Genomic DNA, 51708 nt, shown 5'->3' with positions numbered 1-51708 from the left:
ACTCGGAGCATCGCAAGCGCTCGCGCGAGGTCGAGGACGGCGAGGGCGTGTACTCCGCCCGGCTGACCTCCGCCCCCAACCAGGGCGACCGGCTCGACGTGCAGGACCTCCAGGCGGCGCTCAACAAGCTGGTGGCCGAGCAGCGCGAGGCGCTGATGCTGGTCGCGGTCGGCGACCTGTCCTACGAGGACGCCGCGGTGCTGATGCAGTGCAAGGTCGGCACGGTGAAGAGCAGGGTCTGCCGCGCCCGCGACAAGCTGGCGGAACTCCTGGGCTATTCCGGCGGCGAGCTCGGGGCCGACCGGCTCACCCGCTCGGTGATGGGGCATGCCGGCACGATGGCTCTCGACGGCTGATCCGCCACTCCGGCCCCAGCGACTCACGACGGCGCCGCGCGAGCGGGGGCCTTGCCCGCCGCGCATGGTCGAGGGGATCTGCGGAACGCTCGGCCGGGCACCGGCCGACGAGGGTTATGTCGCGCGGCAAGCCTCCCGCGCGGCAAGCCTCCCGCGTGTCGCGCCGCCCGTCCTCACGATACCGATCCCCCGTCTCCTCGACCGATCCTTCGCGAGACCGCCGGCCGAATGCCGGCCGATCGGGCCTGCCTGCGACAGGCGGCGTTCGACGCAGACGTCCGCGCATCCCGGACCATCATCGCCGCCGGCGTGTCGCACTCATCACTTGGGGTAACGTGGAGGAGGGATCCCCCTGGTGCAGCAAATGCGCCAACATGGATGCCGGCCTAGCGACGCGAATGGTGAAGGCCAGCCGTCTCGCGCCCGACGCGCCAGAACTGGTCAACACTCTCTCACCGGGATGGCGACCTCGATACATTTCGGCTCATTTATCCGAATTGCCGCAGCCTAAACGATTGCAGGCTGTCCCAATGAATTGGTTTTCTACCCCTAGGTCGGTCGGCGGATGAAATTTCCTTGACGAACGAGGATCGGGTCATATCCTGTAATGCAACTGGCTCTCTTGCCTCGGGGCTATGCCGTCAAGCCTGATCAATCCGCCGCTCAATATAGTGTACCAGGGTATATAAAGCACTGCGACGTCACGCGTTCGGCTGATAGGAATAGGCCGGAATCGTTTTCATACCGTCAGAAACAAGACAGACACGGCCTTGACGCACCGTTAGACCAAGCGTGGGCTCGTTCCGGTTGCGAGGCCGCTCGATGCACCTGCGCCGCGCGGCCTCGCCACTTCCGGGCACCACCGCGCCCTCCGTCCGGACTCCACGGGGGGCCCCTGATTTTCCGGAGACGACGACGTTGAATGCGCCGGACGAGTCGCGGTCCCCCGAGGCCGGTCTTTTCGAGGGCAACCTCCTGCTCGAGTCCCTCGACACGAGCGACCGCGCCCTGCTGGCGCCGTATCTCGAGCGCGGGCAGCGGACCCGCGGCACGGTGCTGTTTCGCGCCGGCGAGGACGTGTCGCACGTCACCTTCCCGCTGAACCGGACCACCGTGACCCTGGTGTCGCGCATGCGCGACGGGCGGATGGTCGAGACCGCGACGGTGGGGCACGAGGGCGCGGTCGGCGGCGTGGTCAGCCACGGCTACCTGCCGGCCTTCAGCGAGGCGGTGGTCCAGGTCTCGGGCGAGGTGCTGCGCCTCGACGCCGAGCGGCTGACCCGGGCACGGGCCGCCTCCCCCTCCCTGCGCGACCTGTTCGTGCGCTACGCCGATTGCCTGCTCGCCCAGGTGCTGCAATCGGTGGCCTGCAATGCCGTCCATCCGATCGAGGAGCGCTGCCTGCGCTGGCTCCTGACCTTCCAGGACCGGCTCGGCACCCCGGTCCTGCCGGTGACCCAGGAGATGCTGGCCGAGATGCTCGGCGTGCGCCGCACCTACCTCACCGGCGTGCTCGGGGCGCTTCAGCGCCGCGGCCTGATCTCGGTGCGCCGCGGCCAGATCACCATCCTGGACCGGGCCCAGGCCGAGCACGCCTCCTGCGAGTGCTACGGCAAGGTCCGGGGGCATTTCCGCTCGGTGCTCGGGGCGGTCTATGCCGAGAGCGGCGCCATCGTGGCGGTCGATCCCACGCAGCGGCACGAGTGAGCGCCGAGCTTCAGGCCAGCAGCTTGAGCCCCAGGATCCCGGCCACGATCAGGCCGATGCAGGCAAGCCGCGCCGCCGTGGCGGGCTCGCCGAACAGCGCGATGCCGAGGAGCGCCGTGCCGACGGTGCCGATGCCGGTCCAGACCGCGTAGGCGGTGCCGACCGGCAGCGTGCGCAGGGCAAGCCCCAGCAGGACGACGCTCGCCACCATGCTCAGCCCCGTGAGAAGCGCGGGCAGCGGGCGGGTGAAGCCGTCGGAGTATTTGAGCCCGATCGCCCAGCCGATCTCGAACAGGCCGGCGACGAGCAGGAGAATCCACGTCAAGGAGAGCCCCCGTTCAAGGGCAGGGCCGTCCCCGCGGATGGTCGCTGGATCCCCGCGGCCGGGCCGTCCCGGCCAGCGGGAGATGGGGCAGGTCCGGCCGGCGGCAATCGGGCGGGGAGAGCCGGGCGCGGCCAACCGCAACGCTGCCATGCAGCGGCCAAGGTTTGACAGAGTGCCGCGCCTCCACGACCATCCACATCACGGACAGAACGTCCACAATATGGACATCGGGAGGATGCCATGAGTGCCGATTCCCCGGCGCGGGACCCCGCCGCTGGGCTCGACGCCGCCACCTTGCGGCGCATGCCCTACCAGATGCCGCAGCCGGCCGGAATCCGGCCCGATCTCGTGGTGGCACCAGCGATCCCCGAGGACGACCGGATCTGGGTGCCGCAGGCCGACAGCGTGTGGTTCCGCCCGCTCTGCCTCAACGTCTCGGCCGGCTACTGGATGAACCTGCTCAAGGTGCGCAAGGCCGGCATCCTCAGCCGCCACCGCCATCCCGGCCCGGTCCACGCCTTCGTGCTCAAGGGCAGCTGGCGCTACCTCGAGCACGACTGGGTCGCGAGCGAGGGCGCCTACGCCTTCGAGCCGCCGGGCGAGACCCATACCCTCGTGGTCGACGAGGGCGTGGAGGAGATGATCACCTACTTCCAGGTCAACGGCTGCATGTATTACGTCGACCCCTGGGGCCGGCACACCGGCTACGAGGACGTGTTCACCAAGGTCGACATGTGCCGGGCGCATTACGAGGCGGTCGGGCTCGGGGCGGATTACGTGGACCAGTTCATCCGCTGAGTTCGCGAACTTTCCTCGTCGGGTCAAAATCGCCGACGGAGTCGGCACCGATCCCGTGATTCCGGGGGCCGCGCAGCGGAACCCGGAATCACCTCGTGAGTGTCGGACTCGCCCTCAAGATCTAACAAACACCCATACCCAACAACAACGGGAGGACCGGCGCGCGATGTCGTCCGGCACAGCAACAACCGCCAAGTCGACCGGCAAGTCAACCAAGACGTCGACAGCGCGGGCATTCGCCCATTCCCTCGCCAAGTCGCCGCGCCTGCGCCGCATCCAGTGGATCGCGGTCGCCTTCCTGACCGCGGCGGGGATCATCAACTATGTCGACCGCTCGGCTCTCTCGATCGCCAATACGGCGATCCGCGACGAGATGGCCCTCTCCCCCGCCGAGATGGGCTGGCTGCTCTCGGCCTTCTCGCTGGCCTACGCGTTCTCGCAACTGCCGGTCGGCGCGCTTCTCGACCGGCTCGGCTCGCGGATCATGCTGGGGGCCGGCATGTTCTTCTGGTCGCTGGCGCAGCTCGTCTCCGGCTTCGTCGCCAACTTCCAGCAATTCGTGCTCGCCCGCGCCGTTCTGGGCCTCGGCGAGGCGCCGCAATTCCCCGCCGGCGCCAAGACGGTGAGCGAGTGGTTCTCGTTGCGCGAGCGCGGCACGCCGACCGGGATCTTCGTCGCCTCGTCCTGCATCGGGCCCTGCATCGCCCCGCCGCTGCTCACCGCGATGATGCTCGGGCTCGGCTGGCGCTGGATGTTCGTCGTCACCGGCCTAGTCGGCATCGTGGTGGCGGCCGGCTGGTACCTCGTCTACCGCAACCGGTCCGAGGTGGCGCTGACGAAGGACGAGGTCGCCCATCTCGACGAGGGCGCGGCGCCGGAAGCTCCGGCCCGGCGCATGACCTTCGCGGAGTGGCGCGGGCTGTTTGCCCACGCCACGACCTGGGGGATGATCCTCGGCTTCATGGGCGTCATCTACATGGTCTGGCTCTACCTGACCTGGCTGCCGTCCTACCTGGAGCACGAGCGGGGCCTGAGCGTCGCCCGCACCGGCTGGGTGGTGGCGATTCCCTACGTGTTCGGCACGCTCGGCATGCTCTGCGCCGGCCAGGCCGCCGACCGGCTGCTGGCGCGGGGCGCCGGCATCGTCGCCAGCCGCAAGTGGCCGGTCTGCATCGGCTTGCTCGGCGGCGGCGCCTTCACGGTGCCGGCGGCCTACACCCCGAGCGTGACGCTGGCGGTGGTCTACATCTGCCTGGCGATGTTCTTCATCAACATGGCGAGCGGGGCCGCCTGGATGATGGTGAGCGTCGCGGTGCCCAAGCGCCAGGTCGCCTCGCTCGGCAGCATCCAGAACTTCGGCGGCTACTTCGCCGGGTCGTTCGCGCCGGTCATCACCGGCTACATCGTCCAGGGCACCGGCTCCTACGTCAACGCGCTGCTCGCCGCCGCGGCGGTCGCGGTGCTGGCGGCGGTCGCCTACATCGTCCTGGTGCGAAAGCCCCTCGAGGGCAGCGAGACCCTGGTCCTGGCGGAGCGCACGGCATGACCTTCACGCCCGATCTCCTCGCCGGCCGCACCGCCCTCGTCACGGGCGCCACCTCCGGCATCGGCGCGGGCATCGCCGAGGCGCTGGCCCGCCTCGGCGCCCGGGTGCACGCCGCCGGCATCAACGCCGCCGCCTGCGCGATCCCCGACGGCCTCGCGCTCACGGCCCACGAGCTCGACGTCACCGACGGGGCCGCCGTCACCGCCCTCGTCGCGTCGTGCGACCGGCTCGACGTCGTGGTCAACTGCGCCGGCATCATCCGGCGGGGCGACGAGCACCGGCCGGAGGTGTTCGAGGAGGTGCTGGCGGTGAACCTCACCGGCACGATGCGGGTCTGCGCCGCGGCGCGGGCTAAGCTCGCCGAGACCCGCGGCAGCATCGTCAACACCGCCTCGATGCTGTCGTTCTTCGGCGGCGGCCTGGTGCCGGCCTACAGCGCCAGCAAGGGCGGCGTGGCGCAGCTGACGAAATCGCTCGCCATCGCCTACGCGCCGGACGGCATCCGGGTGAACGCGGTGGCGCCGGGCTGGATCGCCACGCCGCTGACGCGGGCGCTCCAGGACGATCCGGCGCGGGCGGGACCGATCCTGTCGCGCACGCCGCTCGGCCGCTGGGGCGTGCCCTCGGACGTGGCGGACGCGGTCACCTTCCTGGTGAGCCCCGCCGCGGCCTTCATGACCGGGGTGGTGCTGCCGGTCGATGGCGGCTACCTGATCACCTGATGCGGGATCCCGCGCGATGGCGCCGGAAACGCCCGATCCCCGGGCGGGGCCGGCTCCCGCAGCGCGAAGCGATCGGGTCAGGCGCTCCGCCGCCCCGTGCTCCGCGCCATGACGAGGAGCGCGCGCTCGGGCAGCCGCACCACCCCCCCGGCCTTGACGCCCTCGCGCCCCGCCGGCCGGCCATCCGCCGCCGTCGTGTCGAAGAGCGGCGTCCACGGCCCGCCGATCACCGGGGCGAGCCGGAAGTCGAGGGCCCCCTCCCCCGCATTGGCGAGGATCAGGAGCCGGCGTCCGTCGGGGGCGTCGTTGCCGATCTGCATGCCGAAGGCCCGGCGTTCGCCGTCGCCCCAGGCGCCGTCATCCATCTCGGCGCCGCAGGGCGAGAGCCAGTGCACGTCCCGCAGGCCCCCCGACGCCACGGTCTCGCCGGTGAGGAACTTTCGCCGGCGCAGCGCCCGGTGGTCGCGGCGCAAGGCCAGGAGGTTGCGCACGAAGGCGGTCAGGCTCGGGTCGCCGGCGTCGTTCTCCCAGTCGATCCAGGAGGTGGCGTTGTCCTGGCAATAGGCGTTGTTGTTGCCGCCCTGCGTGCGCGAGCGCTCGTCGCCCATCAGCAGCATCGGCACGCCCTGCGCGAGCAGGATCGTGGCGAGCAGGTTGCGCTTCTGGCGCGCCCGCACGCGCAGGATCGCGGGATCGTCGGTCGGCCCCTCGACGCCGTAGTTGCGCGAGACGTTGTGGCCGTGCCCGTCGCGGTTGCCCTCGCCGTTGGCCTCGTTGTGCTTCGTCTCGTAGGCGACCACGTCGGCGAGGGTGTAACCGTCGTGCGAGGCGATGAAGTTGACGCTGGCCGACGGCCCGCGGCCGGAGGCGGAAAAGATCTCCTTCGAGCCGGTCAGCCCCTGCGTCAGCTTCGGCAGCTGGCCGGAATCACCGCGCCAGAAGCCGCGGGCGGCGTCGCGGAACTGGTCGTTCCAGTCGCTCCAGCCGACGGGGAAGCCGCCGAGCTGGTAGCCGCCCATGCCGATGTCCCACGGCTCGGCGATGAGCTTGACCCGCGACAGGAGCGGGTCCTGCGCCATCGCCTGGAGCACCGCGGCGCGGGGCGTGAAGTCGTGGGGGGCACGGGCGAGGCTCGAGGCGAGGTCGAAGCGGAACCCGTCGATCCGGTAGGTCTCGACCCAGTGGCGCAGGGAATCGAGCACCATCTGCATCACCCGAGGCACCGCGACGTCGAGGGTGTTGCCGCAGCCGGTGCAGTCGATGTCGCGGCGCGGATCGTCGGGATTGAGCTTGTAGTAGCTCGCATTGTCGATGCCGCGGAACGACAGGCTGGGCCCGGTGTGGTCGGCCTCGCAGGTGTGATTGTAGACCACGTCGATCAGCACCTCGATGCCGGCGGCGTGGAGCTGGCGGATCGCGCTCTTGAGGCCGGCCGTGCCCGCCGGCCCGAGGTAGCGCGGCTCGGGCGAGAAGTAGTTGAGCGGCGAGTAGCCCCAGAAGTTGGTCAGGTCCTTCTCGACCAGGAAGCGGTCGTCGACGAAGGCCTGGATCGGCAGGAGCTCGATCGCCGTGACGCCGAGGCGCACGAGGTGGTCGACGATCGCCGGATGGCCGAGCGCCGCGTAGGAGCCGCGCCAGGGCAGCGGCACGTCCGGGTGGGTCTGGGTCAGGGCCCGGACATGGGCCTCGTAGATCACGCTGTCGACCAGCGGATGGCGCAGGGGCGGGTCGTCGTAAACCGGCGCCTCGGGGGCGGTGACGACGCCCTTCGGCATCATCGGGGCGCTGTCGCGCCGGTCGAGCACGTCCTCGCGGTGGCTGCCGCGGCGATAGGGGTAGAGCGCGTCATGCCAGCGCACCCGGCCGTGCAGCTCGCGGGCGTAGGGGTCGATGAGGAGCTTGTGCGGGTTGAAGCGGTGGCCGCGCGCCGGCTCCCAGGGGCCGTGCACCCGGTAGCCGTAGAGCTGCCCCGGCAGCACGCCCGAGAGGTAGCCGTGCCAGACGTCGTCGGTGCGCCGCGGCAGGCGGACCACGTCGGTCTGGACCCGGCCGGTCGGATCGAACAGGCACAGGTCCACCGCCGTGGCATGGGCGGAGAACAGCGCGAAATTGACCCCGCGCCCGTCGAAATGGGCGCCGAGCGGGCCTGCGGCGCCGTCGTCGAGTGCGATCATCCCGTCCGTCCAACCCTCTCGCGCACGCCTGTTCGATAGCGAACATGCCCGCAGAGCGCCCGGCTGCCAAGCTGAGGCCGCGAGATGAGACGGGACGCCGTTCTCAGGCGGCGGCGCTCGCCGGCTCGCGCGGGGCGGTCTCGCGGGAGACGAGCGCCACCGCCTCGCGCAAGGTGTGCAGGCCCGCATCCGGCCGCGTGGCGGCGACCGAGAGGTGGCGGCGATACGGCCGCGCGCCGGGGCGGCCGTTGAACAGGCCGAGCATGTGCCGGGTCATGGCGTGCAGGCGCACGCCCTCCCCGAGCCGCGCGGCGATGTACGGCTCGTAGGCTTCGATGGCGGCGAACGGATCGGCCACCGGCGACGGCGTTCCGAACAGGTCGGGATCGACGCCGATGAGCAGCGCCGGCTCCGCGTAGGCGGCGCGGCCGAGCATCACCCCGTCGAGCCGGACGCCGTCCCGCGGCTCCAGCTCGGCCTTCGCCGCCGCCAGATCCTGCAGGCCGCCGTTGAGGGCGATCGGCAGGTCGGGGTTCCGGCGCTTGAGCCGGTGGACCCGACCGTAATCGAGGGGCGGGATGTCCCGGTTCTCCTTCGGCGACAATCCCTTGAGCCAGGCCTTGCGGGCGTGCACGATCAGCGCGTCGACGCCCGCCGCCCGCACCGCCCGCGTCAGGGCGTCGAGGGCTTCCTCCGGGTCCTGGTCGTCGACGCCGATGCGGCACTTCACCGTGACGGGCACCGAAACCGCGGCCTTCATGGCGGCGACGCAGTCGCCGACGAGGGCCGGCTCGCGCATCAGGCAGGCGCCGAAGCGCCCGTCCTGCACCCGGTCGGACGGGCAGCCGACATTGAGGTTCACCTCGCGGTAGCCGAACTCTTCCGCGATGCGGGCGGCGGAAGCGAGGTCGCCCGGATCCGACCCGCCGAGCTGGATCGCCACCGGGTGCTCGGCCGCATCGAACCCGATCAGCCGCTCGCGCGGCCCGTGCAGCACCGCGCCCGTCGTCACCATCTCGGTGTAGAGGAGCGCCCGGGCCGAGAGGGTGCGGTGGAACGCCCGGCAGTGGCGGTCGGTCCAGTCCATCATGGGTGCTATGGAAAAGCGCCAAGGACTGAAATTGCTCGTTTTTTCAACCATGGCAACCACCTGACCCGACCCTCGTGCTGTACGATTTGAAGCCGTTTCCGGCGTTTTGCGCCGGTTTCTTGTCGAAAGTACAGCAATGCTGTACGCCCGGGCCCCATGCTGTACCGCGCATGGGGGCATCGTGGGAACCATCGTCGAGCGCAAGCGCAAGGACGGGTCCATCGGCTACCACGCTCAGGTGGTGATCCGGCAGGACGGCGCTACCCACCGCGAGACGAAGACGTTCGACCGCAAGGCGGCGGCCAACTCGTGGATCGCGAAGCGGGAGCGCGAACTGTCCGCGCCCGGGGCGGTGTCGGGCAAGAAGGCCGAGGACCCGACGCTCGGCGCGGCGATCGACCGGTACGTGGCCGAGAGCCGGCGCGCCCTGGGGCGCACCAAGGCGCAGGTGCTAAAGACCATCAAGACGTTCGACATCGCGGACAAGCCCTGCTCGACCATCACCAGCGCCGACGTGGTCGCGTTCGCCACCGAGCTCTCTGCCGGCCGGCAGCCGCAGACCGTCTCGAACTATCTCGCCCACCTCGGCAGCGTGTTCTCCATCGCGCAGGCAGCCTGGGGCTATCAGCTCAACCCCTCGAGCATGCAGGATGCCCGGAAGGTCACCTCGAAGCTCGGGCTCGTCGCCAAGTCGGCATCGCGCAGCCGTCGACCGACGCTCGACGAGCTCGACCGGCTGATGACGCATTTCGGTGGAGTCCGGCACCGGCGGCCCGGCAGCGTGCCGATGCAGGCGATCGTGGCCTTCGCGCTCTTCTCGACGCGGCGTCAGGAGGAGATCACCCGCATCGCCTGGGCCGACCTCGACGAGGAGGGCTCGCGGGTGCTGGTCCGGGACATGAAGAACCCGGGGCAGAAGATCGGGAACGATGTCTGGTGCGAGTTGCCGCCGGAGGCGCTGCGGGTCGTCCAAGCGCAGCCGCGCGCCGGCGACCGGATCTTCCCCTACACCACCGACGCGATCTCGGCCGCGTTCACCCGGGCGTGTGCGTTCCTCGGGATCGACGACCTCACGTTCCACGACCTGCGCCACGAGGGCGTCTCACGGCTGTTCGAGATGGGCCGGACCGTGCCGCTGGCGGCGTCGGTCTCCGGCCACAAAAGCTGGTCGTCGCTCCAGCGCTATACCCACATTCGCAAGGCGGGCGACCGGTACGCCGGCTGGCCCTGGCTCGCGGTCGTGACCGCGGCGGATCAGCCGCAGAGTTGACGGCACTCCTTGCGCGCGGCCTCGGCCCGATCGTCGACCCAGCGCGCCAGATCGTTTAAGTGCACCCCCTTGGCCGATTTCTGGCTCGCCTCGATGCGGACCAGCGGCAAGGCGATCTCCCCGGCGGAGATCTTCCGCGCCAGCTTCTCGGGCGTCAGGTGCGAGAAGTAGTCCCGGCACACGTGCTCGATCGGGATCACCGCTGCGCCGCCGTACTGCGCCAGCAGGAGAAACGCGGTGTTCATGGGCTCGGGCCTCGCTGCGGGATTGGTGGTGGTGGAAGCTCGGGTGCGCGGCATCTACCCCTCCCCTTCTGTTCTGACCGGCGGTGTGGGGCGGGCTCGGGCCATTAGACCGATTTGAAGCCAAGCCCAGTCGTCAGCGCTTGCGATGTACAATGGCGTTGAGGCTGGGTCGTCCCGCGCTCCGAAAAGCAGCTCGCCTTGGCCGCCGGCACGAATGCTCGCGCTATCCGGGATTTGAGCGAGGAACCTGTCTCGATCGGCTTTGGTCCGGAAGTACAGGCCTCGGCGGGGCCCTCCGCCCACGTGGACGACCTCGATCTTACCCGACATCGCCACCTCCCTCGGCCGGCGACACTGGCAGGCCGCGCCGCTTCAATTCGGCTTCAAGCTCGCCCATGCGCTCCCACAGCCACTCGCCGGGCGAGCCGCTAGCTCCGCCGCATTCGTCCAAGGACTGCCGCATCTCCCGCCATTCCCGGGCGAGGTTCTGATCCTCGGCGATCAGGTCGGCGTCGCTCATGTTCCGGGCGTCACTCATGCGCGCTTCCCACCTCGACCGTCACCCCTGATGCGCGGGCGCGAGAGAGCAGAACCTGGTTGGCTGCCTTGATTGACTCTACGAATGCAGGTCCCGGCCCGAGCCGGCCGCCGTGGCGGGCGTGCCACGCGCCCCAGGCCGCGGCGATCATCTCAGGGTCGGGCTGTTGGAGGTCGACGACGGCGACGAGGACGTGCAGCCCTTGCTTGGTGCTATCGGTCACGAGGGGCCTCCGGGGCTCGGGATTGCAGCTGCGCGATGAGACGATCCCGGGCGTCCTTACCGCGGCGCAACTCCGTGATGAGGCGGCCCTGTGCGTCCGCTTGCTGGTCGCACGCCGACATCAGGTTCTTGAGCGCGCCCGTCGAGTTGTCGAGCGCGGCGTTCTGCTGCGCGATCCTGCTGTGCGCCTGGATCATCCCGGCAGCAGGAAGGACAGCGCCGATCGGGAGGCCGATCGCCAAACCAGCAGTGAGTATGAGGACAGGTTTGGTCACGACCGCTCCCCTCTTGGTTGGCTCGGGGTGGGGGTGGAGAGAAGATCCTTGATGCCAAGCAAATCGTTGATTGTCTGACGAATTGCTGGATCAACAGCTTGTTCGCCGATCAGGCGAGCGAGCCTTGTAAAGGCTGTATTGCGAGCTTCAGCCTCCTTCCGATTGCGCTCGCTCTCCGCTAGGGCGGTGGTGAGACGCGCATTCTCAGCCTGTAGCGCTTTCAGGTCTTGAGATGCGGGCGCCTGCCCTTCGGGCATCGGGCTCGCGGTCTTCGACCTCAGCCGCCCCGCGTCTTCGCGCTCCGCGCGCTGATCCCTGGCGCAATTCCTCAAGAACGCCACTAGGTCATCCATCACGACACAGATCGACGCCTCGCGCAGCCAGCCATCCAGTTGGTGGATGTGCTGCTGCTCAACCATGTGGCCGTGGTCGCCATCCCACTGCCAAAGGATGGCCGGATCGTCGCTGCCGTCGAGAACAAGGCAAGTCGTGCCATCTCTCGGCATCTCAGTCGCGGGCAGTATGCGCAGATGACCCGTGCTAGAGACCGAAGCGCGTAGCGGCGAGACGGGCTTGCCCGGCTCGACTTGCGAGGGCTCGGGCCCCGTAGGGGCAGCGCCCTGCTGAATGTCTTTTCGATCACCCACGCCCCGCCTCCTCTTTGCTGGCGAGTGCGGTGCGGGTGGCGCGAGCAGCACGAAGCTCCTCCTCAGCCTCTTCGGCAAAGAGCATCCAGTTCGGCTCGCGGATCGCATAGCCGTGGTCATCTTGGCCCTGGTACGCCATGAAGTCGGGGTGCAGACCTGCGTCGGCGCAAAGGCTGCGGGCGCGGCGCTCAATGGCTTCGGCTGATGGCGCAAGCTTCTCGCAAAGCCGCTCGTCGGCGCCGGCCGTGAACTCGGCGACGGCGTCCTCAAGTTCTGCGAGGGCCGAGGCGCAGCCGGGGTCAGTGACCCACTCGACGGCGGCCTTGACGATGCGCTCGCGCTCGGCGGCGCGATCAGTCGGTGCAGGCACAGTCAAGGCTCTCCTCCTGGGGCTCAAAGAGGTCGGCTTGGCGCTGCGAGGCGTCGAACAGCGCAGCATAGGAACGACGATCCATTCGGAACCGCCGAACGCTTTCGTTCCGCGTCTCAACCGAAACAGTGCGATCCATGGCGATGGCCTCGCGGCCGATCCACCACTCTGCCGTTTCGGGCCGTCGGCGCATGGTGCTCAGGATCGTGCCCTCGGACTTGAGAAAGCAGAGGTCGCAGTTCCCGTCCGGCGTCGTCCCGTTGACGTTCAGGAGGCTCAGATCGAACGGCTGAGCGCCCCAGAACGTCTGCACGTCGCGCTTCGTCACTCCCGCATCCGCGAGCGGCATGGCTGTCGCGAACCTCTCCTTGCCGAGCGTATTGCGATAGCGCTGCTTCTCGACACGGCGCGGTTCATCTGCGCGCAGGCCAACGACGCTGGTCCAGCGGTCATAGCCGAGCATCTTGTGCATCAGCATGTAGAACCGGCGGATCTTCATCTCGACGGTGCAGAACCGGGTCACCGGGTTCGGGAGCATCCCCGATCGGGATTTCTGGATCACCGCGTCGAAGGGCTCGCCGTTCCGACTGGCCGAGTTGTGGTTGACGATCTGGGTCTTGTGTTCGGCCTCCGGGTCGAATTCGAGCCAGACGATCCGGACACCCCACCGCTCCGAGCACTCCTGCACGAAGTCCAGGGTCTCGGGCATCTCCCGTCCGGTGTTCGCGAAGGCAACGTGCACGTCATCCGGCAGCGTGCCGCCGTGCGCGTCGAGGATGTGCTTGAGCATGTAGCCGGAGGTCCGGCCGCCCGAGAACGAGATCAGGGCCGGGCCCTGGATCAAGTAGGGGTCCGCCTTACGCATCGCCCTGCTCCTTCTTGGAGGGACGCGGGGAGGCGGAGAGCTTAATTCGTGCGTCCTGCCGGTACTTGTCTTTGATCTCGGACCAAAGCTGATCCCACTTCAGGAGGGGCGCGCCAGGGTCCTGCTCAAACAGGATTTGCGCGAGGGTCTCTTCTTCCTCAAGCGCGATGCTTTCAGCGATAAATCGCTCTGACTGTTCGTCTCGGCTCCCCTCCTCCCTACAATCAGGGGGATTGATTGCCCCCTGTGTCTGGAGTGACGGGGTGGGGGATGGCGCCTCGACTTCGTCGACCGGGCTCGCGGCCTCCGGCCTCGGCCGGCTATCGCCGTCCTCACGCGAAGCGCGCTGATCCCTGGCGCGGTCGGCAACCGCGAGCGCTGTCTTCATGGCTTCAAACTGGCGGATCTCGATATCCTCCCCGCCCTCCTCAGTCTCCTCCATCTCGGTCAGGTAGGTATGGACCGCAGCAAAGATGCGCTCGGAAGCCGCAACCTGCCGCTCCTCCTCAGTGCTAAATCCGGGACGGCGGGTCATTTTGCCTGTGTCTTTCAGGGCTGCTCGCGCCATAATAGCGGACAAAATGCTCGCCTTGGTCTCCTCAATCTCTAGAGCTACCTGAGTAGCTTCGTCAATTTCACTCGGTCTATCTATTAATCGCTCATATAGCCGAGCGAAGTTGATCAGGTCCTCTATAAGCCCTGGCACCTCGCCCGCGCGAGGAATGGAAGCGCCGTAGGCGGCAAGACCCGAAGGGGCTTGATCCGAAGGACGACAGTCCGGGCCCGAAGGGTCGCGCCCTGTAGTATCCACCGGACTGGTGCTGAGACGGGAGAGGAGAGCGGTGCGGGCAGACTGAAGTCGCTCTTCGGCAACCCGAAGCCCTGACGCGAAAGTCGCTTCAGATAGGCTCCCCTTGTATCGCTCAACTGCGCTCTCAGCGCTGCCACTTAGGCGAGCATGATAGATCAGCTTCTCCACCAGCCCCTCCACCTCCCCTTCAGGAGAGGGGGTCGGTGAAACGGGCTCGAACCGGCCGTCCTCCATCTCGGAAGTCGGGCGGGCCCAGGCTGGGCCGCCGTTCAAAGCGCGGTAGCCGACCACCTCGGCACCGTGGACCAGCGGCGCGCTGGACTGTACGATCGCGGCGAACAGGATGGATGCCCCGGCCGGGGCGTTGAACATGGACGAGCACGCGGTGATTTCGCTGGCCTCGCCATGCCGGACAATCAGGACGAGGTCATAGTCCGCCAGGGAACGGTGCGCTCGCAACCGCACACCCCGGAACAGCACCTCGTACAGGCCGCCGGTCTTCTTGTGTCGAAGGATCTCACCCATAATCAGGCCTCCTGGGTCGGCAGGGTGGACAGGATCCTGGACACGTCGTCGGACCGCACATCGTCCTGAGATCGGGACGTGCCGCCGGACCGGATCGCCTCAAGGGCGTATTCGACCGAGCGCCACCCCGCATCCCACGCCCGCTTCAGCGCCGCTTCCCAATCCACCGCAGGCACTACCGGGGCTGCTACAGCGCCCCCCTCGCGGAGCATGTTGCGGCGGGCCTGGTGGGCGGCCTGAACCTCGTCGTGGTCGTCCTGATCGCCTTCTCGAACGGACTGCGACCACTGCGGAGCGCGGGCGTCATATCGCTGCGCCACATCATCTCGCGCCGCTATCAGCATCTCCTCGTCGCTCGGAACCGGGCGAGGCTCCACGACATGACGGCGCTCAAGGGCGAGGCGGAGGGCGCGCTCGATGATGGGGGCAACGGGCGTCGGGCTAGCGGGGGCCATGCGCAGCGCCTGCTGCGCTACCTCGTCCATCCAGGCGGGAGGGGCTGGGGGCCCGGTCTCCTTGACCTGTGCGGCGGTTTCCTTGGCGAGCTTAAGCGCGGCGCGAAGCACGTTCGCAGGCCCTTTGACGCCAAGCTCCTGTTCGAGCTGCCACATCAGATCACGGGTGTTCTCGCTCTCGGTCATAGTCGTGCCTCGTGATGCGGGTCAGACAGTGGGACGCTTGCCGGCCTCGAGGATCGGTAGTCCAGCCTCAGTCGGCACATAGATGATCTGGCTGACACCATCCTGCTCTTCCAGCATGTTGATGTATTTCCAGCGCAGATAGCCTTCCGGCCCGCCAAGCGCGTTCTCGACTTCGCGGATAGACGCGGCGATGCCCTTGGCACGCTCGACATCGGCTTGCGCGTAGAGCTTCGCTGCGTCCAGTTCGCGCTCCGCCTTGCGGACGACGATGCGGGTCTCGTTCTCGGCCTGGGCGAGGTCGGCTTGGCCCTGGAGCTTCTGGACCCAGATGTTGTAAGGTGGATAGGCTATAGCCCAGGCTACGATGGCGCCGCCGACAGTCAAGAGGCCGGGTAGGCCGTATTCCATGAATATAGACATAGCGCTACTCCGCGGGGATAAGGGGGAGGTCGGGGACGGCAGGCGCCCACTTCGACTTGTCGGCTTCGATCTGCCCGAAGTTGATCGGGTGCTGGCGCCGGAGATCGGGCGTCCGCGGACCAGCAACCCACCCGGACTCGACCCGGTCCAGCCAGCCGCCAGGGCATAGCCAACTGGTCGGTGAAAGCTGGAGATGCTTGAAGTCGGCGCGCGTAACCGGTCTGTCGGCGGCCAGGATCAGCAGCTTGATCGCCTTGACCTTCCAGGCCGTTAGGATGACCGGCGCCGAGGCTCCCGCGGCAACATCCGGCACGTATTCCGGCAGCGCACAACGCTTCTCCGGCAACCACTCGTGCCAGAGTTGCATATCGTGACGCCAGTAGCTTTCAACCGGCAAGGCTGGGCTGAATTCAGGACCACGGGCCCATTTCTCGTAATAGCCTTCGCCGGGACCGCCGCGGTGCTCGATCACGGTAATGCCGAGTGCGTCGCAAATTGCCCGAACATCGGTGTTGCACTTCCCCGCCGGCACCAGGACGGCGCGGTAGTCGGGGCCCTCGTGATCTCCGTACCAGGACATGCGCGGCGGCAGGATCTGGGCGACGACGCGGGGGTTGAGCGCTAACTTCGCCTCGATGCCGACTTGGATACCGTCGAGCGAGCGCACCAGCAGGATGTCGAAGCCGGCTGTTTCCGGGTAAGCGGTCCACTGCGGTTCGTCGCGGGCCGGCTTCGTAGCTGCGGCGATGAAGGCGGAGCAGAGGTCGGCTTCTGACATCGGGGGTTTTGCGGCGGTCACCATCACGCCCGCCCTCCCGCCTGCTCCGGCAGGCTGTCGATGTTGGCGGGGGTGACGTGGGCGAGCTCGGCCAGCAGCTCGGGATCGCTGAAGGGCTGCCATCGGATCAGCACGCCCTCGAAGGTCAGCAGGCAACCCTCGCCCGGATGCTCGGCCCACCAGAACGCGGCCATGTCCTCGACGGACTGGAAGCCGTCATCCCGGGCGAAGGCATCCATCCGGGCGAGCGACAGCGGCGCGCCGTCAACCTGGAAGAGTTCGGCCGGGCTCTTGGGTCCGAACACGAGGCGGACCGGCACCACCGCGGTGCATGTCGGAGCGCCGAGCCGCCGGCAGTGGCGCGTGCGCATGCCGATGTAGAGCTGAAGCTGCTCGCCCGCCCGGGCATGCCGGCTGCGGCCGGCGCGGTTCGCCCGGATGGTTTGGGCCTTGGCGCCCATCAGGATCGGCGGCGCGAACCAGCGCTTGAAGCTGTAGGCGACCATCAGCGCGAGCCCTCCGCACCAACCCGCCCCGACTCCGGGAAGCCGTTGTGCTCGACGCCGTCGAGGAGGCGGCCGGCGGTCTTCTTGCCGACACGGAAGACGTCGTTCCGGAAGTCGCCCGCTTCGCTCGCAAAGTGGTGGACGTGGAACTGGAGCCCGGCCTCGCCGGGCCTCCACGCCTGTTCGCAGGCGCTGCGTGGCGCCCACTCGCCGTTCTGCTTGTGCAGGTACGGCACATCGGCCGCGGCGCAGGCGTCGCGGATCTGCCGGAACCAGTCCGGATGCGACGGCCGGGCCTTGTGCTTGCCCTGGTCGGTCTCGCCGCCGGTGATGACCCAGTCCACGCACTCGTGGCGGTCCGGCGACGGTTCGTCGTAGCCGGGCTGTCCGCCGTCGTCGTAGGTGCCGCCTGGGTGCCAGCGGATCGCGTCGGCCTGGAGCAGGCACACGCCCTCCAGCAGCGGCTCCATCGACAGGAAGATGAAGGCCGGGTCGAGGTAGGCGCGCGCGTGCTTGAGATGGCGCACGACCCGGTTGGCGTTCTCCTGGTCCTCGGCTGTCCCGCCGATCGCGGCGTTCGCTGGCAGCCCGCCGGCCGCATCGCACTGCTCGACAGCGTTCTGGACGCGCTTCGACAGCAGGAGCCAGAGGAGATGCGGCGTCGCTCGGATCAGGTCGAAGAAGTCCCGCCGCCACGCCGGGTCGACCTGGTTATCGAACGGGTCGCAGAGCGACGGGAACACGCGCTCGACCCGGCCGGCAGCCGCGGCGGCGCGGTTCCAGGCCAACGGCTGGCGCCAGTAGGGCGCGCTCGTCCGCTTCCGCTCGCCGTGCGGGCCCCACTCCACCCGACCCATGCGGGTGTCCATCAGGTGCTCGGCGTAGCAGCCGTCACAGGCCGGCGAGACCTTCTGGCAGCCGATCCAGGGTGACCAGGTGTGGTGAGTCCACTCGATTTTCGTGTTCTCGGCCATCAGCGCGTTCCTCCAGTGGTGGTGACCCGCCCCGACTCCCTCGCCTGGGCGAGGCTCATGCCGCCCATGCCGCGCTCGCTGAACACGACCAGGAAGTGGTCGGGGCACCACGACTTCGTGGCGACCGACGGCTTGCCGCAGAACAGGTGCCGGCCGGCGCTGTCGCAGCCGATGGCGTAGCGGCAGCCGTCCTTGGGGAGGTCGACGAGCGGGCGCCCGGCCGGTGGCGCGAAGGGGAGCGAGAGGGCGGCGCTCATGCGGCACGCTCTGCGATGGACTCGCCGGTGATCGCCGCGTGCAGCCGGGCGTGGTTCTCCTCGTTGAGCCGCCAGCCACGGCCCCACACGGTGTCGATGCTGATCCGGGTCTGCGCCTCCATCAGCTTGCGCCGGACCTTGCAGACGAAAACGTCGAGGATCTTCTGCTCGGGAGCGTCGGCCAGGATGCCGTAGACCCCGATCAGCATCCGCTCGCGGTGAACGACGCGGGTCTTGGCGCCGTAGAGCACCAGGAGGACAGCTTCCTCGTGCGGCGTCAGGCGCCAGGACAGCGGCGCGTAGAGCGAGGGCTTCAGCAGCTCCTCGTACCGACGCACCGCCTCGCGGAGGGTGTCGATCTCTTCGAGGAGATCGACGATCTTCAGGCGGGACGGGGGGGTGAGCGCGTTCATCAGGCCGCCCTCTTCTTCGGCGCGGCGCGGCGCTTCTGCGCCCACGCCCTAATTTCTGGGTAGGCGACGCCGGAGAGCGCCCGCCAGGCGACACGGCACTGCTCCAGGTCGAACAGGCCGGTGTGGGTCTCGTCGCGGGTGAGGCCCATGCGGTCCGCGAGGAAGCCGTAGACCCGGCCCCGAGCGGCCTGGCGCACGACACGCCGGCCCTCCTCGTCGAGCGTGCCGTAGGCGCCGCTCCGGTCCGCGCTCTGCCAGAGCGGATCAATCATCCGCTCGTGGAGCATCCGGCGGGCGCGGCGCAGGTCGGGACCGGCCGGGGTGCCGAGCGGATCGGTAGTACCCGGGTGGCACCCGACATAGGCGTCGGGGCACACGTCGCAGCGCCAGATCGGCTTGTCGTGGAGGTCGGGCCGGTGCGGGTAGACCTCGGCACCGGTGGTGAGGCGGGCCGGCTGCCCGCAGCAGATCGGGGCGGCCGACATCACGCGAGTTCCTCGGAATGGTCGGCCGGAAACTCATCGGCGGCGCGAAGATCGGCCTCGGCGGCGAGGTCCTGCAACTCGGGTGCGATGGCGTCGAGGGCACGGTCGGCGCGCTCCTCCAGCCCCTTGCGGAAGCTCGCCAGGGCGTCGGCGCCCCGGGCGGCCGCCTCGCGGGCGGCGATGTAGAGACGTTCGCGCCCCGAGCCCTTCTTACCCTCGGGCGGCACATCCGCGCCCTGCCCTGCCGGCGCCTTCTCGGGGGCTGCGCGCCGCTCCTCGGCCAATGGCCGGACGGTGTATGCGATGCGGCTCGCACGGCTCGCCGTGAGCGGGAACGTGAGGTTCTGCTCGATCCCGCTCATGTGGCTGATGCGGATGCCGCCAACCTCCATGCCGCCGAACCTGACCTTGTCGTCGCGGTAGAGCGTCATCCGGCGACCGACGTAGGCCGTGCCGTCGACGCCCCACACGCGAACGAGAACGCGGCGCATCGACTTGCAGGGCTTGTAGGGCTTGCCGCCGTCGCCCTCGAAGCTGATCGCGATCGGCTGCTCGGGCTCCCTCATCGGCGAGACGCCGGTGATCTTGATCGTCCTCGGCTGCCCGATCAGATCGTCGGCGTTGAGCTGGTCGCTCTTGGGGGCGATGGTGCGAGAGATGTCGATCACGCCATGATCTCCCGTTCGATGCGCTGAGTTGGGATGGCGCCGGAGGCCGCGACGGCATCCCGGTACTGCGCCATGGCGTCGGCGAGGCGATGCTCGAAGGCCTCGGCAGTCTCGGCGATCGCGGACTGAATTCGCTCGTCCGGGAAGACGCGGACGGGCACCATCGGCAGGCCGCCCGAATACGAGAGAAAGTCACACCACTTCCGCTCCGACACCATGAGCCCGGTCTGCACCTGGATCAGGAAGTCGGCCGGGATCGAACCGTTCGGCACGTGGAGGATGAAGGTTTCGACCTGGTACTTCTGCCGGCGCGACTTCACCTCGACGGTGCCGTCCTCACCGACGAGAGCGTCCGGCGAATAGCCGATCGTGAAGCCCCAGCGGTCGTTGGTGATGAACCCGACCTGCTGCACCGGCGCCCGATGCAGTCCGTAGAGCCGGAGCGCTTCCTGCTCGTCGTCGTGGCCGCGCAGCATGTCGTCGCTGACGTAGTGCGGCTCGACATACCGGGTGACGCGCTGGGCGAGCAGTTCGTAGAGGTGGGCGCGCTCCTTGTCGTTGCGCGCGGCCTGGAGCTTCGCGGGCGTGATGATGAGGCTCATCTCGCTCGCGGTGAGCAGGCCGCAGCGTGCCGCGATCCACTCGTCGGTGCCTTGGATGAGATCGGTATGGATGCGCACGGCCATGTTAGGCGTCCTGCTGCTCGGCACTCGCCCGGATGCGGGCGATGGTGGCGGCGGTGTCGGAGGCGAGGCGGGCGGCGGCCCGCGCCTCGCTGGCGGTTTCGTCGACGAACCTGTCGAAGGCTTCGGCGGCCTCACGGGCGACGCGTTCGGCGGCGGTCTCGTGGGCTGTGCCGGGCTCGTTCACGACCGCCTCCGCAGCATCACGAGCCCCATCAGGAAGACCGCGAAGGCCAGGGTCGCGAGCCGGGCGGTGTGCCCGATGATGGCCCATGCCAGGGTGGACTCGGCCGATCCGGTGCGGGCGATGCTGCCGATCTCGACGTGGGCGAGGGCCAGGGCGGCGGCGACACCGAGGATGAGCGGGAGGGCGGTCACGCGCTCCCTCCCGGCATGTCGACCACCACCAGGGCCGTGCTGACGTTCGTGCCGGACTCGGCGAAGGCGTTCTCCGGCAGGCGCTCGATGCTGCCGCCGAGGCTCGCGACCCACTCGCGGAAGGCCGGAGCCGCGCCGCGGGTGCGGTAGGTGATGCCGCCCGACATGATCGCGACGAGTCGGCCGCCGGGCTTCAGGAACTGTGCGGCGTGGCGGACGTGCGCGATGTCTTGATCCCGCGTGAAAGGCGGGTTCATCACGACGCGGTCGAACTGCCGAAGCGGATGCTGCGGCACCGCCTTCAGGAAATCGCCACGCACCAAGGTGCCGAGACACCCACCGGCCACCTGCCGGAGCGCGTCGAAGCGCTTCTCGTCGATCTCGACGCAGGTCACAGCGCCGTGGCAGTCGCGGGCCGCCCGAGCCAGGGCACCAAGGCCGGCGCTCGGCTCCAGTACCGTCATGCCGTCGGTGATGTCGGCCCGAGCCACGACCTGCCGCGCCAGCATCTCCGGCGTGTCGAACTGTTGGAACTCGATCTTGCGGCTGGTCACCTCGCCGGTGAGCAGGATCGGCTCGATGGCCTCGGCGGCGTCGCCATCGAAGAGGTGCGCCTGTGCCTTGCGGTTCCACTTACCGCCGGCCGCCACGAGCGCCTTGTTCGTGGCCTCGTAGAGCTTGCGGTCCAGCTGGCCGAGGGCGGCCAGCGACAGGGCGTTGCCGGCGAAGGTGGCGCGGTCGAGCACGGCGAGAACGTCGGAAGAGACGCGCATTGGGAAGATCCTTCAGGGGTTGGAGACGACGAGGCGGAGGGCGGGTGCCGGATCGGGCTGGCCGATCGTCTCCAGCGCGCGCAGGGCGATCCGGTGCGAGACAGCCAGCCCAAGGGCGAGTTCGTCGGCGATCTCGTGCGCCCGCTCGGGGCGCGCGGCGAGGATCAGCTTCGCGGCAGCGTGCGCCTGGGCGAGGTCGGCTGCTGCGATCTCCAGGGCGCGCCGCAGCTGGTCTGCCTCGTTCTTGTGGCCCACGGCCTCGCGGATGCTCGCGCCGGCGCCGGCCGAGCACGCCCGGGCCGTGATCGCCCTCCTCCTGACCGGCTGGCCGGCATACGGCGACAGCGAGGACGACACCGAGACGCTGGTGAAGATGATCGCCAAGGCGGTCCGCCAGGATCCCGCCTGGGCCATCGAGGAGGCGGCCCGCCGGTTCCGCGACGACGAGGTGTCGTTCACGTGGCCGCCCCGGCAGGCGCCGACTCCGCCCGCCTTCGCCCGCGAGTGCGGGATCATCGCCCGGACCCATCTCGCCGATCTGGCGAAGCTCTCGCGCGTCCTCGACGCCGAGATCTTGCCTGAGCCGGATCCGGAGGCGGTGGAGCGCGCCCGCCAGGCTGCCCGCGACGCGGTCGCCGGCAAGCTGATGCGCGAGCAGCAGGACCAGCTCCGCGCCGTCGAGGCCGAGGAGGCGGAGCGCGATGTCGTCCTCGCCGCCCCGCCGATCAAGGCTGGAGCGCTCGGGGCGATGGCGCTCGGCAATGCCCTGTCCCCGCATCGCTTCCGCCGACCGGTCGGTGAGACCACAGTCTGAGGAGGCTGCCATGACGATCGCGGAGAAGCCGAAGCGGGTTTGGATGGTCTACGGCCTCGGTCGAGACATACCTACGCGCACTCATCCTAGCGTAGAAGCCGCGCGTCGGGAGGCTAATCGGCTTTCTCGCGCAAATCCCGGCACACAATTTCACGTTCTCGGCTCAGAATATATTGCCGAGACTGCAACAACTCGGTTATATGAGTTCGACGGCAGCAAGTTCGTCGACATCTCCGACGATATTCCGTTCTAACCAAGGAGCGTCATCATGACCGATACCGCAACCAATACGCACGACTTCACCGCTCTCACCGCCGACATCGTGTCCGCCTACGTGGCAAAGAACAGCGTCCCGGTGGGCGAGCTGCCGGGCCTGATCGCCTCGACGCACGCGGCGCTGGAGAAGCTGGGCGCGCCACCCGCGCCGGAGCCGGTGCGCCCCGAGCCCCCGGTCCCGATCCGCAAGACCGTCACCCCCGACCACATCATCAGCCTCGAGGACGGCCGTCCCTACAAGACCCTGAAGCGGCATCTCTCCGGCCGCGGTATGACCCCCGAGGAGTACCGCCAGAAGTGGGGCCTGCCGCACGACTACCCGATGGTCGCGGCGAACTATGCGGCGCAGCGGTCGGAGCTCGCGAAGAGCAGCGGCCTCGGCTCGAACCGGCGCAAGAGCCGCGCGGCGTAGAACGCCCTGCCCCGCCGTCTCCGGGCGGCGGGGCTCCAACCGAAGGACATCAGGAGATCGGGTTGAGCTTCACCTACGCCATCGCTGACCTACACGGGCGGCTCGACCTTCTCACGAGTGCGCTGGACGCAATCATGACCGACGCTGAGCGTCGCGGCGCGCGCGATACGGCAAAGGTCGTGACGCTCGGCGACTACATCGACCGTGGCCCCGACAGCGCAGGCATCATCCGCATGCTCATGGAGATCCAGGCCGCGTCCTCACCCGGGCGGTTCATCTGCCTGAAGGGCAACCACGAGGGCATCATGCAGGTGGTCTGCGCCAGGCAAGCGCCGGTGCGCTGGTGGATGGAGAACGGCGGCGGCCAGACATTGCTCTCCTACGGCCACCCGCCCGAGGGCTATGTCGACCTCGCGCACGTCACGCCCGAACACCTTGCCTGGATCGCGCAGCTGCCGCTCACGCACGTCGATCAGAACCGGGTCTTCGTCCACGCTGGGGTCGATCCAACGATCCCGTTGGAGGATCAGACCGAGAAGACGCTGACCTGGATGCTCTACCCTGACGGGTTCGAGGGCGGGCACCATGGACGCCACGTCGTCCACGGCCACCACCAATTCGCCGACGGCCCGAAGCGGTTCGCAGGCCGGACCGACCTCGACACCTTCGCTTGGTACACGGGCCGACTCGTGGTCGGGGTGTTCGACGACGCGGTGATGGGTGGCCCGGTCGACCTGCTTGAGGTGATCGGCCCCTCTGCCTCCGCTCTTGAGGGCTCGAACGATGCCTGAACTCGGCTCCATGTCCCAGATCGCCCGCGCCGTCTACACGTTCCAGGATCGGGCGTGCCCGGGCGGCGCGTGTCCGCCCTGCCTGGAGCGGGCCCGGCGGGCGGTGCGGGCGATGCGTGATGCGGGAGCGTTGCAGAAAGCGACATATGGCGCCGCGATCGAGTTCGCGGCTCAGGCGCATAGCGGCCAGTTCGACAAGGCCGGTCGCCCTTACATGAGGCACATCATCCGGGTCGTCGACCGGGTGGGCGATTTCCTCGCTGGCATCCCGGAGGGCGCCATTGGCGAGCACGCGGGGACTGTCGTGTTCGCCGCGTGGATGCACGACACGGTCGAGGACTCGACATGCACCCTCGACGATCTGCTCGTGGCAGGTTTCTCGGACGCGACGATCGAGATGGTGCGGCTCCTGACCAAGCCGCCCGGCGACTCCCGCACCTACGACCAGCGCATCGAGGACATCATCGCCTCCGGCAACCTCGGGGCCATCCTGGCGAAGCTCGCCGACGTCGAAGACAACGGCGACCCGGCGCGCCTGGCACTCCTGCCCGAGGACCAGCGCGGCATCGGAGAGCGCTACCAGCGCGCCCGCGCACGGCTCCACGAGGCTGCGACGGCGCTCGGGTGGCGAGATCCGCGGCAGCAGGCGGAGAGCGCCGCCTGAGCGAGCCCCCCTTGGATCCCCCACTCTCGAACGAGCCGACCGGACAGCGCCCGGCCGGGCCGGATCCGCCTGGCTCGTGGACCGCGCGCGACGTCGAGCGCTGGCTAGTGATTCCGATGCGGTTGTTGCGAGAAACCGCCGTTGTGACGGGGCCGTATAACGCGCTAATTTCTGCAGACCGCGATCGGCCTAGCTCGTCGTTCGATATACTTGCCTTCGCGCGAACCATTCTGAAAGATGGGGACGAACTGCTTGCTGTCCTCACATACGCTCGGATAAGGGCTTCGGGAGGCGATCCTAGTGCGTCCATAGCCGAGTGGTGCCAGCTAAAAGGCTGGCAGGAAAGGACATTTCATCGCCGGCGCAAGCGAGCCTGCGAGAAAATTGCTTTGGCAAAGAATGCCAGCGGTAGATCAAATGTAACAGTATGATTTTAAATTCTAAAAACTATGCAAAATGTGTCATAAGTCGAATGTAATATAAATCATGAACATCTGATAAATTTTATTCACAAAACGTTAGCCACATTGTATTTTCTGTTTGTTATTTATCATCATTAGGATATTTTTTAAGATCGACATCCCAAATGTCACCAACGGGCACTTCGCAGGATTTGGGCTTTAGCTATGTCGTCTGGAAAGCTCCTAGCCGCTATCATCTATGCTTTCGCCCAAACCGGGGCGGTGGAAGCGAGTACTATATTTGAGAATACGAGTGCGAGCTCGGTACCTTTCATGTTGAAGTCAGAATATAGATATGTAGTCCTAGCAAGTCGCCAGTGGTTCGACGACGCCAAGATTGTAGTAGAGAAATATAGGGCTGCCTCCAAAGATATATCTATCATGAGGAGCTCAAATGGCTGGTATGCGGTAGTCGTAGGTCCATACCCGGCAGAATATGCCAAATCTCGTCGCGATTTTCTAAAGCAGCAAAATTTGGTCCCAAGCGATGCCGCATTGTCTCGTGGAGAAATGTTTGTCAGCAAACTATGGGATACGAATTCAACCGGCGACGGAAAAACCATCGTTCAATTTCCGCCTGTGGCGGTCGCCGCCAAACCATCCGGCACCGAGCCCGCGCCGTCTGTAGCTGGTGGACAATCTACCCCAACCCCGTTCAAGGCAGACGCGCATTTGTCTCTTGTTGGGAAATGGACTCGGGTAGAGAGGACATGCAGTCAATATAGCTTCGAGATTAAACCAGATAGGATTATTGCCACGAATGTACCTCAAAATGTCTACGATCCTCCACGAATATTGAAATCCGAATATATTGGAAACGACGTAGGCATTACTACGAGCGATGGATATCAGGAGTACAAAATTTCGAGCGACAGCATCCAACTCACGAAATCCGTCGTCAAAAATCAAGATCTAATGAAAATTATCGGCAGTCCGCCTTCGTTCAAAAAATGCCCCAACGATACTGTTGAAATAAAAAGTCCTGATGGAAGCGTCGGCGCTTCATATGCTCAACCCAGCAGGAGTCCTGATGAAATAATATCGAATGCGATTGAAAATAGAAATAAACTTATCAATGACTTTATTACTGGCGATTTCCGCGGAGAACGTGCTCAAGATTATTGTTCAGGCATAGCCGCTGTAATTCATTTCAAGATTTTACCCCTAAGGGACGCTTGGCATGCCAATCAACTTTCTTCTTTCGACTGGTATGTCCAAGCGAGAGATTTTTTTAAATCGCTAGAGGCAAATAATTATAAAGCGTACATGATTGCCGAGACAGCTATAAATTCTATATCTGGATCAACAGGCAACGATGCTTATGTTAACAGCACAGCATGGCATCTAAGTTGTGTTGCAAGGTTGGAAGGCCCTGGCCTTAGATCGTAAAAATCAGGCGCAGGCGCTGAATGCGAGTCGCAGGAAGCTGTAGTCTAGCTACTCGCATTTTGGCGCTCTGCGGTATACCGGCACGAGGCACTGCCGTCTCTTGACAGTGTCATCGGTATGATCGGACCCCTTGTGCGCAACACATGCACAAGGGCCTGAACCGTGGCGCGCACCAAGAAGGCGAAGAAGCAACCGTCACTCGCGACCATCTCGACGCGCCTTTTGCGCGACGTGCCGACCGCGACCCTGAGCAACGACAACCTGGGACCGACACCCGAGCGGCTGGCGCAAGCGGGTCTCGCCGTCGCCTCCGACCGGCGATCCGGACGCCTTCAGGTCGTCGGCGCCGGATCCGTCGGGATCATCGGCGCGGATCGCGTCGTGCGCCTGACCGATGCCCCGCTCGACCGGCTCCACGCCCGTCGCCGCCTCGACGAGGCCGACGCCGACCGCAACCGCATCCTGTTCGAGGCCGGCGAGCGGCTGAGGATCCACCACTTCCAGGCCGGGCTCTCGGGGCTGGCCTCCGCCTCGAACTTCAACGGCGCCGGCGGCGGAGGCGGCCTTCGCACCCCGATCACCGAGACGCAGGAGCGGCACCGGCGCGAGATGCGGCGGGCCGAGGCCGGGATGGATGCCGGCGACTGGGCGGCGGTGCGAGCGGTGGTGCTCGAAGAGCGGATCCTGGAAGAGGTCGGCCGGGAGATCGGCTACCAGCAAGCCTCGGCCGCCGCAGGCGTCGCGCTCGACCGGTTGCGCCGCGGCCTCAAGGTGCTGGCGCAGCTCTGGGGAGCCCTGCCCCCGGACCGTCCGGCGCTCATCGCCCGGCCAGTCGCCCTGGCGGCGTAGGGCTCAACATTGACAGCCCGCGGGCTGTCCCCGTAAGTACAGGCATCTTCAGGAATTCCGCCCCGCAGCCTGCCGGCTCGCGGGGCTTCGTGTTTCAGGGATCAGCGGGCGCGCCCTTATCGGGGCGCGGCGGCGCACCAGCCGGTTTGCGGATGGGTGCGGACGTGCCGGAAGCGCGGGATGCGCGGTCAGCGCCTGTCGGAGCGGACAGGGGACACGGGATCAACACATCGGGTGGACACCGCCCGCTGACACGAACCGACCGGCCGCACTCCGCGTTCTCCCCTCGCGGTTCCGGCCAAGCCCTATCGCTGGTATGCTCCCCTCATGAACGACCGTGAGACCGCCGAGCGGGTCTCGGACCTGCTCAGCCAGGCGCGCCGGCTCCGGGCTCCGGGGCATCGGCACACGGCGGAACATTTCCTCGGGCAGGTCGACGATCTCCAGCGCGGGTTGGCGCTGCTCCACCGCGATCTGACCGGCGCGGCCCGGGCGCCCGAGCCCGTCGTGCGGCGCCCGACCCGGAGCGAGTTCCCCGAGATCTCGGCGGTGCGTGGCGGCTTCGTGGTGCAGTTCCGCGGGCGGCCGCGGCGGGTCGCGATCGGGGGCTGAAAAATCAGTCTCACCCGCGCTTCGACACGATGAGCACGGGCGCACGATAATTGCCCTTCCCGGGCACCCGAACGAGACCGGATCGGATGCCCGATAATGCCCTGGCGCTCCGGCCGGGCAGCGACCTCGTCGCCGCTCAACCGGACGCGCTGGACCTCGCGGCGACGGCCTTCGCCGCGGCCTCGAAATCCGCTGCGACCCGCCGGGCCTACGCCACGGACTGGCGCGACTTCATCGCATGGTGCGCCGACGAGGGCGCCGACCCGCTCCCGGCTAACGGCCGCACGGTCGGTCGCTACCTGACCCACCTCGCGCAGCTCGGGCGCACCGTCTCAACGATCGACCGGCGCGCCGCCGCGATCGCCGCGGTCCACCGCGCCGCCGGCCAGGACAGTCCGACCGGCCGCGAGGAGGTCAGGGCGATCCTGACCGGGATCCGCAACACGCTCGGGCGCCGCCCGGCGAAGAAGCAAGCCCTGACCGCCGACCTCGTTGCCAAGGTGGTGAAGCGGATCGGGACAGACCTCGCCGGCCGGCGCGACCGCGCGCTGATCCTGCTCTGCTTCGGCGCGGCGCTTCGGCGCTCCGAGCTCGTTGCGCTCGATGTCGCTGATCTGGAGGCGCACCGCCGCGGCCTCCTAGTGCGCATCGCTCGCGCCAAGACCGATCAGGCCGGCCAAGGTCGCACCGTCGCGATCCCAGACGGCAAGCTCAAGATCCCCGCCGCGGTCCGGCAATGGCTGGAGATCGCCGGCATCACCGAGGGCCCTGCCTTCCGCAGCTGTGACCGCGGGCGCCTCTCGCCCGACCGGCTCACCGCCGGCCAGTTCGCCCGGATCCTGAAGGCCCGCTGCGCCGCGGCCGGCCTGGATCCGACCGCCTTCGGAGGCCACTCACCCCGGCGCGGCTTCGCCACCACCGCTGGCGACGTCGGCGCCGACCTCCGTCTCACCGCGGGCCACATGCGGCACGCCAAGCTCGAAACCACCCTCGGCTACATGGAGGATGGTGAGCTTTTCCGGTCGAACGCCGGCAAGGACTTCCTGTGACGCGCACCTGGTACGTCGAGCTCGCCTCCTCCGCGGAGGCCTCGCCGCTGTTCGCTGCCGACGAGGGCACGCGCCTGCACTGGACCGCCGATCGCGGCGCCGCGCTGGCCTTCCCGAGCAAGGCCGCCGCCGAACGGTTCGGCCGCAACCACTTCCCCCTCGACATCCGCGTCGCCCAGCATGGCTGACCGCGTGACCGCCGAGCGCTTCGCCGACGCCATGCCCGATCAGGATCTCGCGCTCTCTTCGGAGGAAGCCGCGGCCCTGGCGGAGATGGCGCCGACCGACGAGGCGCTGGCGGCTATCGCTGCCGAGCAAGAGCGCGACGTCCTCCGCCTCTGGTGCCAAGGGTTCGGCCTCTGATGCTCACCGCTGACCAGCATGGGCGCCTGCCGACGCTCCTGCGGGACATCGTCGACCACGACAGGCACACGGCCGCGATCGCTCGGGCCATTCGCGCCACGCGGGTGATCCACATCAGCTTCGGCACCGAGGTCCGCCGCCGGCGTGAGGTGCGTGCCAGCATGAGCGAGTCGGCCCGCCACCTCTACGGTCGCGTGCCCCTGCGCGGCGACACCGGCCCGGGCCGGCCGACGGCAGCGAGAGCCTGATGCGCGCCCTTCGGAACGTCGCCGCCATGGCGGTACTCGGCGCCTTCGCCGTGTCGCTCCTGCGCTCGCGCCGCCGGCTCACCTCCTGCCCGGGCCCCACGGCCTGGGGCTACGCCATCTCGAGCACGGTGCACTGAACATGATCCCGACCCAGTCCTACGCTCTCGGCCTCTGGCGCGGGGCGCGCCGCCGCGCGCAGCACGTCCCGATCGCCCCCGGCCTCAGCCGCGAGGAGTACGACGCGGGCTATGCCGAGGGTGCGCGTCAGCGCGAGCCCCGCCCGGCCGCCGTCGACCGTGGCTCGCGTGGGCGGCGCTGACCCGACGACGACACCACCATTCCGACCCAGATCGCCTTTGGCCTCTCCGAGGGCGTGCTGATGGTCGGCACCGGCGCGGCCGGCGAGACGATCGCCAACGCGGTGGCGGCGCGCAACAACGGAGGGATCGACAGCTACGCCTTCGAGCGCCTGCTCGGCGACTGGATCCTGTTCTACGACGAGGCGAACGGGATCAGCCGCTACGTCTCCCCGCAGGCTTTCGAGGTCGGGCTCCTGGTCAACCTGAGCCCCGAGCGCACCTCCCTCAACAAGCCCATGCAGGGGATCATCGGCACGCAGCGCTCGGCCGCGGGCGCCAAGTACGCGGACGCGGAGCTGCAGCTGCTCGCCACCAACGGCCTGTCGGTGATCTGCAACCCGATCCCCTACGGCAACGTGTTCGGGAACCGGTTCGGCCGCAACACCTCCTCGAACGTCGGCATCCATCAGGTCGCCTACACCCGGCTCACCAACTACATCGCCGCGACGCTGAACGCCGGCATGGGCAAGTACGTCGGCGAGCTCCAGAGCCGGAGCGCCGACGACACGACCCGCACCCGAGCCGCCGCGACGCTGAACGCCTTCCTCGGCTCGATGCAGCAGGAGGGCATGATCGACGACTTCCAGGTCATCTGCGACCTGTCGAACAACCCGGTCGCGCGCATCGCCGCCGGCTACCTCAAGGCGGCTGCCAAGGTCATCTACCTCGCGGTGGTCGAGTACTTCCTGATCGACGTCGAGGGCGGCCAGACCGTCACGATCACGCGCTCGAAGTCGGCGCCGATCGGCTACTCGTTCGGCTGATCCGCGCCAGTCCCCCACTCACCTCCAGGCGGCCCGGTGCGGGCCGCTGACCACCCGCGGAGACCGCCGCCGTGTCGTCCTTTGGCACCTTCAACACCGGCCACGACGTGGCCATCGAGATCGTCGACCCCGACACCGGCGTCACGCTCGCGATCCCGATCAAGACCGGCTGGGACAAGAAGCAGCGCACCGAGCAGGTGAAATCGCGCCCGCTCAACGCGCCGCCGATCTTCGAGGAGGACCCCGACGGCTGGGAGGGCTCGCTCGACCTCGACCGGGCGAATTCCGTCGCCGACGACTGGATCGCCTCGCGCGAGGCACAGTTCTACGCTGGTGCCACGAACCGCCAGGCGACCATCCTGGAGACCATCCAGGAGGTCGGCGGCGGCTACACGCAGTGGCGCTACGTCGGCTGCGCGTTCAAGATGTCGGACGGCGGCAAGGCCGAACGCGGCAAGACCATCGTGCAGAAGCTCGACTGGACCGCCTCGACCCGGATCAAGGTGCAGTAGCGGCCTCAGCCGCGCGGCGCCCGCCAGCCGGCCGCCTTCGCCTCGTCCTCAGAGCAGAACAGACGCTCCCCGGCGCTCGTGTCGATCGCCGTCCGCTCGTAGTCGCGCGAGCCGGGCACGTGGTAGATCCGGTCGCCCTTCCGGCTGATGTTGCCCTTGATCTGGCACCCGGCGGTGCTCGTCGTCGGCGCGGCCGAGGCGTCCGGTTCCGGTTGCCGGGACGACGGAGCCGCGGCAGCCCCACCGCCACCGCGCTTCTCCTTCCGCCAGTCCCAAGGCGGCGTAAAGGCCCCGCCCCAGATCCCGCGCTTGGCCGCCCGCGCCGCGTCCTCTTGGGGTACGTAGGCGGTGCTGTACTGCCGGTAGGCGAGCGCGTGGCCCTCCCCCACCATCCACCCGTTCAGGTCGGTGCCGGCGGCCGAGCAGACCGCCACAACCCGGCCGTAGCGGTCCTGGTCCCGGGGTTCGCAGGTGACCGTGCTGGCCCCGATCCTGTCCGACAGGGCGAGCGCCGCCTTCTGGCCGCAGCGATAGTCCTTCGCTCCAACGTCCTGGCAAAGCTGCGCGCTCTCCGGCGCGTCGATCCCGAACAGCCGGATGCGGTAACCGCGGATCACCAGGGTATCCCCGTCGGTGACCGAGGCGCGGCCGACGATCGGGTCCGCCGCGAGCGCGCTACCGCCGACGATGGCGGCGATGCTTGCGGCCGCGATGGTCGAAATGGCCCGGCACATACATCCTCCCGCTTCGATTGACCCGCAGCTCGCCGCGGCCGTGACAATGCCGCGGATGGCAGTGGCAGCCCTGCGCATTGACCATCCCGGGCGTTGCCGCGGCCGGTGAGACACCGCTGAAGGCGACGAAAGCCAGGCCGCCGAACGCGGCGAGTGTCGTCCAGGCCGGTCGCATCGTCACCTCCACTTCTCTTCGTTCCTCCGATCCTCGGCGGCGGTCCGCTCGCTGTCGACACCCCGTTCATTCCATCAACAGCCACGAGGCCCCCATGACGAGCGTGAAGATCCTGCAGGCCGGTGAGAAGCCGGTGGCGAGTGCGCGTGCGGCGACTGCCGCGCCCGCCGCTGGCGGGTCTGGGAAACAGTCCTCCCTCCTCTACCGGGGCGGGACCGCGCCGATCCAGGTTCACACACAGGTCGCCTTGGACGGCCGTGCGGTCGGCAAGGCTGTCACCCGCCACCAAGTTGCAGAGGCCAATACCCGGAATGGAACCGGCCTCTTCGATGACAACTCGCTGAAGACGCCGGCGGGGTACTCAGGGCCGCTGATCGCATAAACGATCATGCTTCAACATTGCTGTCCCCGCCCCGCGCCACCCGGCGCGGGGCTTTTTTCCTGTGCGCTACCCAGCGCGGCGGCGGATGGACGTGGTAATGGCGTGGTGGCAGCCCTCGGGGCCGCCGCACAGGGTCGTCGACGGTCTCGGTATCGTGCGGCAGGCCGCAGCGGCGGTGGCGGACCTCCAGGCGCTCGGGTGATGTCGCAGCCGCGGCAACGGAAGCCGTCACGCGCCAAGGCCTCCCGGCGGAGGGCGGCCCACCGCGGCGAGGCGATTTAGTCCTCGTAGGTGGGGCCGCCCTCGCGGGGCGGCTCCTCTCCGGTGCGGGGATCAGCGTCGGGCGCCATGTCACGGCGTTCCTGGACCGCCTGGCGGCAGCCGCCGCGCCGTGTGCGTCTCGTCCCGGTAGCTGAAGAGGTCACGCTGAGCGGGCGCGCCCTCCATCGCCGGCACGATCGGCATGCCGAGCGGGAACCAGAGGCTCCCGGCTGCCCGAGCGCCGAAGGTCTACCTGGTCTGCAGCCACTTGTTGGAAAATGGCTGCATATATTTTACGCTATATGGTCATAAAATCATGAGACGACGCAACCAGGACGTTGGAGTTGCCAAAACCAACGATATCCGAACGACCGTCGCCAGTCACGTCCGCTAGAATTCGACGGTACTGATCGTCGCTGTTCCAGCTACCCACACTCGGACTATAGCCGCTGAGCTCGAAGGTCGGTGCCGCGAAATTCCCGTCGCCCGTAGCAAGTGAAACGAGCACACCGTACTCACCGAAACCGACGATGTCGGCTCGGCTATCGCCGTTAACGTCAGCGAGGTGGCGCGGGTAGCGGTCCTGAGTGCTCCACCCACCCGCATTCGCATCGACGCCGAATTCGGTGAGCGCAAGTTTCGCAGTGGAGAAGGTGCCGTCACCGTTGCCCAATGACACATACGTACCGGCTAGACCGAACCCGACAATATCGGCTTTTCCGTCGCCGGTTACGTCGGCCAGCTCACGGTGGAACGTATTATCACTGCTCCAGCCGCCCGCGCTGGGGGTAAACCCCAACGGAGAGAAAGTCGCTGCCGCAAAGTCCCCGCCACTGGTAGCAAGCGACGTGTACACGCCATACTCGCCAAAGCCTACGATGTCAGCCCGGCCGTCGCCGTTCACGTCAGTGAGTTGGCGTGGATAGTGATCCTCGCTGTCCCAACCGCCTGCCGCGACACCAAAGGCTGCGAGCGCGAGTTTCGCAGTTGCAAAGGTCCCATCGCCATTGCCTAGTGACACGAACGTGCCGGCATTGCCAAACCCGACAATGTCGGCTTTCCCATCGCCGCTCACGTCAGCCACTTCGCGATTATAGATATTATTGCTAGTCCAGCCGCCGCCGCCAGGCGTAAACATCGAGCCCGTACCGGTTGCTGTCGCAAAGTTTCCGCCGCCGGTGGCAAGCGACGTGTATACGCCGTACTCGCCAAAGCCCACGATATCTTTGAGACCGTCGCCATTCACGTCGGCAACATAACGTGGGTGGCGATCTTGACGCCCCCAGCCGCCGTTGTTCTGAGTGTACGCAGCGATACCCGAATACAGTGACTCGAACCTTCCAGTGGTTCCGGTATCGAAGAGGTTGACCTGATACGTGCCTGTTTGGTTTGCTCCGAGAGCTGCAGCATCGATGTAGAAAGTTCCGCTCGTGCTGACTCGTACCGCGAGTTGAGAGTCAAAACCTACACCATCGTCATCGTTGGATGACAGCAATGTGCCGGCACTATTATACAACCTCAGGTAGGGATCGACCAACGTTCCTGCCCCACTTGGGCCAGCTTTCAAGTTTATGATATAGTTGTGACCAGCGACTAGTTGTGTTCGGAACCAATCATGGTCACCGAATAATTCTATATTACCGCCAGAATTTTCTCCGACAGATAGTAATTTATTCGTAGAGACATTGCCAATAATATCATCGTATGTACTGAGATCGTATGTTCCATTGCTAAAAATAACATATTCTATATTGTCAAGAGTATCACTTCCATCGGGCCCGACCACCCTGAAACTGTTCGCGGCAACCTGGTTGATTGTATATGATGTATTGCTTCCGGAAAAAGCGGCATAATCCGTTCCTGCGCCACCATCTAGGGAATCATTGCCGGCGCCGCCAGTCAAAGTATTGGTGGAGATATTCCCAATAATAACATCGTTTCCAGTGCCTCCGACCGCATTTTCGATCAATGATCGCGCGTCTCCATTAAATTGAAGAGCGTTGAATACGTTGCCACGCGCATATCCGCCGTTTGGCCCGCCGCCCAGATAAGCTCTTTGTGTGGAAGAGAAAGTCGAGTAACCGCCAGGTGTAAGATCAATGCTTAGATTGCTAGTATAATTAGATAAATTGTATGTATCTACACCGTTTCCATCCCAGATTGTCTCGAAAATACGATTTGCGCCAGGAGAAATTGCAGCCACGCCGTTGATGAAAGACTGTCCCGTGGTCGGTGACCATGTATAGCCAGTGTTTCCACTGTTTGAATTAAAATCAGCGCCATACATATACTGAAGAGCAGCAATATCGTACATCATAAATGTCTGGGCCATGCCCCACGACTCATTCGTTAGGGTGCCTAGATTTGATTGACCGACGTAACTACGATACGTCATAATGGAATATTCCATTGAATCAGTTGCGGATGGCAGTGCAGTATTGCCTGGTCCACCGCTTTCTTGTCCGTGCTTCAGCCCCAGCGCGTGGCCAAGCTCGTGAATCATCGTGTACCAGCCGTAGTTACCGGCCGTTACGCTGCGAGCTGACGGACCAATCCATACGTCGCCGCCGGTGACGCCTGAGCTTGGATAATAGGCATAGGATGTTCTCGGATCAGAGGAGTTAGCAATCCGAATTGTACTGACTCCTGATCCCGGTCCAGCATAATTAATGTCGAGATTGGTAAAGCCTTCAACAGAAAATCCGCCGGCCGCCGAGGATTGCGTGTAGATAGATGCATCTAAGGCAAAATGTGCGGCAAGCATTTCTTCAGCACTAAGCTGACTGAACCCTTCGTTTTGTGCACTAATCCCGTCGCCGTCGCTATCGCTGTTATACCCTGCCTGGTAGTCCGAGGCAGCATCAGGATTGGAATACGTGATGGTCCCGTTCCATCGAAGGCCGGATAGAAGACCATTGATACGTTGATCGCTCGAGGCTCCCACGGATACAGAGCCGACGCTGTTGCCGTTTAATTGAGGTTGATCAAGATTAGAAGCCTCATAACTAATTTCTGTCGAGGAAAATGCATCAGCTGAGTCAGAGGCAAACTGTAAAACAGGGTTATAATCTCCCATAATTAATTCTTGAGCGGCATTAGACGAGGTCATTGGGCGGTATTTACCATCATCGAGTAATCCGTCTACCCCAACCTGTGGTGAGAAAACTTCGAAATCAGGATATTCATCACTGAAAGAATCTTCGTATTGCCTATTTGATTGCTTATCTAAATATTTTGCAGACAGGTTTTTCTTTGACATTTGAGGCTCCCGAGAGTAGAGTGCAACCTCTGAGTGTACATCGCGCAATCCGGCGTTGATTTGCGCTTTGTAATTTCAATATACTGTATTTTGCGACGTTTCAACACCTTTCGTGAGAAATTTTTTGGGCGGCAAATCTCGAGCAACAATGATTAGAAATATTTATTGTCTAATAAAAACAGCAAAAACGCCATTCTGACTGCATTTGTTGAGTATTATGGCTTACAATAACCGAGTAGAAATATTTTTATCAGAAATAATTATTGGCAGACCGAGGCGGTGATTGCGATAATTAAAAAATCGGATTATTTGAAATCACATTATTTATCTCTTCGAGTCATAAATCTAGCTGCGGACAGCGTCATTCGTGCTTGATTGAGAGGATGGCGAACCGAAGCGGAATTAGGCAGCGAGCTCACCCACGCTCCGCCCCTCCTTTCCGAGGTAGCTTGTCGGCCTCTTCGAGGATGCGCCGAGCCATGTCGGATGCGACCTCGACGCGTGCGGGGATGGCGACCTCCTCGCCGTTACGACGCGAGTGTTTTTCGGGATTTGCATTAGGGCAACCATAGTTAAGGGCCGATTGAGACTTGCGCACTTATCAACGGTGCCATGCAAATTTATTTTGCATTGAGGATACATCCCTATCCACATTGCGCCAATCCGCATCGACGGAGATAGGGCCAGAGTCGGGGCTTCTAGTGCACTGACACCGACGGACGAGCCACGTGACCGCTCGCCAACCACTTGGAAAAGCGAATGATTTTTCGGTGCGCGGTGCACCTTTTGAAGGCGTCAGTGCACTAGTGTACTGACGCCTTCAAAAGGTACACCGCGCACCGAAAATTCGTTTGTGAGTGCAGCGGGTTGGCAAGTGCCCACGTGGCTCGTTCGGCAGTGTCAGTGCACTAGCACGAGGTGCCGGTTCGGGGAGCTTGCTGCATGATACCAGAACCGAAAGCTCCTCCCCGACCTGCTCGCATTGCCCTATCCAATCCGCGCGAGCAGCAGATCCTTAGCTGTAAAGAAGATGCCGGCGAGCGCGATGGCCACGCCCGCCAGGATCAGGACGGCATCACCAAGCGACAGGGCGCGCCGTGTGCCCTGTCGCCGGAATAGGTTCGTCGGGTCCATGTCACTCCGCCGCGGCGGCCTCTTCCTTCTTCGGCCGGCCGCGCTTGGCAGGCGCGGAGTCTGCCGCCTTCACACCGACCTTCCGTGCTTCAGCCTGTTGCCGCCGGATCTGCCCGAGGCCGAGACTCTTGGCGAGCTCGGAGCGCCGCGCCGCATAGTTCGCCGCGATCATCGGGTAGTCGAAGGGAAGGCTGAACTTCTTGCGGTACTCGTCAGGCGTGAGGCCGTTCGACGTCAGGTGCCGCTTCAGGCTCTTGTACGGCTTGCCGTCCAGGAAGCTCGTGATCGTGTCGGGCGTGATTGATTTCCGGATCTGCGCCGCGGTGACTTTGTGGTCCTCCTCGGGCGCCACCGCCGGCTTGGTGAGCCCGGTCAACGATGCGTGGACGGAGGCGATCAGGTCCGGGAGGTCCGCGGCGCGGACGTTGTTGTTCGAGACGTAGGCGCCGACGATATCGCTCGTCAGGTCGATCATATCGGTGGAGATGAGAGCTGCGTCGTCCATTTGTCTTCCGATCATCAAGCAAATTTTTGATGCAGTTTGTTAGCGATTTGGTCAAGAGTCATATTTCAGCAACCAACAGGTGGAGCGCGAATGATGCCGGCACCAGCCTTGGGGCAACGGAAAACGATGCGACGGCGACGGGTGGTCTGATATCGGACTCTACTGCGTAGAAACACCGTAGCGGGGCGGATTGCAGCCGTTCTGGAAAGGGAGAGATGTCGAGCGAGCGCTACCGCGCAGCCGACACGCCGCTCGCAGTCTGGACCACGGCCGCGGGCAGCAGGGTGCGATCCAAGCGCGCCTGCACGCCCCGCTCCGCGACGCCGGCCAAGGCGAGGGCGATCAGGCTGATGCCAGCGGCGATCAGAAACGCGGCGCGCAGGTTCTGCATGGGTTTGGCCCTGGGTCGGACAGAGCGCAGCAGTGGCCGGGCAGGGTGGCCACTGTGTGATCCGCTTCAAGCCGATCCATGACACAAAATTCTCTGCGCCACGCTAACAGGCAGGTGCCGCGCTGATTGCTCAGGCCCAGACAAATGCAGGCGCTTCGCCGTCAGCCCCTGACCTCAGCCGGTAGCTTCGACGGCGGGGCGGCTCATAATCGGAGGCGTTTGCTGATGCTGCACGACGCGCCACTTGTTGTGCTCAAGCCGTCGGTAGGTGGAGGTGCAGTGAGCCTCGTACGCCTGCTCTCCGCGCGACGCCTTCGCGTGGTAGGCGATGACGATTAGCCCCTCCTGAGGCCGCGAAATCTGCTCCTGCGAGATCTCGATCTCCGACCACCGGGGCGTATGGGCGACCGCCTCGATTGCCTGCTTCCCGCTCATGACGAACGGGGGCTGCGGTAGCACCATCAGGCACTCGTCGTCGACGAGTTCCTGGTAGTGGTCCGCATCGCCGGTCCAGAGGCTCTTCTCGAAGGACCATACCCGATCGTCATCCATCGTGCTCTCCTCGTGGCTTCTTGCGTGGGAGAAGATCGTAGGGAGGGGATCGTTCCAGTTTGTGGGTTTGTGCGGGCGGCGTTCGTCGAGCGTTAAGGGTGCTCGACACCATTCGTACACTAATGAACGAATGTGCTTGGGCATATGATTGGCTCGAATGCCAGCGCACCAATTACATGCTGCGGTGCATGGCCCGTGCACGGTTATGAAATATTGCTTCCAGCGAGTTGTAGGAGCGGCCGGAATTTGCATACATGAGTGCCATGGCGTGAGGTTCATCGACTTAGCCAGCGCCATTCCGTTCTAATTACATGTTAAAAGGAGGCGCTCAATGAACGATCAGACCGACACCCCCACGCACGACATCGCGCTAACTGCCAATATCGTATCGGCCTACGTGGCAAACAACAGCGTAACGGTCCACGACCTGCCGACGCTCATCGCATCGACGCACGAGGTGCTGACGCGTCTCGGAGCACCGGCGGAGCCTGAGCCCGTGAAGCTCGAGCCGCCGGTACCCATTCGGAGAACCGTCACCCCCGACCATATTATCAGTCTTGAAGACGGGCGGCCCTATAAGGCGCTGAAGCGCCACCTCGCTGGACGCGGCCTCACACCGGACTAGTACCGAGAGAAATGGGGCCTGCCGCGGGACTATCCGATGGTCGCGGCGAACTATGCGGCGCAGCGCTCCGAACTCGCTAAGAGTGCGGGGCTTGGCCAGTCGCGTACTCGGGCCGCGGCCGCCAGCGCCTCGCGCAACGCGACGGTCAGCAGCAAGCCGGCACGGCGGCGCAAGGCCAGCGCGAGCGAGTAGAGGGACGGGAGGTTCCCTAGACGTGCCGCACCAAGGTTATAGCCCCTGGTGCGGCACGCCAGCCCAGGACGTAGGACTGCGATTAGTGAGATCGGCCGATCATGGCGTGATCCGAGTTCTTTCCTGCTTCGTCTTCCCCGCCGCCGCCGGGCAGCCAAACAACTACGTTCTCAGCCTCTACACATGCCATATCAAGCATTTCCGTTATTGATATATTAAGTCTGCGCACCGCCTGCCCGAGTCGATTAACTGTCATGTAAGTATTTGGAGAAGATCATCGACTGATATAACACCCCTGGAGCTTGAAAATGACTGATAAATCTGCTTATTTTGGAGAAGGAAGGAAGGAGTTATTTATTCAAGAAATCAGCAAGCCTCAAGATAGAAATCCTTTCTTCAAGAAGCTGACCACAAAATTCGAGAGTCTTACATTATTTAACAAGCTCCGTGTGGGAGCGCTTTTATTCGTACTTGGTCTATTTGTAACGGCAACGCCATATATCTTGATATTTGAACCTTTTGCGAAAAATACGATTAATCCTTTGGCTAAAGCTATGGGCATAAAAACTTACGGGCGCAGTCTATATCAAGAAATAACGCACCCTCCTCTGTTCGATCGAGCGAGAGCCATAACGCCCGCTGCGTATCTGAAAAAATTGAAAAACATTGACCGTGATACAGTCGGCAGTTTTGTGGTCGGAGAGGGCAAAATATATCTTGCCGGTCCAAATTACATACAGGTTAACACAGGGGACGGAGCAATATTGCGCCTATATATGAAGAAAGATTTTGAATGGAGCGCACTGATCGGCACAAGGGTGGAATTTGGTGCACATGTTACTGATAGAACGCCCTTCGAGCTAACCCATGGCATTGTCTACAAATTTACGAAGTCCATCGAAGATCGTGACAGGGAGTATGCAGAGGAACTACGCGCTGCAAAGCAGGCTGCGGAAGCCGAGCGTCGTGCTGCCAAGGAAAGGGTAGAAGCTAAGCGCATAGAGATTATGGGTCCCTTTCTCGAAGGCTTGTGGCAATCGCAAGCTGGTGGCGCTGATATGTTTGGGAATTGCATTCAGAGATCAGCGTTTAGAATAGTTAACAAAGACGAAATGAAATTAGCTTGGCGAAAAGAAGATGGTGATATGTATTCAACAGTGAAACAGTCCAAGTTTTACAAACAGGCCGACGGTTCTTTTATAGAAATATCTGGTCACTTAACCTCGCGATGGGTATATAAGGGTGAGAAAATGGTCGTCCAATTATCAACTGAATTGAACAATACTGCAACGCAATCTCAAGCAGAATTCTTTTATAGGACCGGTGTTGGAAATGGATTTCCGAGGGCGTTCTTCAAGTGTGATAGATTTAATTGATCACTTTGAATTATTGAGCCCGGCAGGAGTGTGACTCGCCGCCGGGCACAGCCTTGGATATTTCGCATTGCTCGTCGCGGCACCACGATCGCGATTGCACGCCTCGCGGATGCCAAGACTGCCATGACGGGGAAGAAGTGTGCGGAGATCACTGCATTACACTGTGCATCACGATCTGCCCCACCGCCTCCTCGAAAGTCGCGTGCGTGCCTTCGACCGGAATATACTGGCCTTCGATCATGCGCTCGATGCTAAACCACTCACGTGTTATCTCACCGTCGCCGCTAGCCTGCACGCGTTTAATGCGACCGACCACGAAGCCATCGCGTAGCACCCGCCTCCAAGCCTCTCCATCGAATGCAGGCAGCCACGTTTCGTCGACCTCGATGGGCATCAGCTTCTCCCGAGAAAGGCTTCACCATACCTCATCCAACTGGCGTCAACAGGAGCGCCGTCGTCACCGCATTCCGCCGCCGGGCCGGTGTCGCATCCTCGACGGCCCCTCCCCTCTGCCCGCTTGGCACACGCCATGACAGCTACGTGCGCGTCTTTGGTCCTCGATGGCCGTCGCTGTCGGTTTGACAGCCCGCGGGCTGTCCCGCTACTTGAGGGCATCCCCCGAATTTCCGCCTGACGCCGTGCCGCCACACAGGTCGGCCGTCCCAGGCTGGGCGGCGCCCGCCAGCCCTCCCGCGGGCGCCCCGCGCCGCCGCCCCCTGCGTCCGGACACCTCATGGCGAGCTCCACCGTCAGCCTCGGCGGCATCGTCCTGCGTGGGCACGAGGTGCCGTCCAAAATCCCGTTCGGCGGCAAGCAGCGGATCGCGAAGAACGTCCTGATCGGGGGGCAGCGTGTCCCGGACGCAATGGGCCCGGAGGAATGCGACGCCGCGTGGGAGGGCCGGTTCCGTGGCGCCGACGCGAAGAGCCGGGCGCTCACCATCGACGCCATGCGCAAGAACGGCGCGCAGATCCCCCTCTCCTGGGGTGGGCTCTACCGCGTCGTCCTGATCGAGGAGTTCGAGGCCGACTACCGGCGCGAATTCGACATCCCCTACCGCATCGTCTGCTACGTGGTGGACGACGGCTCGGGGGTGGCACAGGACGCGCTCGGCGATATCGGCTCGCTGATCGGAGCCGACCTCTCCGCACTCGGCGATCTCATCTCGGGCGCGATCGACAGCTTCAGTGCCGTCGCCGACCTCGCCTCGGCTGTTGGGGGTATCCCCTCCCTGGCGGCCGCGGCGTCCGTCGCCATCACGCCGATCCAGGATCTCTCGGCCCGCGCCGTCGATGCGGTCGACGCGGCCGTGACAGCAGCCGATGCCGGACTGGCCGCGGCGCTGATCCCGGATCCCGTGATGCCGCCCGGGCCGGCGCTCGCCCTGGCGCTCGACGCGACGCGGGACGGGCTCGACACCCTCTCGACCGCCACGGCGGTTCGCGGCCTCGTCGGTCGCATCGACGCCAATCTCTCCACGCTCGCCGGGTAGCGCCGTCATGCCCCTTCAGGTCGGCAGGAACGCGACGGTCGTGACCGTGGCGGGCGGCAACCTGTTCCAGATCGCGGCCGAGCAGCTCGGCGATCACAGCCAGTGGGACCGGATCGCCCGGCTCAACGGGCTGCTTGACCCGTTCCTGACCGGCCCGCGCGACCTCCTGATCCCGCCCCGGCTCCCGAAGGGCCAGACCTCGAGCGGCGTGGTAGGGGCCTGATCGCATGGGGGATCGGGCGTCGCGCGGCTGGATTACGGTACAGGGCCAGCGCGTCGACTGCGTGTCGATCGAGGCCCACCTCGGCCGCGAGGCGAAGAGCGACACGTTCCATGCGACGCTCGCGATGAGCGGGCTGCCCGACGGGCTCGGCACGGCGTTCTGGTGCGACACGCCGCAGATCGAGGACGTGGCCGTCTTCATCTCGGAGGATGGGACGGCCGGCGGAGACCCGCTCGTCACAGGATCGGTGACTGAGGTTCGCCCCAACTGGCTCAAGCGGACGATCGACATCAACGGTCATGACAAGACCAAGAAGATGATCGATCGCAAGTCGAGCGAGTCGTTCAAGAACAAGAAGGCCGGCGACATCGCTCAGGAAGTCGCGAAGCGCAGCGGTCTTAAGCTGGACGTCGATGGCGATACCCTAAAGGCCGGCAGGATCTACGACATCGATACGGTCCATCACACCAATCAGCTGACCGACTGGGACGTGGTCAACTACCTCGCCGACGCCGAGGGTCTGGTCCCCTATGTGAAGGGCGACACCCTCTACCTGCGCAGCGACAGCGAGACCGGGCTCGACGTGCTGTCGGTGGCGTACGAGGAGCCCACCCCGGAGAGCTACGCCCGCGGCGACTTCATCACGCTCGCCGGCGCCCGCCACCTCGATCTCACCGGCAAGACTACCGTCAAGGTGCGCTCGCACGACCACCGCACGAAGAAGGTCGTCGAGGCGAAGAAGACGCTCTCGGCGGCGACCGGCACCGGCAAGAACGGCGACGGCATCACCTACGAGTATCAGGCGCCCGGCCTGAAGCAGGACCGAGCCGCGCGGATCGCCGAGAAGCGCCTGCGCCGCGCCACCAAGCAAGAGCGGCAGATCGTGATCGACCTGCCCGGACTGTCTCGCGTCACGGCTCGCATGTCGCTCGACCTCACCGGCACTGGCACGTCGTTCGACCAGTCCTACGACCACGAGAGCGTCGAGCACCGGATCAACAACGACGAGGGCTACCGGATGCTGATCACCGCCAAGGCGGCGTCGAAAGACCGGAAGATGTCCTGAATGTCGGATTTATCGAACCTGATCAGGCGCGAGTCCTCATACGGCGACGGCGCCCGCTCACATGTCCGCATCGCGGAGGTGACGAGCTACAATAAGAAGACTCACGCGGCGAAGCTCAAGCTCATGCCGGAGGGCACGGAGACGGGCTGGGCGCCGCTCGGCGCCTCGCATATCGGGAACGGCTTCGGCATCGCGGTCGGGGCCAAGGCGGGCGATCAGGTCCTCGTCGCCTTCGTCGAGGGCGACCATAACACGCCGGTGGTGATCTCCCGGCTCTACTCCGATCAGCAGCGGCCACCGGAGGTCGAGGGCGGGGAGATGGTCCTGTTCCATGAGAGCGGGGGCAAGCTCTACTTCGACAAGGATGGCGGCATCACCGTGAAGCACAAATCCGGCGGATCGCTGCTCTGGGACAAGGACGGCAAGGTCTCGCTCGACAACGGCACCCGCGACGTCGCGATCAAGGGCAACGTCGGGATCAACGGCTGATGCCAGGTCACCGCGTCGCCCATGTCGGCTCGCCGCTCGACCACGGCGGCACGGTCACGACCGGGTCCTCGCGACACTCCACCAACGGCGGCAAGCCGGTCGCCCGGGTCGGGGATGCGGCGCTCTGCGCCCGTCACGGCCCAGTGGTGATCACCACGGGGTCGGCGCGGCATACGGTCGACGGCAAGGCCTGCGCCCGGGTGACGAGCCTGTGCAGTTGCGGGGCCCGGATCACCGACGGCTCGCCCCGCTACACCTGCGACTGAGCCACCATGCCCGACTTGAGCCTGATGATTGGCTCCGGCCTCGCGGTCGGCCCGACCGGCGATCTCGCGCTCGTCGATGGTCCTGAGCGCGGCGTGCAGCGCGTGCTCCGCCGCCTGATCACCGTGGCCTCAACCTATCTTCAGCACCTCGACTACGGCGCTGGGCTGCCGCGCCGCGTCGGTGACCTGGCCGATGTCGATACGCTCGCGGCCCTGATTCGGTCCCAGATCTTCCTCGAGGCCGCGGTCGCCCGCACGCCCGATCCGCTCATCACCGTCACCCCGGTGCTCAACGGGGTCCACGTCCGCATCGTCTACGCGGACGCCGCGACGGGCCGCCAGCAGACACTGTCCTTCGAGGTGAGCTGATGGCGCTCCTGCCGATCCGCACCTTCTCGACCCTGGTGCAAGGCTTCGCGGCCGCGGTGCAGGGGCGCGCCCGCGCGCTCGTCGACTTCTCGGTGGGCGCTGTCCTGCGCGCCATCGCCGAGGCCACGGCCGACCTGGCGCTCTGGCTGGAGAGCCTGATCGTCTACGTGGCGAGCCTGACCCGGGCCTCGACCTCCAACGGCACCGACCTCGATACCTGGGCCAACGATTTCGGGATCACGCGGCTCGGCGCCACAGCGACGACGGGCCTCGTCACCTTCGCGCGCTTCGACGAGACATCCGATGGCCTAGTTCCCCTTGGCACCACGGTGCAAACCGCCGACGGCTCGCAGCGGTTCACGGTGGTACTCGACGCGGGCCTGCTGACGTTCAACGGGGAGCTCGGCGGCTACGTCCTGCGGGCAGGCGTCAAGGCGATTGCGGTACCGGTCAAGGCCGATATCCCGGGCGCCGGCGGCAACGTTGTGGCCGGCGCGCTCAACACGATCACCTCGTCGACCCCATTCGTCGACACGGTCCGGAACATCCAGGCGCTGACCTCCGGCACCGATGCCGAGACCGACGCCGCGCTGCGCCGACGCATCGTCCTGTTTTTCTCCTCTCTCGCCAAGGCCACGGTGCCGGCACTCGGCTACGCCGTCACGAGCCTTCAGCTCGGCCTGCGCTACGCGGTGGTCGAGAACGAGACTTGGGACGGCACGGTCGACAACGGTTTCGTCTACGTCGTGGTCGACGACGGCACCGGGTTCCCGCCCGACAGCCTCATCGCCAGCGTGCGCGGCGCGCTCGGGCGGGTCCGGGCGGGAGGCGTACGTCTCGCGGTATTCCCGCCGGAGGTGATCTACGCTGCGATCTCGGCGCACGTCACGGCTCGACCGGGCTACGACGTCAACGCGGTGATCGGGGCCGTCGATCGCGCCATCGACACCTACGTGAACGGGCTCGGCCTCGGCGAGAGCCTGTCCTGGGGCCGGCTCTACCAGGTTGCTTACGACGCCTCGCCCGGTGTCCAGGCCGTGGCCGGGCTCCTCCTCGACAACGGGCAGGCTGACATTCCCGCGCGCCAGCGCCAGGTCATTAAGACCCAGAACCTGCAGGTGGCCTGAGCCATGGGGACGGGCGACCCCGACGACATGGTGGCGCGCCTGCGCGCGCTCCTGCCGCCCTGGTTCCCCGACGACGACCCGATCCTCGACGGCCTCCTCGGCGGGATCGCCGCGCTCCTGGCCTTCACCTACGACCTGATTGCCGACCTCAAGCGCCAGACCCGCATCGCCACCGCGACGGGCGGCTGGCTCGACCTGATCGCCTTCGACTACTTCGGCATCCGGTTCGGTCGGCGGCCCGACGAGGCGGACGACGCCTTCCGCCCCAGGATCCTGAAGGAACTGCTCCGCCCGCGGGCGACGCGTGAGGCCATCGTCGAGGCGCTGGTCGATCTCACCGGGCGGACGCCGCTAATCGCGGAACCGTGGAACCCGGGCGATTGCGGCGCTTACGACGTCGGAACGATGGCCTATGCCGGGAGCGTCGAGGCCGTGCCGGTCTCGGGCTACGACGCGGCGCTCGGCGGCTGGGACGCGGGTCGGTTCGCCTACGTGGTGGCGAGCTCTGATGCCGGCTCATTCCCGGGGGCCGGCTGCTGGGGCTCCCTCGACTATCCCTGCCAGATCTTCGTGACCGCGTTCCGGCCCATCTCGCGGGGCATCCCGGACATCTCCGGCTTCGACATGCCGGGTGCCGGGTACGACCTCGGCCCGCTCGCCTACATCAACCAAGCCGACGTCGACAGCCAGATCGCCGACGCTGAGATCTACGCACGCCTCGCCGAGACGGCAGCTGCCGGCGTGACCGTCTGGACTGCGATCCAGAACTGACCTCTCCCGACCACTGCAGGACACCATGGATCGTCCGACCATCTACTACGGTCAGGTGCCGCGCGCGGCCGACCTGCTGACGCTCGGCCAGAGCGCCATGATCGGCCTCGGCGCGCTCGCCCAGTCCACCCTCGGGTCCGGTACCGTCATCGACGGCTTCACGCTCACCCCGACCGCCCCGGCCAGCCTGTCGGCGGTCCTCGGTGCGGGCTCGGTCTACCAGCTCGAGGAGGTCGAGCCGTCGCCCTGGTCCTCGTTCCCGGTCGACACGCGCCCCCTGGTCAAGCAGGGCTTGTCGCTCGACGCGATCACGCTGCCCTTCGCACCGCCGACGACGCCGGGCTATGCCCAGAACTTCCTCGTCGAGGTGCAGTACCAGGACGCCGACGCGGGCGCGCTGGTGCTGCCTTACTACAATGCCGCCAACCCGCAGCAGCCCTTCGCCGGGCCCGCGAATTCCGGCACCGCGCAGTCCACGATCCGGCGCGGCGTCGCGGCGATCCAGGTGAAGGCGGGTGTGGCCGCAACGGCCGGGTCCCAGGTGACCCCCTCCCCCGACGCAGGCTGGGCCGGTGCCCATGTCGTCACGCTGAACGCCGGGCAGACCCAGATCACCGCTGGCTCCATCGCCCGCTACAGCCTCGCCCCCTTCATCGACGCCAAGCTCCCCCAGATCCCCTACGCGGTCCAGTCTGGGCGGTGGACCTACGCGGTCGCCGGCGGATCTGCGAACGCGCTCACGGCGAGCCTGGCGCCCACCCCGAGTGCGATCCCGGATGGGTTCGGTCTGTCACTCGCCATCACGCAGACCAACACGGGACCGGCGACCTTCAACCCGAACGGACTCGCGGTCTCTCAGGTCCTCGGCTACGGCGGCGGCCAGCTCGCGGCTGGCGACCTCACGGTCGGCGACATCGTCCCGCTGATCATGCGGAACGGTGCGTGGCGCATGCGGCTCCTGGCGCGCTCCGAGGTACCTGCCGCGATCGGCGCTCCAGCGCTCTGGCATGCCGGCACAGCCGGCGGCACCGCGTCAGCCCTGGTGGTCGACGCCGTCTCGCCGCCGATCACGGCCGATCAGGATTTTACACCCTGCCTGATCCGCGTGCCGAACGGCATCGCGGCGAACGCCACGCTGACGATCGGCGGGGTTTCCGGCCCGCTCCAGCGCAACGACGGATCCCCAATCCAGAGCGGGGACGGTCCGCCCAACAGCGATGTGCTCGTCAATCGACACGGTAACGCTTGGCGACTGGTCGGCTTCGGACGCGCCGAACTGTCGGGCGGGACCAGTTCTTCCGATGTCCTGAACATTATTGCGGCCAACCCCAGCTTGTCGCCGCCGCGCAACCTCGTGTCGTTCACGACGGCCGGCAACGGCACGTGGACCGTGCCGGACAGGGTCACGTGGATCTACGTCGAGTTGGTCGGCGGCGGTGGTGGCGGCCACGGAGGGGCCGGCGGCGTGACTTGGTCCGGCGGCGGCGGCGGCTCGGGCGGATATTCGGCGCGCTGGATCAACGTCACGCCAGGCCAGACCATCTCCTACGCCGTCGGCGCGGGCGGGGCCGGCAGCGACAACTCCTCCGACACGTTCGCCGCGACGGGCGGCACGACCGCATTTGGGCCCATCCAGGCCACGGGCGGCGGCGGCGGCCGCGGCGGTCCGGGAGGCTGCAACGGCGGCGTGCCCGGGGTCGGATCGGGCGGCCAGAAGAACTTCTTCGGGGCGAACGGCGGGGACGGCAACCCGGTCAACAACGCGGTGCAGGGCGGCAACGGCGCGTCCTCGGCCTTCGGTGGCGGCGGCCGGACCGCAACGATCAACAACCCCGTCATGAATGGCGTTGCGCCCGGCTCGGGCGGTGGTGGCGCCTGGTACACGACCCCTTCCGCGCAGGCGGGAGGCAACGGCGCCGACGGCGGTATCATCATCCAGTACTGAGGTTGCCATGCAGCACTATGCTCACGTCGTCGATGGCATCGCGCGCGAGCGCATCGACCTGCCCGACGACATCAAGATCGGGGTCGACCTGTTCAGCGAAGACTTTGCCGCCGAACTGATCGCCTGCGCCGCCTCGGTCAAGCCGGGCGATCTCTACGATGCACAGACCAAGACTTGGTCGAGCCCGCCGCCTCCACCCCCACTGCCGATCCCCGACGTATCGAGCGCGCAGGCCAAGATCCAGCTGCGCCGGGCGGGCCTGCGCGACAAGGTCGATGCGGCGATCAAGGCGGCCGACGGCGAGGTCCAGGACTGGTTCTCGGACGCGCGGACCTGGCAGCGAACGAACCCGCACGTCGTCGCGATCGGGGCCGCGCTCGATCTAACCTCCGACGAGATCGACGCGCTGTTTCGGCAGGCCGCCGCCATCGCAGCCTGACGCCGATGACGAACATCCTGTTGCTCGAGACGGCAGCCTCGAACGCCAACGGCGGATCCCAGCGGCGCGACTTCCTCACCCGCGACAACTCCGCTTGGCTCGACGGTTGGCCTTTCGTCGTGACCGGCAGCGCCGTCTCCACACCGGATAGCGCCAACGTCGGCAACGGCACCGTCACTCAAATCGCGCCAGGCGCCTCGCTGACCCCCGGCATCTACCGCATCGTCATCACGTCGGTCGCTGGCCCCGTGACGGTGTTCGAGATGGCGGACGTCTACGCCAACGTGGTCGGCCGCGGGATCGTCGGTGCCCCCTTTGCCGTGCCGGGCATTTCGTGCCTCGTCATGCAGGGCAGCGTCCCCTACGCGCCCGGCGACGCACATACGATCTCTGCCCTGCCCGTGTCGCTCGATATCACCGGCATCGCGTTCTCGGTCAGCCTGCGCCCCTCCCTCTACGGAGCGGCTCGCTACACCGCACGGACCCCCCTCACCCTCAGCGCCGACGTGTCGCCGGCGACGCTCGTGAACGGCGGGGTGCTCGGGGTCGTGAGCGCGCGTGTACCGGCCGCCACGATGTCGATGTTGCCGACCGGCGCACCCGACCTGCCCACCTACGACTACGACCTGCTGGCGGAGGCCGATGGGGTCCGCGTCGCTGCGTACAGCGGCACGGTCGAGCACCGCCCCGGCGTGACGAAGCCCTAACACCTGGACTCCCCCATGGCCGTAAAGACGACCTCGACGTCAGGGATCCCCTTCGTCGTGCCTGGCCCTCCGGGCTCGGATGGCGGACAAGGACTTCCCGGAACTCCGGGATCTGACGGCCGCGACGGCACCGACGGTAGGGACGGCCGCGACGGCGTCGATGGCGCGGGAACGATCGTCCAGCGCACCGCCGCCGTCACCATCCCGCCCAGTACCAACGTCGTCGACAACGGCGACGGCACCGTCTCCCCGGCCGACCCATCGAACCCGGCCCATTGCGGCAAGCTCGTCGGGATCGTCCTGGCCTTCACCCCGGTCGGCACTCTCGCGTCGATCACCCTGCTCGGGCCGCTGTCCGGGGTGACGGGCTCGTTCTCCCCCGGCCAGCGCCTCTGGATCGGGCCGGGCGGCATCTGCACCGCTACCCCGCCGACGAGCGGGTGGCGGCAGACAATCGGCGTCGCCGGGACTGGGGGCAACATCACCTACCAGCCCGGCCGCGCCGCCCTCTACAACCCGACCTCGCCGCTCGTGCTCGTGTCACTCGCCGATCCGGCGGGGCTGATCGCGCTGCTCGCCGCCGCGCTCGCCGCCGATCCGGACGGGATGACGGCGTTCGTCTCCGCAGCGCTCGACAGCCTCCCGCCCATTCCCGCCGACATCGCGAGCGTGCCGCCAGGCGGCCGCTATTACCGCGACGTCGACGCGGCCGGCGAGCGCATCCTGAAGGTCATCCCCCCGCAGGTGTCGCCATGAGCTCCGGCCTCGCGTTCCAGGCGATCCATGCCGACGGCACCCCGGAAGATGTCGCGATCGAGAAGGCCCTGGGGGCGGCCGTGCCTCTCGTCGCCTTCGCGCAGACTGGGAGCACGACGCAAAAGGTGCTGCCGGACCATCTGGCGGCGAAAGCCTCGCTCGGCGGCATCATCGGCCCGGATGCCGATTTCCCGATCCCTCAGGGTACGGTGCACGTCGTCATCCCGCAGATCACTGCCTCGCGGGGGTGGTCACTGCCGGACGTGGATGGCTACCCCTACGGCCAGGATCTCGTCATCGTCGACGAGGGTCGCTATCTCGGCGGCGCCTACACGATCACCGTGCAGCCGCTCACCGGCTCGGGCGATGCCATCGTTGGGTTCCCCTCTGGCCTACCCCTCTCCGACGTCGGCGCTTCGGTGCGCCTGCGCCGGGGCCTCCTCTCCGACGTCTGGGTCATCGTTTGATGCGCCGCGCTGTTGCCCTTCTCCTTGCCTTTCTGGCGCTGGCCGGCGCTGCCCACGCTGATGGGCTCACCCTGGCGGCGCCGAGCGGCCCCAACACGCAGGGCCAGTGCTACGCTTCCGGCTCCAGCGGCCCCCGCGTGCCGTGCGTGCTCCAGGGGCAGATCTGGACCAAGGTGCTGCGGCCGACGGACGACCTGTCTGCGAACACCTTCGCCCCGAATGGGTTCGGCGGCATCAGCGCGACCGGCAGCACCTTGTTCGGGGCCGCTCAGTTCCGCGTGGCGACCACGACGGAACTGAGCGGCGTCGTCCTGCCGTTCAAGCGGGTCTTGCGCGACGGCTACGCCACGCCCGGCGATGGTGGGCAAGCCAGCTACACGTTCTCGTCCAGCCCGTGCTCCCTCAACAGCGGCGCGGGCGACGGCGGCTCGCAGGTTCCGCGCACGGTTGGCGGCTGCTGGCTGGCCGATCTCGACAGCCAGGGACCGGTCTCGGTCCTCCTGTGGGGCGCTATCGCGGACAGCCCCGGCAAGACCGGAGTCGGCACCGATGTCGCTCCGCGTCTTCAGTTCGCGCTCAACTGGTCCGTCGCGACCGGCCGGGCCGTGACCATGCCGTCCTCGCCCACCGGCCAGATGCGCCGCGTGGCGTCCCCCCTGGCGATCGACGGGCACGCCAAGCTCACGGGCGACTACTGCGCCCCGTACACGACCGGGAACAGCTTCAGCCCGGGCGCCGGCAGCTACCTGTTCTTCGACCACGCGGGCCGCGGCATCGTCATCGGCGGCCAGAACCCGCTTCCCGTCGAGGGGGTGGTGCTGGAGGACTTCTGCACCTGGCGCGATCAGCCGGCGCCCCCGGCCAACGCCGCCAACGGCACCGCAGGCGGGTCGTGGTCGCCCGGGTCTTACGACTTCGACGTCTACCTCGCGCAGGACGATCTCCGCATCACCCGCGTGATGACCGTCAACGCGACGAAG

Annotated in this window: 69 protein-coding genes and 2 pseudogenes (1 of these 71 only partly in view); 39 read left to right on the top strand and 32 right to left on the bottom strand. The window is 66.1% G+C overall.

The genetic code is table 11. From position 1 onward, the window contains the following. Positions 1-356, top strand: partial view of a NepR family anti-sigma factor gene (locus ACS5PV_RS24615; RefSeq protein WP_455397979.1) — the 3' end only. Its footprint begins 382 nt before the window's first position; 356 of the gene's 738 nt are visible here — the last part of the coding sequence; the start codon falls outside the window, past its left edge; the stop codon is at positions 354-356. A gap of 918 nt (positions 357-1274) precedes the next feature. Beyond that, a complete protein-coding gene (locus ACS5PV_RS24610; protein ID WP_455397978.1) occupies positions 1275-2063 on the top strand; it encodes a Crp/Fnr family transcriptional regulator in 789 nt (262 codons plus the stop codon). A 10-nt stretch (positions 2064-2073) separates the two neighbouring features. Here ACS5PV_RS24610 and sugE read toward each other — a convergent pair whose 3' ends face one another. Continuing rightward, complete coding sequence (gene sugE, locus ACS5PV_RS24605; RefSeq protein ID WP_455397977.1) at positions 2074-2388, bottom strand: quaternary ammonium compound efflux SMR transporter SugE; 315 nt, start codon at positions 2386-2388, stop codon at positions 2074-2076. Between the two features lie 240 nt (positions 2389-2628). Between sugE and ACS5PV_RS24600 the strand changes: the two genes are divergently transcribed. The 3 genes from ACS5PV_RS24600 (at position 2629) to ACS5PV_RS24590 (ending at position 5454) form a co-directional block, all read left to right on the top strand. Continuing rightward, the gene (locus tag ACS5PV_RS24600; protein ID WP_455397976.1) at positions 2629-3186 is read left to right on the top strand and encodes a 2,4'-dihydroxyacetophenone dioxygenase family protein; all 558 of its coding nucleotides are present in this window, start codon (positions 2629-2631) and stop codon (positions 3184-3186) included. A gap of 166 nt (positions 3187-3352) precedes the next feature. Further along, positions 3353-4732, top strand: coding sequence for an MFS transporter (locus ACS5PV_RS24595; RefSeq protein WP_455397975.1), 1380 nt, complete (start codon positions 3353-3355; stop codon positions 4730-4732). Continuing rightward, positions 4729-5454, top strand: a complete 726-nt coding sequence (locus tag ACS5PV_RS24590; protein WP_455397974.1) for an SDR family NAD(P)-dependent oxidoreductase — start codon at positions 4729-4731, stop codon at positions 5452-5454. The genes ACS5PV_RS24595 and ACS5PV_RS24590 overlap by 4 nt, the downstream gene beginning before the upstream one ends. Positions 5455-5531: 77 nt before the next feature. Here ACS5PV_RS24590 and glgX read toward each other — a convergent pair whose 3' ends face one another. After that, positions 5532-7628: a glycogen debranching protein GlgX gene (gene glgX, locus ACS5PV_RS24585; RefSeq protein WP_455397973.1), complete on the bottom strand. Its 2097-nt coding sequence runs from the start codon at positions 7626-7628 to the stop codon at positions 5532-5534. Positions 7629-7731: 103 nt separating this feature from the next. Next, positions 7732-8769, bottom strand: a complete 1038-nt coding sequence (gene dusA / locus ACS5PV_RS24580) for a tRNA dihydrouridine(20/20a) synthase DusA (protein ID WP_455397972.1) — start codon at positions 8767-8769, stop codon at positions 7732-7734. Positions 8770-8899: 130 nt separating this feature from the next. Here dusA and ACS5PV_RS24575 point away from each other — a divergent pair, with 130 nt between their 5' ends. Next, positions 8900-9988: a tyrosine-type recombinase/integrase gene (locus ACS5PV_RS24575; protein ID WP_455397971.1), complete on the top strand. Its 1089-nt coding sequence runs from the start codon at positions 8900-8902 to the stop codon at positions 9986-9988. Here ACS5PV_RS24575 and ACS5PV_RS24570 read toward each other — a convergent pair. The 22 genes from ACS5PV_RS24570 to ACS5PV_RS24465 form a co-directional block, all read right to left on the bottom strand. Next, the gene (locus tag ACS5PV_RS24570; RefSeq protein ID WP_455398047.1) at positions 9973-10233 is read right to left on the bottom strand and encodes a pyocin activator PrtN family protein; all 261 of its coding nucleotides are present in this window, start codon (positions 10231-10233) and stop codon (positions 9973-9975) included. The genes ACS5PV_RS24575 and ACS5PV_RS24570 overlap by 16 nt on opposite strands. Before the next feature lie 319 nt (positions 10234-10552). Beyond that, a complete protein-coding gene (locus tag ACS5PV_RS24565; RefSeq protein WP_455397970.1) occupies positions 10553-10753 on the bottom strand; it encodes a hypothetical protein in 201 nt (66 codons plus the stop codon). A gap of 10 nt (positions 10754-10763) precedes the next feature. Next, entirely contained in the window at positions 10764-10994 is a 231-nt protein-coding gene (locus ACS5PV_RS24560; RefSeq protein ID WP_455397969.1) for a hypothetical protein, read from the bottom strand. Next, positions 10984-11268: a hypothetical protein gene (locus ACS5PV_RS24555; RefSeq protein ID WP_455397968.1), complete on the bottom strand. Its 285-nt coding sequence runs from the start codon at positions 11266-11268 to the stop codon at positions 10984-10986. Before ACS5PV_RS24555 ends, ACS5PV_RS24560 begins: the two co-directional genes overlap by 11 nt. Then, positions 11265-11915, bottom strand: a complete 651-nt coding sequence (locus tag ACS5PV_RS24550; protein ID WP_455397967.1) for a hypothetical protein — start codon at positions 11913-11915, stop codon at positions 11265-11267. The genes ACS5PV_RS24555 and ACS5PV_RS24550 overlap by 4 nt, the downstream gene beginning before the upstream one ends. Next, on the bottom strand, positions 11908-12291 hold the full coding sequence (locus tag ACS5PV_RS24545) for a hypothetical protein (protein ID WP_455397966.1): 384 nt from the start codon (positions 12289-12291) through the stop codon (positions 11908-11910). The genes ACS5PV_RS24550 and ACS5PV_RS24545 overlap by 8 nt, the downstream gene beginning before the upstream one ends. Next, positions 12269-13150, bottom strand: a complete 882-nt coding sequence (locus ACS5PV_RS24540; protein WP_455397965.1) for a phosphoadenosine phosphosulfate reductase domain-containing protein — start codon at positions 13148-13150, stop codon at positions 12269-12271. The genes ACS5PV_RS24545 and ACS5PV_RS24540 overlap by 23 nt, the downstream gene beginning before the upstream one ends. Next, positions 13143-14486, bottom strand: coding sequence for a hypothetical protein (locus tag ACS5PV_RS24535; RefSeq protein ID WP_455397964.1), 1344 nt, complete (start codon positions 14484-14486; stop codon positions 13143-13145). Before ACS5PV_RS24535 ends, ACS5PV_RS24540 begins: the two co-directional genes overlap by 8 nt. 2 nt (positions 14487-14488) lie before the next feature. Next, entirely contained in the window at positions 14489-15127 is a 639-nt protein-coding gene (locus tag ACS5PV_RS24530; RefSeq protein ID WP_455397963.1) for a hypothetical protein, read from the bottom strand. 21 nt (positions 15128-15148) lie between these two features. After that, positions 15149-15547, bottom strand: coding sequence for a membrane protease subunit (locus ACS5PV_RS24525; protein ID WP_455397962.1), 399 nt, complete (start codon positions 15545-15547; stop codon positions 15149-15151). Positions 15548-15551: 4 nt separating this feature from the next. Then, complete coding sequence (locus ACS5PV_RS24520) at positions 15552-16352, bottom strand: hypothetical protein (protein ID WP_455397961.1); 801 nt, start codon at positions 16350-16352, stop codon at positions 15552-15554. After that, on the bottom strand, positions 16349-16831 hold the full coding sequence (locus ACS5PV_RS24515) for a hypothetical protein (protein WP_455397960.1): 483 nt from the start codon (positions 16829-16831) through the stop codon (positions 16349-16351). Before ACS5PV_RS24515 ends, ACS5PV_RS24520 begins: the two co-directional genes overlap by 4 nt. After that, a complete protein-coding gene (locus ACS5PV_RS24510; RefSeq protein ID WP_455397959.1) occupies positions 16831-17805 on the bottom strand; it encodes a DUF5131 family protein in 975 nt (324 codons plus the stop codon). The genes ACS5PV_RS24515 and ACS5PV_RS24510 overlap by 1 nt, the downstream gene beginning before the upstream one ends. Next, positions 17805-18062: a hypothetical protein gene (locus ACS5PV_RS24505; protein ID WP_455397958.1), complete on the bottom strand. Its 258-nt coding sequence runs from the start codon at positions 18060-18062 to the stop codon at positions 17805-17807. The genes ACS5PV_RS24510 and ACS5PV_RS24505 overlap by 1 nt, the downstream gene beginning before the upstream one ends. Continuing rightward, on the bottom strand, positions 18059-18475 hold the full coding sequence (locus ACS5PV_RS24500) for a winged helix-turn-helix domain-containing protein (protein WP_455397957.1): 417 nt from the start codon (positions 18473-18475) through the stop codon (positions 18059-18061). Before ACS5PV_RS24500 ends, ACS5PV_RS24505 begins: the two co-directional genes overlap by 4 nt. Next, entirely contained in the window at positions 18475-18960 is a 486-nt protein-coding gene (locus tag ACS5PV_RS24495; protein WP_455397956.1) for a zinc-finger-containing protein, read from the bottom strand. The genes ACS5PV_RS24500 and ACS5PV_RS24495 overlap by 1 nt, the downstream gene beginning before the upstream one ends. Then, positions 18960-19628, bottom strand: coding sequence for a hypothetical protein (locus tag ACS5PV_RS24490; RefSeq protein WP_455397955.1), 669 nt, complete (start codon positions 19626-19628; stop codon positions 18960-18962). Before ACS5PV_RS24490 ends, ACS5PV_RS24495 begins: the two co-directional genes overlap by 1 nt. After that, a complete protein-coding gene (locus ACS5PV_RS24485) occupies positions 19625-20314 on the bottom strand; it encodes a YqaJ viral recombinase family protein (RefSeq protein WP_455397954.1) in 690 nt (229 codons plus the stop codon). Before ACS5PV_RS24485 ends, ACS5PV_RS24490 begins: the two co-directional genes overlap by 4 nt. Before the next feature lies 1 nt (position 20315). Beyond that, positions 20316-20498 (bottom strand): hypothetical protein, encoded by a 183-nt coding sequence (locus tag ACS5PV_RS24480; protein WP_455397953.1) that lies wholly within the window; start codon positions 20496-20498, stop codon positions 20316-20318. Next, positions 20495-20689, bottom strand: coding sequence for a hypothetical protein (locus ACS5PV_RS24475; protein ID WP_455397952.1), 195 nt, complete (start codon positions 20687-20689; stop codon positions 20495-20497). Before ACS5PV_RS24475 ends, ACS5PV_RS24480 begins: the two co-directional genes overlap by 4 nt. After that, on the bottom strand, positions 20686-21462 hold the full coding sequence (locus ACS5PV_RS24470; RefSeq protein WP_455397951.1) for a methyltransferase: 777 nt from the start codon (positions 21460-21462) through the stop codon (positions 20686-20688). The genes ACS5PV_RS24475 and ACS5PV_RS24470 overlap by 4 nt, the downstream gene beginning before the upstream one ends. A gap of 12 nt (positions 21463-21474) precedes the next feature. After that, the gene (locus ACS5PV_RS24465) at positions 21475-21717 is read right to left on the bottom strand and encodes a hypothetical protein (RefSeq protein ID WP_455397950.1); all 243 of its coding nucleotides are present in this window, start codon (positions 21715-21717) and stop codon (positions 21475-21477) included. A gap of 10 nt (positions 21718-21727) precedes the next feature. Here ACS5PV_RS24465 and ACS5PV_RS24460 point away from each other — a divergent pair, with 10 nt between their 5' ends. The 16 genes from ACS5PV_RS24460 to ACS5PV_RS24385 all read left to right on the top strand — a co-directional run bounded on the left by ACS5PV_RS24460 (position 21728) and on the right by ACS5PV_RS24385 (position 31025). Then, positions 21728-22276 carry a hypothetical protein gene (locus ACS5PV_RS24460; protein WP_455397949.1) on the top strand — a complete coding sequence of 183 codons (549 nt, stop codon included), beginning with the start codon at positions 21728-21730 and terminating at the stop codon, positions 22274-22276. A 10-nt stretch (positions 22277-22286) separates the two neighbouring features. Further along, positions 22287-22529 (top strand): hypothetical protein, encoded by a 243-nt coding sequence (locus ACS5PV_RS24455; protein ID WP_455397948.1) that lies wholly within the window; start codon positions 22287-22289, stop codon positions 22527-22529. Positions 22530-22544: 15 nt separating this feature from the next. Then, positions 22545-22964 (top strand): MucR family transcriptional regulator, encoded by a 420-nt coding sequence (locus ACS5PV_RS24450; RefSeq protein ID WP_455397947.1) that lies wholly within the window; start codon positions 22545-22547, stop codon positions 22962-22964. 62 nt (positions 22965-23026) lie between these two features. Then, positions 23027-23755: a metallophosphoesterase family protein gene (locus ACS5PV_RS24445; protein ID WP_455397946.1), complete on the top strand. Its 729-nt coding sequence runs from the start codon at positions 23027-23029 to the stop codon at positions 23753-23755. 10 nt (positions 23756-23765) lie between these two features. Next, the gene (locus ACS5PV_RS24440; protein WP_455397945.1) at positions 23766-24419 is read left to right on the top strand and encodes an HD domain-containing protein; all 654 of its coding nucleotides are present in this window, start codon (positions 23766-23768) and stop codon (positions 24417-24419) included. A 626-nt stretch (positions 24420-25045) separates the two neighbouring features. Continuing rightward, positions 25046-26269, top strand: a complete 1224-nt coding sequence (locus ACS5PV_RS24435) for a hypothetical protein (protein ID WP_455397944.1) — start codon at positions 25046-25048, stop codon at positions 26267-26269. Between the two features lie 162 nt (positions 26270-26431). After that, complete coding sequence (locus ACS5PV_RS24430; RefSeq protein WP_455397943.1) at positions 26432-27118, top strand: hypothetical protein; 687 nt, start codon at positions 26432-26434, stop codon at positions 27116-27118. A gap of 327 nt (positions 27119-27445) precedes the next feature. Beyond that, entirely contained in the window at positions 27446-27730 is a 285-nt protein-coding gene (locus ACS5PV_RS24425) for a hypothetical protein (RefSeq protein WP_455397942.1), read from the top strand. 86 nt (positions 27731-27816) lie between these two features. Continuing rightward, positions 27817-28779, top strand: a complete 963-nt coding sequence (locus ACS5PV_RS24420) for a site-specific integrase (protein WP_455397941.1) — start codon at positions 27817-27819, stop codon at positions 28777-28779. After that, entirely contained in the window at positions 28776-28967 is a 192-nt protein-coding gene (locus tag ACS5PV_RS24415) for a hypothetical protein (RefSeq protein WP_455397940.1), read from the top strand. The genes ACS5PV_RS24420 and ACS5PV_RS24415 overlap by 4 nt, the downstream gene beginning before the upstream one ends. After that, positions 28960-29142, top strand: coding sequence for a hypothetical protein (locus ACS5PV_RS24410; RefSeq protein WP_455397939.1), 183 nt, complete (start codon positions 28960-28962; stop codon positions 29140-29142). Before ACS5PV_RS24415 ends, ACS5PV_RS24410 begins: the two co-directional genes overlap by 8 nt. Next, on the top strand, positions 29142-29390 hold the full coding sequence (locus ACS5PV_RS24405) for a hypothetical protein (RefSeq protein ID WP_455397938.1): 249 nt from the start codon (positions 29142-29144) through the stop codon (positions 29388-29390). The genes ACS5PV_RS24410 and ACS5PV_RS24405 overlap by 1 nt, the downstream gene beginning before the upstream one ends. Beyond that, positions 29390-29527 (top strand): hypothetical protein, encoded by a 138-nt coding sequence (locus tag ACS5PV_RS24400; RefSeq protein WP_455397937.1) that lies wholly within the window; start codon positions 29390-29392, stop codon positions 29525-29527. The genes ACS5PV_RS24405 and ACS5PV_RS24400 overlap by 1 nt, the downstream gene beginning before the upstream one ends. Before the next feature lie 2 nt (positions 29528-29529). Beyond that, the gene (locus tag ACS5PV_RS24395; protein WP_455397936.1) at positions 29530-29709 is read left to right on the top strand and encodes a hypothetical protein; all 180 of its coding nucleotides are present in this window, start codon (positions 29530-29532) and stop codon (positions 29707-29709) included. A gap of 60 nt (positions 29710-29769) precedes the next feature. Next, positions 29770-30513: a phage tail sheath C-terminal domain-containing protein gene (locus tag ACS5PV_RS24390; RefSeq protein ID WP_455397935.1), complete on the top strand. Its 744-nt coding sequence runs from the start codon at positions 29770-29772 to the stop codon at positions 30511-30513. A gap of 71 nt (positions 30514-30584) precedes the next feature. After that, the gene (locus tag ACS5PV_RS24385; protein ID WP_455397934.1) at positions 30585-31025 is read left to right on the top strand and encodes a hypothetical protein; all 441 of its coding nucleotides are present in this window, start codon (positions 30585-30587) and stop codon (positions 31023-31025) included. 5 nt (positions 31026-31030) lie between these two features. Here ACS5PV_RS24385 and ACS5PV_RS24380 read toward each other — a convergent pair whose 3' ends face one another. Next, positions 31031-31837: a thermonuclease family protein gene (locus ACS5PV_RS24380; protein WP_455397933.1), complete on the bottom strand. Its 807-nt coding sequence runs from the start codon at positions 31835-31837 to the stop codon at positions 31031-31033. A 191-nt stretch (positions 31838-32028) separates the two neighbouring features. On the opposite strand from ACS5PV_RS24380, the gene ACS5PV_RS24375 reads away from it, so the two are divergent. Next, positions 32029-32316: a hypothetical protein gene (locus tag ACS5PV_RS24375; protein ID WP_455397932.1), complete on the top strand. Its 288-nt coding sequence runs from the start codon at positions 32029-32031 to the stop codon at positions 32314-32316. Positions 32317-32875: 559 nt separating this feature from the next. Here ACS5PV_RS24375 and ACS5PV_RS24370 read toward each other — a convergent pair. From ACS5PV_RS24370 to ACS5PV_RS24350, 5 genes are all read right to left on the bottom strand, one after another. After that, positions 32876-35836: an FG-GAP-like repeat-containing protein gene (locus tag ACS5PV_RS24370; protein ID WP_455397931.1), complete on the bottom strand. Its 2961-nt coding sequence runs from the start codon at positions 35834-35836 to the stop codon at positions 32876-32878. A 987-nt stretch (positions 35837-36823) separates the two neighbouring features. After that, complete coding sequence (locus ACS5PV_RS24365; protein WP_455397930.1) at positions 36824-36970, bottom strand: hypothetical protein; 147 nt, start codon at positions 36968-36970, stop codon at positions 36824-36826. Position 36971: 1 nt separating this feature from the next. After that, a complete protein-coding gene (locus tag ACS5PV_RS24360; RefSeq protein ID WP_455397929.1) occupies positions 36972-37475 on the bottom strand; it encodes a MucR family transcriptional regulator in 504 nt (167 codons plus the stop codon). A gap of 229 nt (positions 37476-37704) precedes the next feature. Continuing rightward, on the bottom strand, positions 37705-37866 hold the full coding sequence (locus tag ACS5PV_RS24355; protein WP_455397928.1) for a hypothetical protein: 162 nt from the start codon (positions 37864-37866) through the stop codon (positions 37705-37707). 174 nt (positions 37867-38040) lie between these two features. Next, positions 38041-38418, bottom strand: a complete 378-nt coding sequence (locus tag ACS5PV_RS24350) for a DUF4440 domain-containing protein (RefSeq protein ID WP_455397927.1) — start codon at positions 38416-38418, stop codon at positions 38041-38043. A gap of 331 nt (positions 38419-38749) precedes the next feature. Here ACS5PV_RS24350 and ACS5PV_RS24345 point away from each other — a divergent pair. Next, positions 38750-39235: pseudogene (locus tag ACS5PV_RS24345) on the top strand (MucR family transcriptional regulator). 308 nt (positions 39236-39543) lie between these two features. Next, positions 39544-40611 carry a hypothetical protein gene (locus ACS5PV_RS24340; RefSeq protein ID WP_455397926.1) on the top strand — a complete coding sequence of 356 codons (1068 nt, stop codon included), beginning with the start codon at positions 39544-39546 and terminating at the stop codon, positions 40609-40611. Between the two features lie 148 nt (positions 40612-40759). Here ACS5PV_RS24340 and ACS5PV_RS24335 read toward each other — a convergent pair whose 3' ends face one another. Continuing rightward, positions 40760-41005, bottom strand: a complete 246-nt coding sequence (locus ACS5PV_RS24335; RefSeq protein WP_455397925.1) for a hypothetical protein — start codon at positions 41003-41005, stop codon at positions 40760-40762. Positions 41006-41344: 339 nt separating this feature from the next. On the opposite strand from ACS5PV_RS24335, the gene ACS5PV_RS24330 reads away from it, so the two are divergent. From ACS5PV_RS24330 to ACS5PV_RS24265, 14 genes and pseudogenes are all read left to right on the top strand, one after another. Beyond that, positions 41345-42103: a hypothetical protein gene (locus ACS5PV_RS24330; protein WP_455397924.1), complete on the top strand. Its 759-nt coding sequence runs from the start codon at positions 41345-41347 to the stop codon at positions 42101-42103. Between the two features lie 7 nt (positions 42104-42110). Next, on the top strand, positions 42111-42326 hold the full coding sequence (locus tag ACS5PV_RS24325; protein ID WP_455397923.1) for a hypothetical protein: 216 nt from the start codon (positions 42111-42113) through the stop codon (positions 42324-42326). 4 nt (positions 42327-42330) lie between these two features. Continuing rightward, positions 42331-43392, top strand: a complete 1062-nt coding sequence (locus ACS5PV_RS24320; protein ID WP_455397922.1) for a phage late control D family protein — start codon at positions 42331-42333, stop codon at positions 43390-43392. Next, positions 43393-43881 carry a phage baseplate assembly protein V gene (locus ACS5PV_RS24315; RefSeq protein WP_455397921.1) on the top strand — a complete coding sequence of 163 codons (489 nt, stop codon included), beginning with the start codon at positions 43393-43395 and terminating at the stop codon, positions 43879-43881. Continuing rightward, on the top strand, positions 43881-44147 hold the full coding sequence (locus tag ACS5PV_RS24310) for a PAAR domain-containing protein (RefSeq protein ID WP_455397920.1): 267 nt from the start codon (positions 43881-43883) through the stop codon (positions 44145-44147). Before ACS5PV_RS24315 ends, ACS5PV_RS24310 begins: the two co-directional genes overlap by 1 nt. Before the next feature lie 6 nt (positions 44148-44153). After that, the gene (locus ACS5PV_RS24305) at positions 44154-44516 is read left to right on the top strand and encodes a hypothetical protein (protein WP_455397919.1); all 363 of its coding nucleotides are present in this window, start codon (positions 44154-44156) and stop codon (positions 44514-44516) included. After that, a complete protein-coding gene (locus ACS5PV_RS24300) occupies positions 44516-45643 on the top strand; it encodes a baseplate J/gp47 family protein (protein ID WP_455397918.1) in 1128 nt (375 codons plus the stop codon). Before ACS5PV_RS24305 ends, ACS5PV_RS24300 begins: the two co-directional genes overlap by 1 nt. 3 nt (positions 45644-45646) lie before the next feature. Next, entirely contained in the window at positions 45647-46414 is a 768-nt protein-coding gene (locus tag ACS5PV_RS24295) for a hypothetical protein (protein WP_455397917.1), read from the top strand. Positions 46415-46439: 25 nt separating this feature from the next. Beyond that, a complete protein-coding gene (locus ACS5PV_RS24290) occupies positions 46440-48359 on the top strand; it encodes a glycine-rich domain-containing protein (protein ID WP_455397916.1) in 1920 nt (639 codons plus the stop codon). Positions 48360-48366: 7 nt separating this feature from the next. Then, positions 48367-48798: a hypothetical protein gene (locus tag ACS5PV_RS24285; RefSeq protein WP_455397915.1), complete on the top strand. Its 432-nt coding sequence runs from the start codon at positions 48367-48369 to the stop codon at positions 48796-48798. 5 nt (positions 48799-48803) lie between these two features. Next, entirely contained in the window at positions 48804-49505 is a 702-nt protein-coding gene (locus ACS5PV_RS24280; RefSeq protein WP_455397914.1) for a hypothetical protein, read from the top strand. Positions 49506-49520: 15 nt separating this feature from the next. Beyond that, on the top strand, positions 49521-50261 hold the full coding sequence (locus ACS5PV_RS24275) for a hypothetical protein (RefSeq protein ID WP_455397913.1): 741 nt from the start codon (positions 49521-49523) through the stop codon (positions 50259-50261). Beyond that, entirely contained in the window at positions 50258-50728 is a 471-nt protein-coding gene (locus tag ACS5PV_RS24270; RefSeq protein ID WP_455397912.1) for a hypothetical protein, read from the top strand. Before ACS5PV_RS24275 ends, ACS5PV_RS24270 begins: the two co-directional genes overlap by 4 nt. Next, positions 50728-51708, top strand: a pseudogene (locus ACS5PV_RS24265) (hypothetical protein); the annotation flags it as partial. The gene ACS5PV_RS24270 and the pseudogene ACS5PV_RS24265, both read left to right, overlap by 1 nt.

The sequence above is a fragment of the Methylobacterium sp. Gmos1 genome (assembly GCF_053764715.1).
This window is presented reverse-complemented; position numbering and strand designations above follow the sequence as displayed.

What these genes read in the sequence shown, in the direction of transcription:
- ACS5PV_RS24370 (WP_455397931.1), bottom strand. Translation starts at nt 35,836, where the DNA reads ATGTCAAAGAAAAACCTGTCTGCAAAATATTTAGATAAGCAATCAAAT.
- ACS5PV_RS24540 (WP_455397965.1), bottom strand. Translation starts at nt 13,150, where the DNA reads ATGCGTAAGGCGGACCCCTACTTGATCCAGGGCCCGGCCCTGATCTCG.
- ACS5PV_RS24310 (WP_455397920.1), top strand. Translation starts at nt 43,881, where the DNA reads ATGCCAGGTCACCGCGTCGCCCATGTCGGCTCGCCGCTCGACCACGGC.
- ACS5PV_RS24320 (WP_455397922.1), top strand. Translation starts at nt 42,331, where the DNA reads ATGGGGGATCGGGCGTCGCGCGGCTGGATTACGGTACAGGGCCAGCGC.
- ACS5PV_RS24525 (WP_455397962.1), bottom strand. Translation starts at nt 15,547, where the DNA reads ATGTCTATATTCATGGAATACGGCCTACCCGGCCTCTTGACTGTCGGC.
- ACS5PV_RS24380 (WP_455397933.1), bottom strand. Translation starts at nt 31,837, where the DNA reads ATGCGCAGGGCTGCCACTGCCATCCGCGGCATTGTCACGGCCGCGGCG.
- ACS5PV_RS24325 (WP_455397923.1), top strand. Translation starts at nt 42,111, where the DNA reads ATGCCCCTTCAGGTCGGCAGGAACGCGACGGTCGTGACCGTGGCGGGC.
- ACS5PV_RS24450 (WP_455397947.1), top strand. Translation starts at nt 22,545, where the DNA reads ATGACCGATACCGCAACCAATACGCACGACTTCACCGCTCTCACCGCC.
- ACS5PV_RS24590 (WP_455397974.1), top strand. Translation starts at nt 4,729, where the DNA reads ATGACCTTCACGCCCGATCTCCTCGCCGGCCGCACCGCCCTCGTCACG.
- ACS5PV_RS24400 (WP_455397937.1), top strand. Translation starts at nt 29,390, where the DNA reads ATGCGCGCCCTTCGGAACGTCGCCGCCATGGCGGTACTCGGCGCCTTC.
- ACS5PV_RS24425 (WP_455397942.1), top strand. Translation starts at nt 27,446, where the DNA reads ATGAACGACCGTGAGACCGCCGAGCGGGTCTCGGACCTGCTCAGCCAG.
- ACS5PV_RS24505 (WP_455397958.1), bottom strand. Translation starts at nt 18,062, where the DNA reads ATGAGCGCCGCCCTCTCGCTCCCCTTCGCGCCACCGGCCGGGCGCCCG.
- ACS5PV_RS24375 (WP_455397932.1), top strand. Translation starts at nt 32,029, where the DNA reads ATGACGAGCGTGAAGATCCTGCAGGCCGGTGAGAAGCCGGTGGCGAGT.
- ACS5PV_RS24365 (WP_455397930.1), bottom strand. Translation starts at nt 36,970, where the DNA reads ATGGACCCGACGAACCTATTCCGGCGACAGGGCACACGGCGCGCCCTG.
- ACS5PV_RS24335 (WP_455397925.1), bottom strand. Translation starts at nt 41,005, where the DNA reads ATGCCCATCGAGGTCGACGAAACGTGGCTGCCTGCATTCGATGGAGAG.
- ACS5PV_RS24305 (WP_455397919.1), top strand. Translation starts at nt 44,154, where the DNA reads ATGCCCGACTTGAGCCTGATGATTGGCTCCGGCCTCGCGGTCGGCCCG.
- glgX (WP_455397973.1), bottom strand. Translation starts at nt 7,628, where the DNA reads ATGATCGCACTCGACGACGGCGCCGCAGGCCCGCTCGGCGCCCATTTC.
- ACS5PV_RS24565 (WP_455397970.1), bottom strand. Translation starts at nt 10,753, where the DNA reads ATGAGCGACGCCGACCTGATCGCCGAGGATCAGAACCTCGCCCGGGAA.
- ACS5PV_RS24600 (WP_455397976.1), top strand. Translation starts at nt 2,629, where the DNA reads ATGAGTGCCGATTCCCCGGCGCGGGACCCCGCCGCTGGGCTCGACGCC.
- ACS5PV_RS24360 (WP_455397929.1), bottom strand. Translation starts at nt 37,475, where the DNA reads ATGGACGACGCAGCTCTCATCTCCACCGATATGATCGACCTGACGAGC.
- dusA (WP_455397972.1), bottom strand. Translation starts at nt 8,769, where the DNA reads ATGGTTGAAAAAACGAGCAATTTCAGTCCTTGGCGCTTTTCCATAGCA.
- ACS5PV_RS24515 (WP_455397960.1), bottom strand. Translation starts at nt 16,831, where the DNA reads ATGGTCGCCTACAGCTTCAAGCGCTGGTTCGCGCCGCCGATCCTGATG.
- ACS5PV_RS24275 (WP_455397913.1), top strand. Translation starts at nt 49,521, where the DNA reads ATGGCCGTAAAGACGACCTCGACGTCAGGGATCCCCTTCGTCGTGCCT.
- ACS5PV_RS24570 (WP_455398047.1), bottom strand. Translation starts at nt 10,233, where the DNA reads ATGAACACCGCGTTTCTCCTGCTGGCGCAGTACGGCGGCGCAGCGGTG.
- ACS5PV_RS24470 (WP_455397951.1), bottom strand. Translation starts at nt 21,462, where the DNA reads ATGCGCGTCTCTTCCGACGTTCTCGCCGTGCTCGACCGCGCCACCTTC.
- ACS5PV_RS24340 (WP_455397926.1), top strand. Translation starts at nt 39,544, where the DNA reads ATGACTGATAAATCTGCTTATTTTGGAGAAGGAAGGAAGGAGTTATTT.
- ACS5PV_RS24530 (WP_455397963.1), bottom strand. Translation starts at nt 15,127, where the DNA reads ATGACCGAGAGCGAGAACACCCGTGATCTGATGTGGCAGCTCGAACAG.
- ACS5PV_RS24460 (WP_455397949.1), top strand. Translation starts at nt 21,728, where the DNA reads ATGCTCGCGCCGGCGCCGGCCGAGCACGCCCGGGCCGTGATCGCCCTC.
- ACS5PV_RS24350 (WP_455397927.1), bottom strand. Translation starts at nt 38,418, where the DNA reads ATGGATGACGATCGGGTATGGTCCTTCGAGAAGAGCCTCTGGACCGGC.
- ACS5PV_RS24510 (WP_455397959.1), bottom strand. Translation starts at nt 17,805, where the DNA reads ATGGCCGAGAACACGAAAATCGAGTGGACTCACCACACCTGGTCACCC.
- ACS5PV_RS24300 (WP_455397918.1), top strand. Translation starts at nt 44,516, where the DNA reads ATGGCGCTCCTGCCGATCCGCACCTTCTCGACCCTGGTGCAAGGCTTC.
- ACS5PV_RS24295 (WP_455397917.1), top strand. Translation starts at nt 45,647, where the DNA reads ATGGGGACGGGCGACCCCGACGACATGGTGGCGCGCCTGCGCGCGCTC.
- ACS5PV_RS24485 (WP_455397954.1), bottom strand. Translation starts at nt 20,314, where the DNA reads ATGGCCGTGCGCATCCATACCGATCTCATCCAAGGCACCGACGAGTGG.
- ACS5PV_RS24420 (WP_455397941.1), top strand. Translation starts at nt 27,817, where the DNA reads ATGCCCGATAATGCCCTGGCGCTCCGGCCGGGCAGCGACCTCGTCGCC.
- ACS5PV_RS24405 (WP_455397938.1), top strand. Translation starts at nt 29,142, where the DNA reads ATGCTCACCGCTGACCAGCATGGGCGCCTGCCGACGCTCCTGCGGGAC.
- ACS5PV_RS24330 (WP_455397924.1), top strand. Translation starts at nt 41,345, where the DNA reads ATGGCGAGCTCCACCGTCAGCCTCGGCGGCATCGTCCTGCGTGGGCAC.
- ACS5PV_RS24290 (WP_455397916.1), top strand. Translation starts at nt 46,440, where the DNA reads ATGGATCGTCCGACCATCTACTACGGTCAGGTGCCGCGCGCGGCCGAC.
- ACS5PV_RS24500 (WP_455397957.1), bottom strand. Translation starts at nt 18,475, where the DNA reads ATGAACGCGCTCACCCCCCCGTCCCGCCTGAAGATCGTCGATCTCCTC.
- ACS5PV_RS24455 (WP_455397948.1), top strand. Translation starts at nt 22,287, where the DNA reads ATGACGATCGCGGAGAAGCCGAAGCGGGTTTGGATGGTCTACGGCCTC.
- ACS5PV_RS24395 (WP_455397936.1), top strand. Translation starts at nt 29,530, where the DNA reads ATGATCCCGACCCAGTCCTACGCTCTCGGCCTCTGGCGCGGGGCGCGC.
- ACS5PV_RS24355 (WP_455397928.1), bottom strand. Translation starts at nt 37,866, where the DNA reads ATGCAGAACCTGCGCGCCGCGTTTCTGATCGCCGCTGGCATCAGCCTG.
- ACS5PV_RS24285 (WP_455397915.1), top strand. Translation starts at nt 48,367, where the DNA reads ATGCAGCACTATGCTCACGTCGTCGATGGCATCGCGCGCGAGCGCATC.
- ACS5PV_RS24270 (WP_455397912.1), top strand. Translation starts at nt 50,258, where the DNA reads ATGAGCTCCGGCCTCGCGTTCCAGGCGATCCATGCCGACGGCACCCCG.
- ACS5PV_RS24280 (WP_455397914.1), top strand. Translation starts at nt 48,804, where the DNA reads ATGACGAACATCCTGTTGCTCGAGACGGCAGCCTCGAACGCCAACGGC.
- ACS5PV_RS24410 (WP_455397939.1), top strand. Translation starts at nt 28,960, where the DNA reads ATGGCTGACCGCGTGACCGCCGAGCGCTTCGCCGACGCCATGCCCGAT.
- ACS5PV_RS24440 (WP_455397945.1), top strand. Translation starts at nt 23,766, where the DNA reads ATGTCCCAGATCGCCCGCGCCGTCTACACGTTCCAGGATCGGGCGTGC.
- ACS5PV_RS24495 (WP_455397956.1), bottom strand. Translation starts at nt 18,960, where the DNA reads ATGTCGGCCGCCCCGATCTGCTGCGGGCAGCCGGCCCGCCTCACCACC.
- ACS5PV_RS24535 (WP_455397964.1), bottom strand. Translation starts at nt 14,486, where the DNA reads ATGGGTGAGATCCTTCGACACAAGAAGACCGGCGGCCTGTACGAGGTG.
- ACS5PV_RS24315 (WP_455397921.1), top strand. Translation starts at nt 43,393, where the DNA reads ATGTCGGATTTATCGAACCTGATCAGGCGCGAGTCCTCATACGGCGAC.
- ACS5PV_RS24390 (WP_455397935.1), top strand. Translation starts at nt 29,770, where the DNA reads ATGGTCGGCACCGGCGCGGCCGGCGAGACGATCGCCAACGCGGTGGCG.
- ACS5PV_RS24595 (WP_455397975.1), top strand. Translation starts at nt 3,353, where the DNA reads ATGTCGTCCGGCACAGCAACAACCGCCAAGTCGACCGGCAAGTCAACC.
- ACS5PV_RS24435 (WP_455397944.1), top strand. Translation starts at nt 25,046, where the DNA reads ATGTCGTCTGGAAAGCTCCTAGCCGCTATCATCTATGCTTTCGCCCAA.